The organism is Vibrio sp. 14G-20 (genome assembly GCF_026241515.1).
Lineage (GTDB): Bacteria > Pseudomonadota > Gammaproteobacteria > Enterobacterales > Vibrionaceae > Vibrio.
Genome location: NZ_JAPHPW010000031.1, coordinates 1 through 45,392, shown reverse-complemented (window position 1 = coordinate 45,392; position 45,392 = coordinate 1). Strand labels below are relative to the sequence as shown.

General features: G+C 44.8%; 29 protein-coding genes. 11 read left to right on the top strand and 18 right to left on the bottom strand.

What is annotated here, in order from left to right:
• Nucleotides 1-8,304, top strand: an 8,304-nt coding sequence (locus OQJ75_RS20260; RefSeq protein ID WP_416340684.1) for a VCBS domain-containing protein, incomplete at its 5' end; no start/stop codon positions are given.
• 95 nt (nucleotides 8,305-8,399) lie between these two features.
• Here the strand turns inward: OQJ75_RS20260 and OQJ75_RS20255 are convergent.
• The 6 genes from OQJ75_RS20255 to OQJ75_RS20230 form a co-directional block, all read right to left on the bottom strand.
• A complete protein-coding gene (locus OQJ75_RS20255) occupies nucleotides 8,400-9,713 on the bottom strand; it encodes an HlyD family type I secretion periplasmic adaptor subunit (RefSeq protein ID WP_265974676.1) in 1,314 nt (437 codons plus the stop codon).
• Nucleotides 9,706-11,886, bottom strand: a complete 2,181-nt coding sequence (locus OQJ75_RS20250; RefSeq protein ID WP_265974675.1) for an ABC transporter transmembrane domain-containing protein — start codon at nucleotides 11,884-11,886, stop codon at nucleotides 9,706-9,708. The genes OQJ75_RS20255 and OQJ75_RS20250 overlap by 8 nt, the downstream gene beginning before the upstream one ends.
• Entirely contained in the window at nucleotides 11,883-13,529 is a 1,647-nt protein-coding gene (locus OQJ75_RS20245) for an ABC transporter transmembrane domain-containing protein (protein ID WP_265974673.1), read from the bottom strand. Before OQJ75_RS20245 ends, OQJ75_RS20250 begins: the two co-directional genes overlap by 4 nt.
• Nucleotides 13,530-13,694: 165 nt before the next feature.
• Complete coding sequence (locus OQJ75_RS20240; protein WP_265974672.1) at nucleotides 13,695-14,330, bottom strand: CatB-related O-acetyltransferase; 636 nt, start codon at nucleotides 14,328-14,330, stop codon at nucleotides 13,695-13,697.
• 421 nt (nucleotides 14,331-14,751) lie between these two features.
• Complete coding sequence (locus OQJ75_RS20235; protein ID WP_265974670.1) at nucleotides 14,752-15,864, bottom strand: NADH:flavin oxidoreductase; 1,113 nt, start codon at nucleotides 15,862-15,864, stop codon at nucleotides 14,752-14,754.
• Nucleotides 15,865-16,119: 255 nt separating this feature from the next.
• On the bottom strand, nucleotides 16,120-16,755 hold the full coding sequence (locus tag OQJ75_RS20230; RefSeq protein WP_265974669.1) for an SDR family oxidoreductase: 636 nt from the start codon (nucleotides 16,753-16,755) through the stop codon (nucleotides 16,120-16,122).
• A gap of 231 nt (nucleotides 16,756-16,986) precedes the next feature.
• On the opposite strand from OQJ75_RS20230, the gene OQJ75_RS20225 reads away from it, so the two are divergent.
• Nucleotides 16,987-18,930, top strand: a complete 1,944-nt coding sequence (locus OQJ75_RS20225) for a winged helix-turn-helix domain-containing protein (RefSeq protein ID WP_265974668.1) — start codon at nucleotides 16,987-16,989, stop codon at nucleotides 18,928-18,930.
• A 133-nt stretch (nucleotides 18,931-19,063) separates the two neighbouring features.
• Here the strand turns inward: OQJ75_RS20225 and OQJ75_RS20220 are convergent, their stop codons facing one another.
• From OQJ75_RS20220 to OQJ75_RS20205, 4 genes are all read right to left on the bottom strand, one after another.
• Nucleotides 19,064-20,185 carry a phospholipase A gene (locus tag OQJ75_RS20220; RefSeq protein WP_265974667.1) on the bottom strand — a complete coding sequence of 374 codons (1,122 nt, stop codon included), beginning with the start codon at nucleotides 20,183-20,185 and terminating at the stop codon, nucleotides 19,064-19,066.
• Between the two features lie 4 nt (nucleotides 20,186-20,189).
• Nucleotides 20,190-20,870, bottom strand: coding sequence for a DUF3313 family protein (locus OQJ75_RS20215; RefSeq protein ID WP_265974666.1), 681 nt, complete (start codon nucleotides 20,868-20,870; stop codon nucleotides 20,190-20,192).
• Between the two features lie 126 nt (nucleotides 20,871-20,996).
• Nucleotides 20,997-24,044: an efflux RND transporter permease subunit gene (locus tag OQJ75_RS20210; protein ID WP_265974665.1), complete on the bottom strand. Its 3,048-nt coding sequence runs from the start codon at nucleotides 24,042-24,044 to the stop codon at nucleotides 20,997-20,999.
• 9 nt (nucleotides 24,045-24,053) lie between these two features.
• Nucleotides 24,054-25,205 (bottom strand): efflux RND transporter periplasmic adaptor subunit, encoded by a 1,152-nt coding sequence (locus OQJ75_RS20205; protein WP_265974664.1) that lies wholly within the window; start codon nucleotides 25,203-25,205, stop codon nucleotides 24,054-24,056.
• A 243-nt stretch (nucleotides 25,206-25,448) separates the two neighbouring features.
• Here OQJ75_RS20205 and OQJ75_RS20200 point away from each other — a divergent pair, with 243 nt between their 5' ends.
• The 3 genes from OQJ75_RS20200 to OQJ75_RS20190 all read left to right on the top strand — a co-directional run bounded on the left by OQJ75_RS20200 (nucleotide 25,449) and on the right by OQJ75_RS20190 (nucleotide 29,320).
• Nucleotides 25,449-25,709, top strand: a complete 261-nt coding sequence (locus OQJ75_RS20200; RefSeq protein ID WP_265974662.1) for a hypothetical protein — start codon at nucleotides 25,449-25,451, stop codon at nucleotides 25,707-25,709.
• A gap of 146 nt (nucleotides 25,710-25,855) precedes the next feature.
• Nucleotides 25,856-27,574, top strand: coding sequence for an aspartate-alanine antiporter (gene aspT / locus OQJ75_RS20195; protein ID WP_265974661.1), 1,719 nt, complete (start codon nucleotides 25,856-25,858; stop codon nucleotides 27,572-27,574).
• 147 nt (nucleotides 27,575-27,721) lie between these two features.
• The gene (locus OQJ75_RS20190) at nucleotides 27,722-29,320 is read left to right on the top strand and encodes a bifunctional aspartate transaminase/aspartate 4-decarboxylase (RefSeq protein ID WP_265974659.1); all 1,599 of its coding nucleotides are present in this window, start codon (nucleotides 27,722-27,724) and stop codon (nucleotides 29,318-29,320) included.
• Nucleotides 29,321-29,433: 113 nt separating this feature from the next.
• Here the strand turns inward: OQJ75_RS20190 and OQJ75_RS20185 are convergent, their stop codons facing one another.
• From OQJ75_RS20185 to OQJ75_RS20155, 7 genes are all read right to left on the bottom strand, one after another.
• The gene (locus tag OQJ75_RS20185; RefSeq protein ID WP_265974658.1) at nucleotides 29,434-30,123 is read right to left on the bottom strand and encodes a hypothetical protein; all 690 of its coding nucleotides are present in this window, start codon (nucleotides 30,121-30,123) and stop codon (nucleotides 29,434-29,436) included.
• Nucleotides 30,123-31,298 carry an OmpP1/FadL family transporter gene (locus OQJ75_RS20180; RefSeq protein ID WP_265974657.1) on the bottom strand — a complete coding sequence of 392 codons (1,176 nt, stop codon included), beginning with the start codon at nucleotides 31,296-31,298 and terminating at the stop codon, nucleotides 30,123-30,125. Before OQJ75_RS20180 ends, OQJ75_RS20185 begins: the two co-directional genes overlap by 1 nt.
• 93 nt (nucleotides 31,299-31,391) lie before the next feature.
• Nucleotides 31,392-32,204, bottom strand: a complete 813-nt coding sequence (locus OQJ75_RS20175) for a crotonase/enoyl-CoA hydratase family protein (RefSeq protein ID WP_265974656.1) — start codon at nucleotides 32,202-32,204, stop codon at nucleotides 31,392-31,394.
• Nucleotides 32,205-32,441: 237 nt separating this feature from the next.
• A complete protein-coding gene (gene fhuB, locus OQJ75_RS20170) occupies nucleotides 32,442-34,436 on the bottom strand; it encodes a Fe(3+)-hydroxamate ABC transporter permease FhuB (protein ID WP_265974654.1) in 1,995 nt (664 codons plus the stop codon).
• Complete coding sequence (locus OQJ75_RS20165; RefSeq protein ID WP_265974653.1) at nucleotides 34,436-35,389, bottom strand: iron-siderophore ABC transporter substrate-binding protein; 954 nt, start codon at nucleotides 35,387-35,389, stop codon at nucleotides 34,436-34,438. The genes fhuB and OQJ75_RS20165 overlap by 1 nt, the downstream gene beginning before the upstream one ends.
• 91 nt (nucleotides 35,390-35,480) lie before the next feature.
• The gene (locus OQJ75_RS20160; RefSeq protein WP_265974652.1) at nucleotides 35,481-37,604 is read right to left on the bottom strand and encodes a TonB-dependent siderophore receptor; all 2,124 of its coding nucleotides are present in this window, start codon (nucleotides 37,602-37,604) and stop codon (nucleotides 35,481-35,483) included.
• A 163-nt stretch (nucleotides 37,605-37,767) separates the two neighbouring features.
• Nucleotides 37,768-38,718 (bottom strand): AraC family transcriptional regulator, encoded by a 951-nt coding sequence (locus OQJ75_RS20155; RefSeq protein ID WP_265974651.1) that lies wholly within the window; start codon nucleotides 38,716-38,718, stop codon nucleotides 37,768-37,770.
• Between the two features lie 218 nt (nucleotides 38,719-38,936).
• On the opposite strand from OQJ75_RS20155, the gene OQJ75_RS20150 reads away from it, so the two are divergent.
• Nucleotides 38,937-39,698, top strand: coding sequence for a siderophore ferric iron reductase (locus OQJ75_RS20150; RefSeq protein WP_248376740.1), 762 nt, complete (start codon nucleotides 38,937-38,939; stop codon nucleotides 39,696-39,698).
• Between the two features lie 77 nt (nucleotides 39,699-39,775).
• Nucleotides 39,776-40,561 (top strand): ABC transporter ATP-binding protein, encoded by a 786-nt coding sequence (locus tag OQJ75_RS20145; protein WP_265974650.1) that lies wholly within the window; start codon nucleotides 39,776-39,778, stop codon nucleotides 40,559-40,561.
• A 106-nt stretch (nucleotides 40,562-40,667) separates the two neighbouring features.
• On the opposite strand, the gene OQJ75_RS20140 is transcribed toward OQJ75_RS20145, so the two are convergent.
• Nucleotides 40,668-41,861 carry a multidrug effflux MFS transporter gene (locus OQJ75_RS20140; protein ID WP_260811837.1) on the bottom strand — a complete coding sequence of 398 codons (1,194 nt, stop codon included), beginning with the start codon at nucleotides 41,859-41,861 and terminating at the stop codon, nucleotides 40,668-40,670.
• A gap of 270 nt (nucleotides 41,862-42,131) precedes the next feature.
• Between OQJ75_RS20140 and OQJ75_RS20135 the strand changes: the two genes are divergently transcribed.
• The 4 genes from OQJ75_RS20135 to OQJ75_RS20120 all read left to right on the top strand — a co-directional run bounded on the left by OQJ75_RS20135 (nucleotide 42,132) and on the right by OQJ75_RS20120 (nucleotide 45,124).
• Entirely contained in the window at nucleotides 42,132-43,217 is a 1,086-nt protein-coding gene (locus tag OQJ75_RS20135) for a PQQ-dependent sugar dehydrogenase (protein ID WP_265974649.1), read from the top strand.
• Nucleotides 43,218-43,665: 448 nt separating this feature from the next.
• Complete coding sequence (locus OQJ75_RS20130) at nucleotides 43,666-43,875, top strand: cold-shock protein (protein WP_010430417.1); 210 nt, start codon at nucleotides 43,666-43,668, stop codon at nucleotides 43,873-43,875.
• A gap of 117 nt (nucleotides 43,876-43,992) precedes the next feature.
• Entirely contained in the window at nucleotides 43,993-44,532 is a 540-nt protein-coding gene (locus tag OQJ75_RS20125) for a YaeQ family protein (RefSeq protein ID WP_019822856.1), read from the top strand.
• Nucleotides 44,525-45,124 carry a hypothetical protein gene (locus OQJ75_RS20120; protein WP_265974648.1) on the top strand — a complete coding sequence of 200 codons (600 nt, stop codon included), beginning with the start codon at nucleotides 44,525-44,527 and terminating at the stop codon, nucleotides 45,122-45,124. Before OQJ75_RS20125 ends, OQJ75_RS20120 begins: the two co-directional genes overlap by 8 nt.
• The last annotated feature ends 268 nt before the right edge of the window (nucleotides 45,125-45,392 follow it).

Genomic DNA, 45,392 nt, shown 5'->3' with positions numbered 1-45,392 from the left:
CAAATGACGATTACAGTAAACGGCACTAACGACAAAGCAGTGATTGGTGGTACAAACGCCGGTGCAGTAACGGAAGAAACTCAACTGCAAACATCCGGCACATTGACGATTACTGATATCGATACGGGGGAAGCACACTTCTCGAATACCGATATTGCAGGTGCTTTAGGCACGCTCCACCTCAAAGATAATGGAGCGTGGACTTACGGCCTCGATAACACCAATCCAACCGTGCAAGCCTTGGGCAAAGGCGCTACTGCCACCGACACGATTACCGTTCATTCGGCAGACGGCACACCACATCAAATCACAGTCACGGTTAACGGCACCAATGACCGCCCCACTATCTCAGGAACCTCAAGTGGTGCAGTTATCGAACAGGGTTTAAATACGGCAGGAACCCCTGATGCGACAGGGAGTTTAACCGCGACTGATTTAGATAAATCTGACACCATTAAATGGGCAATCAATCAACCACAAGGCCAATGGGGAACGCTATCGATTGACCAGAATGGTCATTGGCACTATCAGCTAGACAATTCAACCGGTAGTGCCGCAGATAAGCTAGCGACTGGTGAACATCAGTCTGAATCATTCTGGATTACCGCAACCGATTCAGCCGGAGCGACAGTCCTTCATAAAATTGTTATCGATGTGCAAGGTAGCAACGACAAACCAATAGTCAGTGCGTGGACTCAGCTTCCTGCGGGAAAAGAGGATCAACCCGTAACCATCAAGGTTTCTGATTTACTAACACATGCCAGCGACGTTGATACTAGCGATATATTGCTTGTGACGAATTTACACGCCACACATGGAAGCGTGACCGATAACAAAGACGGCACCTATACTTTTGCTCCAGACAAAGACTACAACGGCGAGGTTCGTCTGACCTACCGAGTTGAAGATACACATGGTGGTATCGTTAATACACAAGCTAAATTCGACCTTACCGCCGCTCCAGACAACGCGATTATTACCGACGCACAAGCCAATGCAGACTTACGGGGAGTGACCGAAGATCGTGGCTACATAGATACCCATTATCAACTGCATTATGACGGCCAGCTAAATATTCAAGACCCCGATGCGGGTGAAGCTCAGTTTGACCCAAATATTGGTCCACAAACCTATCAAGGTATTGGCTATGACACCAAATTAGGTGGGCACGTATTGCTTATGCGAGATGGCCATTACACCTACACACTAGACAATCGTAATATCCAAAACCTTGCTGAGGGCGAAGTAAAACAAGACTCAGTTGTCATTCGTTCTGTTGATGGCACCACTCACACTATTGAGTTAACAGTACACGGTACCAACGATGCCCCAGTCATCAATGCACAATCTCACTCCGTAACTGAAGGTGGAAGCGTTCTAAAAGGACAAATGGTTGGTCACGATATAGATACAGGCGCGACATTGACTTACAGCGCACCGCAGATTGATGGTTTGGTGGTTAATCCGGACGGCAGTTATAGCTTCAACCCTGCTCACTCGACCTATCAATCATTAGCATCTGGTGTCACGAAAACGTTGACTGTTCCCGTTACAGTCACAGACGAACATAATGCAAGCAGCACTCAAAATCTCTCTATTACGATTACAGGGGTTAACAACTCCGCAGTTATTGGTGGTGTCGACACTGGTGATGTAATCGAAGGCACTGCAGGTCAAAATATGTCTCCGGATTATGCCCAACCTCTGATGAGTACCCTTGGTCGAACTCCGCTATATGCAAGTGGAGCGCTAACGATTACTGATGCAGATAGTGGTGAAACAACGTTTGATTCACGAGGCCTTGGATTTAACTATGCGGGAAGATTTGGCGACTTAATGCTGCGAGAAGATGGAACATGGTCTTATTATGCTGATGCCGGAAATATACGTATAAAAGGCGGTATAACCACAAACAGAGGTAGCGCTATTGATCAGTTAGGTGAAGGAGAAGTACTTACTGACACTATCACGATATACTCGAAAGATGGCACCTCTCATGACGTTGTTATCACTATTCATGGCAGCAACGACCGACCTTACTGCGCCTCTGAAGTGCAGCTCAATTCAGGTAAAGAAGACTCCGCACAAACCATCACAGCAATCGAGTTATTGGCAAACACTGTTGACGTTGACGCTAACGATGCCGGCAAGCTCACTATCGCTAATTTGCATGCTGATCATGGTTCTATTCTCGACAACCAAGATGGCACCTATACTTTCACACCCGATAAAGACTACAACGGGCAAGTGCACTTCACCTACGATGTAAAAGATGCACACTCCGGCGTAACACATACGGGAGCAACCATGAACTTGGCCCCAGTAGGAGACACAGCAACAATTACCGGAGTCGATACGGGGTCGATTATCGAAGATCGGCACGTTTTCCCCGATTCGATGCATCATATTCAAGTGACCGGAAGCCTTTCTGTATCCGATCCAGATGCTGGAGAAGATCACTTCAGGGCGACGGGTGTATTTGGACATGAAAAAGCCATCAATGACCCCTTTCAGGGAGAAATGCACATCGACCGCTATGGAAATTGGGATTACGTTTTGGCAAATGGTAACCCTGCAGTACAAGCCCTAAAGCAAGGTGAAACTAAAGATGTCATCTATGAGGTTCAGTCTGCGGATGGCACGCCTCACCGTATTACTATTACCGTTACGGGTACCAACGACGCACCGACAGTCACCAAAGTGGTTCTCAACAACGGCACAGAAGATACACACTATCAAATGCAGGCCAGTCAGTTCGGGTTCACCGACGTCGATACAGGCGATACGCTCCACTCAATCGCGATCACTGACCTGCCACCAGCGGCTCAAGGTAAGTTTGTGCTCGATGGGCACGATGTTACAACGGGAAAACAGATCCCTGCAGCTAACATCAGTAGACTTCAGTTCGTTCCTGCGCAAGATTTTAATGGCGATGTTCAGTTTAAATATACTGTTAATGATGGGCATACCGACTCTGCAGAGGCTACCAACACACTTCATATTGATGCGGTTGGAGATAAAGCCGTTATAGCAGGTGTTGATACTGGCGATGTTTATGAAAACAGAAACCCTGATATGTCACCAGACTTTGCCCAGCCAGGTATAGCGCATTTAACTAATAGTATGATTCATGTTGAGGGACAACTAACAATCATCGATCCAGATACCGGCGAGAATAGTTTTGATTCTAAAGGTATTGGTTATACCTATCATGGAAAATATGGCCATTTGATTCTTAATACAGATGGTAAATGGTTTTATGGTGTTGCGACCGGCACTGCTGATGTAAATGGTGGATTAACAACAAAAGTAGGATCGACGATTGATCAACTTGGTGCAAATGAGACTCTCACTGATACAATAACGATACAAAGTAAAGACGGTACTACTCATGATATTGTTATCACGATACATGGTGACAACGATAGGCCTTATTGCAATAGTGAAGTTCAACTTAATAGTGGTAAAGAAGACACGCAAGTAACGTTGACTGCTCAAGAGCTTCTTGCCAATACTGTCGACGTAGATGTGAATGACGTAGGTAAACTTTCCATTGCGAATCTATTAGTCGATCATGGTTCTGTTATCGATAACAAAGACGGAACATATACTTTTACTCCAACCAAAGACTATAACGGCCAAGTTCACTTCACTTATGACGTGACAGATGCTCATGGAGGTACCACCCACACTGGTGCAAATACCACTCTCGTAGCGACCCCAGACAAGGCCATTATCTCTGAAGTGACCACCGGAAGTGTTATTGAGGATGGACCACATGCAACGCACAACAACGGCACCACGACTGAATTAGCTAACGGCCAACTTCAAGTCATTGACCCCGACAGCGGTGAAAATAAATTCCAATACAGTCAGTTTGGCGAAACCTCTATTCATGATCCATTTGGTGGCATGCTTCGAATTGATAGCGCGGGTAATTGGGGTTATAGCGTCGACAACGCGGCGCTTCAACACCTAGCTCAAGGGCAAGTTGAAACGGTTACCTATCGAGTACACAGCTTCGATGGTACTGCCTACGACTTAAATATTGATGTCGTCGGCTCCAATGACACACCAACAGTCACCAAGGTAGTTCTAAGCAACGGCACGGAAGATATAAACTATCAAATGCAGGCGAGTCAATTCGGATTCACCGACGTCGATACAGGCGATACGCTTCACTCTATCGCGATCACTGACCTGCCACCAGCGGCTCAAGGTAAATTTGTACTCGATGGACACGATATCACTGCTGGTCAAAGTATCGCGACTACCGATATCGCTAAACTTCAGTTTGTCCCAGCCACCGACTTTAACGGTGATGTTCAGTTTAAATTTACCGTTAATGACGGACATGTCGATTCACAAGAAGCAACCAACACTCTGCATATTGACGCGGTTAGCGATGCTGCACAGTTCACTGGCCGCGATACGGGAGATGTTCATGAAGGACATACCTATACAGCGCCAGATGGTTCAATGTCTGGCGGCTACGTCGATGATCGTTCACCAGATCACATGCATGGAAACATCGGTAAAATATGGAACGATGAAATACACACTGATGGCCACTTGAACATCGTTGATCCAGACTCAGGTGAAAGCCACGCCCAAACAGGCACTTACCAAGGTACACACGGACATGTGATACTTCAGAGTAACGGAGATTGGAGCTACTACGCTTCCATAGGCCAAGACGCAACAGGTAGAAAAATTGATCATCTCGGTCAAGGTGAATCAATAACGGATACTGTCACCGTCAAAGCGGCTGATGGCACTACTCACGATATTCATATCACCATTCATGGCGACAATGACCGCCCGTACTGCTCGTCAGAAGTTCAGCTCAACAGCGGAAAAGAAGATCTCACACAAACCATCACAACAACCGAGTTACTTGCAAATACGGTTGATGTTGATACTAACGATGCCGGGAAACTCTCTATCGCCAATCTGCATGCGGATCACGGCACTCTCGTCGACAACAAAGATGGTACATTTACCTTCACTCCAGACCATAACTTCAACGGTAAAGTGCATTTCACTTATGACGTCAAAGATGCTCACGGTGGCGTTACTCATACTGGCGCTTCTGCCACGCTGTTGCCGAGCAATGACTCTGCCACATTACAATCGACACTCGCCTCCAACTTTGTCACTGAAGATCATCTTAAATCGGGGACAAGCACCAATGAGTTATGGTCAGGTTGGAAAAACCTCGATATTCAAGATGTAGACTCACCATCAGAGGCAAAAGTTACTCAAATAGAAGTCAACGGTGTTAAGCACACGGTACCAGCAAATTTCGCGATGAACCTTGCTGGCGCACACGGTACCTTCAACTTCACTCATTCAACCGATGGCCACGATAAATGGAGCTACAGTGCGGATAATAGTCACACTGAAGTTCAATCACTGAGTCATGGCGATTCTCTGACTGATACGATCACTCTGCTCACCGCAGATGGAACACGAATCCCGCTGACAGCCAAAATCTTAGGCACCGATGACCATGTGATGATTGATACGCCTGACGCATTAACGGCCGCATTGGGAACGGCTGTTGAGGACAAGGTTACCTCTATTTTCGGCACCCTCCTCGCGCACGATTCCGACAGTAAAGATTCCGTCATCTTTACTGCAGGTAACTCTGTTGGCTCTTACGGCACCCTTCATGTGGATAGCAATGGGCAATGGCATTATGACCTAGACCATTCAAAGGCCAATGTTCTACAACAAGGAGAGACCAAGGCAGAAGGTTTTGATATCACTGCGATATCTACTGACGGCTCAACCGCAACCAAACATATTGAAGTGCTAGTTCAAGGGAGTAATGACAAGGCAACGATATCCGTCACCTCAAATCCCGATGTGTATGAAGATCGCTCTTCAACGCCTGTCGAGATCATATCAGGTAAACTGAGTGCCCTAGATCCTGACCACGACCAATCATCATTCTCAACGGATGTGGGCAAACGCCATGATCCATTTAACAGTGGCGTTCACGGTGGTCTTCATATTTCCAAAGATGGCTCTTGGACTTATACCGTTAACAACAGCCAAATTCAGCAATTAGCTGTAGGGCAAGAGGAACATGTCCAATACAACGTACATACTGTTGGTGGTGATTCGCATGTTATTGATATTAAGATCGTAGGCACCAACGATGACCCAGTTTTATCGGTAACTCAGACAACCCCAACAACAGGCACGCTTACCGAGACCGATGTTGACGTGAAAGACACTCATACCTTCTCTGTCGTCAATTCAACAGGTCAATTCGGTTCACTCTCGGTCGACCCAGATTCGGGCGCGTATGTATATACAGCCAATGGTTCGGTTGCTGGAATGAGTTATAACGCGACGACACACACATACCACGGCACCGACATGTTTGAAGTCAAAGTGGCGGACAATCACGGTGGTGAGTCGTCAAAGTTCATCACTTTTGATGCCAACGGTCATGTTTCAGTTGTACCAGGGCAATCACCGACGATTTCAACTTCTGTACCTTCAAATCCACTGGTAACGACCACACAACCAAGTTTACCAACCGGGACAAACACTCCGCCAAATAATGCAATCACCGTCGACTTAGCAGCATCTAGTGATACTGGTTTATCAGATACCGATAACGTCACCAAAGAAACCACACCAACCATCACGGGACACACTGATATTCCATACTCACAAGTCACTATCTATGATGGCTCCACACCTATTGGTCATGCAGTCTCTGATGGCTCGGGGCAATATAGTGTGGCGGTGAGCAGCTTATCGGAGGGCGATCATAATCTATCCGCCAAAGCATTGGCTCCTTCGTCAGTGCTACCGGCTACCTCTTCGCTTCTTTCCGTCCATATAGATACACAAGTGCACGTCGGTATTCAAACAAACCCGATTACCGCCGACAATGTGATTAATGCTCAAGAATCCAACAACTCCATTGACATCACCGGATCCGTTTCTGGCGATTATAATGCAGGCGACATTGTGACTTTAGATGTAAATGGGACACAGCATACTGGCGTGGTCGATGCAAAAGGACACTATTCAATTGCCGTACCTGGCAGTGAACTCCTTGCCGATGCTGACCAAAAAATAGAGGCATCAGTAGCGGTAACAGATACCGCAGGTAATAGCGCTCATGCCACTGCAGATGTTACTTACCAAGTCGATACACAGGTTAGCGTTCCTACGATTACCTTTGAAAACGCAGGGGCAGACAACTTATACAGCAAAGCTGAAATCGCCCGAGGACTGGCAAACACGATTACAGCAACCGTTACGCCTCCTGGTGATGCCAAAATAGGTGAGCATCTTGTTGTTAACGGACAGGACCATGTACTAGATGCTCACAGTCTTCAACATGGAATACAAATTGAAGTTCATCCCGGTTCTAATGTGCAAGCAACAATGACTGACGAACACGGTAATACCGCAGGTAGCCAAGGTTTCGCTACAAGTGCTATACCTGAACCGATCGTTGTCAGACCACCATCAGGAAGTCACCAAGTGTCTGGTACGCTTGGGGTACCACCACTGTTACCATCTTTAACTCCAGTACCAACAGCACAAAGTGGTTGGCGAATCCATTTACCTAATGGACAGTATGTGACCAGTCATCATGGGCAATATGGAACATTGACCATTGACCCTCAAACTGGTCACTTACATTACCAAGAGCAAGCCCAAGTTCACACGGGCCCTCATGGTAGCGCTTCGGGTATCGGTCAACATGAAGACAAATTTGAGGTCGCACTACAAGGAACAAATCAAGATGAAGTGGTCGCCCATGTAAACATCCAAATACTCAGTCATGGACCAGGACATAGTGGTAAGCTGACAGTTGGAACTGAAGTGGTTGATATGACAATCACTCCTGTCGTCCATACATCACACCCTGCTCCACCACCACCGCCTCCTGTTCAACATGACGAGCCAGACATGGCTTCGCAAGCCGACTTTACGGTCACACTAAGCGATGATAGTAATCTAGATTTAACCCAGCAGACCCATCAAGAACCCGATCAGAAAACCAGCCACCATGGTGCAGCAGCTTATCTGGATGCATTGGGCATTAAACCCGATGCGACATCGACAACGGTTCACGATCAACCTGCGGATATGGACATCGTACTAGCACAAGTCGACCAACAAGATGCAGTAACACATGACCAAACGCACTTGGATATGTCGGATGCGCTTGAACACCATGATGCGAACGTCAACCACAACCAAGATGATGAGCATCACCATCACAACGACGTAGACGGGCTGCCGGACATTGATCCTAATAGTTAACCGATAACGAGACCAAACAGAAGGGAGCACATGATGTGCTCCCTTTTTATTATTTGCTGTTGTTATTCGTTTACTCTCAACACTCTATATAACGATTACCTTTCACCAAATGCGACACTGACATTGGTGTAGATCGGTTTCCATAAATACTGGAAAACGGACTTCTCACCGGTTGTAATATCTACCTCGCCCGTCATACCTGGCAAGATAGAAAAGCTCTCCGGATTATCACGGAAATAGGGAACATCCACCGAGACGACGACTTCATAATAGATTTCACCGCGTTCACTTTGACTTGTGGTCGGTGAAATACTCTCAACCGCCCCTTTTAGCGCCCCAAAGCGGCTGTAATCAAACGCATCAATCTTGATTCGAGTCGGCTGCCCAACATTCACAAAACCAATATCTCTTGGCGACAAACGAGCTTTAAAGTCAGCTTTCCCACCAACAGGAACGATTTCAACCACAGTGCCACCCGGCTGAATAACACCACCGTTTTGCGTACTTGGCAGGCTTTGCACCAAGCCTTGTAGCGGTGACACCAACATTGTGTTCGTCAATTTAGCTTGGCTTGAACGAACTCTGGCATTCAGTGCTGATAAGTCAGATACGGCTTTAGAGCGATCGTCGCTCACTTTCGCCTTCGCCTCTGCCAAAAGCTGTTCAATTTTTTGTTCAGTGCTGTCTGCTTGCTTGATTAACACAGCTTTCTTACCACGAGCTTCTTCGATTTTTTGTTCGATACTGGCCAGTTTTTGTTGCATTTCAAGCACACGTAAACGTGAAATATTGCCCGCTTTATAACCCTTCTCCAGTATGTTCAACTCTTGCTTGGTCGCATTCAGCTCTTTCTCGTAGCTAGGTAGTGATTTTTCTACACTACGAAGCTGCTCTGCAATTTGTTCACTCTCTTTCTCAAGTACCACACGCTTTTGAAAATAGAGGGTTTTTTGTGCATTCAACTGCGCTTTTTGTTGACTAACGATCTCTGGATAATCGACCTCAAACTCAGCAAGATTTGGCTCACGCTGTTCAAGCAAAGCATTCATACGTTCCACACTGGCTAGAAGCGTCACTTGTTGAGATTTCAATTCTTCAAGAGCGGTACGTTGGAAGGTGGCATCAAACTCAACAAGAGGCTGACCTTTCTCAACCAACTGGCCTTCTTTAACGAGAATTTGCTTTAACTTACCGCCAATTGCACTTTGTAATACTTGCTTCTCGCCTTCTGGAATCACAGCGCCTTTGGCTTTGGCAATTTCATCAACTTGAGTGACGACAGACCAAGTGGCAAAAGCGATAACACACAAGGCAACTGACCACGTCGCCAATGCCAATGTACGAGCCGTATTTTGTGATTCAACAAGTTCACCGTAGCGCTTGCCCTTCTCGATAGGTTGTTTAGCCATTAGCGACTCCTTGCTTAGACTCTGATTGTTCTTGTGGGGCTGCATCTTGTTGAACAGACGGCTCTTGAGAGAGCGATTGTTCTTGAGACGTTTGAGGCTCTGAAGGTTGCTCAGCCTCTAATGGGCCTGCATAAACCACAGCACCTTCATTTAACACCACGACTTTATCGGCAAGCTTGATTAGATCCGGATCGTGAGAAGTGTAGATCACCGTTGCTTTTCCTTTTTTCGACTGCACAAACTCACCAAATATGCGCTTAGCATTTGGGTGAGCATCAGGCACAGGGTTGTCCATTAAGAACATGGGGTAGTCATAAACCAGCGCTTTTGCATCAATGAGTATCTGCGCAACACTGCCAGACAACATGTCAAAAAGGCTATCCGGTTGAATACTGCTGATGGACGTATCTAGCCCACCAGACAATGTCTCGAACCAACGCTTTCCGCCGACCATTTCAATCGCAGAGATCATTTTCTGGTCTTCGACTTTATGGCCGTCGTTTAGCCACTCTCGAATACTCAGTGTGAGCAAATCAGGATAAGCGGCTCGAATGAAGCACCAGTGACGATAGAGCTGCGGGTCGTATTGAACGAGGTTAACGCCTTCAAGCTCTACCATGCCATTTTGGATAGGCTGTAAGCCAGACAGTACTTCGATCAATGTTGATTTACCGCTCCCAGAAGGGCCAGTAATCGCGACAATTTCGCCGGCTTCAATATCAAAACTCACGCCGTTCAATGCTGGGCGACTCTGCTTAGGATAACGCAGTGTCACTTGGTCTAATTTCAAGTTAGGCGCTACCACAGGCAACGGGTGATGCTGGTAACTGAATTCACGCTCAGACGGCTGAGACAAGATACGGTTCACTTGCAGCTTGGATTGATTAAAGCTATTAAAACGCATCGCGCTGTTTGCCAACACCTGAGCAGGCCCCGTCACCTTGGATATCAACATCATTGAAGCAATCAAGCCACCGGGGGTCATCACTTGTTCAAAAATGAGCCCTATTCCTAGCCCCATCACAGCTAATGTCGAACCCACTCCAATGAAATAGTAAATCGAGGTGTACCGACTCTGGAGAACCGATTGATTAAAGGTCACTGTAGAAGCAAGAATATTGGCCTTTTTGAAGCGTTGAATCCAGTGCCCCGAGAATCCAGCACTGCGAATGAAGGCGAGTTTGGATGAAAGCTCATTAGTCATGTTTTGACGATTCGTACCTGCTACCGTCGATTGCATTGAGCGCTTGCTGCTAGAGCGTATCGAACGTTTTGCTAGCAAGTAATAAATAACCAAAGAGACTAGAGGAACCAGCACCAACCATCCGCCTAATACACCAATCGCGAGTACAAAAATTAGAACGAATGGCAGATCAAACAGCGCATTTCCTAATGGCCCCGATAACACACCTGAAATACGCTCCGACAGCATCACTTGGTTTTGCTGACTAGAAGAGGCTGTTTGCTGATTTTGAGCATAGCTATTTCGAAGCAGCCGCTGCACTAGGGATTGAGATATCTCACGACTCACTCGGTTTGAAACTGAAGAAAACACTCGGCTGCGCAATGTTCTTAACCAACCCATCATGACAAACAACAAGGCCGCGCCAATGGCGATACCTTGCAGCTCATGCCCTGCATCACCACCAATCACATGGTCATAAATCGACATCGTGATAAAGGGGACGGCAAGTGCAAACAAGTTGGTGATAAAACTGACCAACAACAATTTAGGAATGATGGGACGAAACGCATGTAGCCGTTCGCCAACCCAATCAGGAGAAGCTTTCTCTAGTGGTGGACCTTCGATAACAATGCAAAACTGTGGTATCTCGGCAATGTCTTCATTGGCATCAAAAGCGATAAACTGTTTCGACTCTAAATGACCAGAGACCAGCTCATTTTCACCAAGTACCAGTAAGACCAATTTATGTTCGCCAACTTCATCTAGGTTGGCAACCAAGCGATAGGGCAATGCAAGCCTATCGAACAGGGCAAACATATCGTCGATTGATTCAATCCCATTTTCATCGACCCATTGATGTGCGAACAACTGGATATTCGCATTCACTTCCAACTGTTTAAGGACAGAAAGGCTTTCATTTTCTAAATGGTTCATCACCTCCTGTCGACCATTCGTACCTGCACGGTTGCTCGCATCTAAACGATTCATACGATAGCCTCCTGGTTATTCTCACTGTCGACCGCAATAGCTCGACGTTCCACTGTAATGATTCGATTAGCTAATTCGCGAAGTTTAGAATGGTAGCTCACCATCAGTACCGTCCGTCCTGCCGTCACTTCTTCTTCCAACACTTTAGCTAGATTTCCAAGGGCATCTAAATCAAGCGAGGAGTCTGGCCTTTCTAACATGATAATGGGTTTATCACTTGCCAGTTGAGTCGCGATATTGAGCATTTTCACGTTGCCCATACTCAGCAGAGACGCACTTGTATGGCCAATTTGTGTCTCTAGCCCATCCGGTAATCGAGTAATTTCCTTGGTTAAACCCAAACGCTTAGCATAGTCACTGGCGCTATGTGTTCTCTCAGGATCAAACCCGCACAAGTTGTCGAGAATAGTGCCTGACACCAATTGCCCTTTAACACCACAGTAGGCCGCAATATTGGTTACGGATGCGATTGAAACGGCAGCTCCATTAATGAAGCACTCACCCGACTTTAGATCATCAATACCTGCAATCGACGACAATAAATGACTGTTGGTATGGCGATCCTCACTCTCTAACAATACCAACTCACCTTTATTTAGTGTGACATCTGCATGAGCGAGTTCACCGTATCTTTCAACGGTCGCTTGCTTGATTTCCAAGGTCTCAAAGTCAGATACGTGGCTCTCAGCTTGCTCAGAATCTGAAGACTCCGATAGTGATAAGTCGCTCAATTTTTCTATTGCCTGATTGGCACTGTGTATTGAATTAAGCTTGATTCGAACGCCAACCAGAGCGCTTAACGGTGCAACCGCTCTGCCTGATAAGATAGAACATGCTGCCAACCCACCTGTGGTCAATTGACCATCCAATACCCACAAGCTGCCAGTAATCACGAGTAAAACTGACGTCGCTAAGGCTGCAAGCTGAATAGACTCTTGGGCGAAGGCGTTCTGTTCCTCTTCTTTGGCTTTGGATTGAGAGCGGACATTATTAAGCGATTTAAACTGATTGAAGATTCGAGACTCAACGGCCTGCCGTTTAATTCCCTGAATGGTTTGACTAAGAAGAATCAAGAAGGCTTTTCTCTCCTGCTCATCTTGGGAAGCTTCTTCACTTAAGCTTTTCACGCGAATAGAAGATAGCCAAACAATTCCGAGAGTAATCAGCCAAACTGCCAAAGGTATCGCCACTAGCTCACCACCGATGTAAGCCACCAAGCCCAAGAAGATCAATGCAAAAGGTAAATCAATAAAACCTGCAATCACCCCACCGGAATACCAATCTTTAACTTTGGATACAGAGCCGAGCCCTTCCTCTACGCCACCAACACCTAAATGACGAAGATGAGCGGATGACGCGTTAGTCACCCTTTCAACCAAAGTTTGATAAGTCGCTTTCTCGGTGTTACTGGCCGCGGCAGACAAAAGCCAAGTTCGCACAAACCGGATGAGCGCTTCCATAGCGACAGCCAACGTCGCACCCGCTAATAACAGAGTGGCAGTCCCATAACTCTGGTTAGGTAAGATACGATCGTAAATTTGTAAAACCGTTAACGGTACGGCGAGAGAGAGAAGATTTATGAGCAAAGAAGGCAGTAGGACTTTCCCCACCACCCCTTTGTTTTTCATTGAACTTGCGGGCATACACAATCCTTATCCATGCTTATGAAATAAGATTGGTACACCATGTTGAGTATTGCAAGGTAACGGACTGATTTAACGTGTTTTTCAATATAAATATGACACAGATCTTTCTACACAAATCTGTGGCTATACCCGTACCTTACAAACACTCCTTACAAACACTCCTTACAAACAATTGTCGTAATCCGTTATCGCCTGCTTTAACTTTGAAAAGTCTGAGTTACATAAATACGGTCTCAACGCTTCAAACTTCTCTTCTGGCCACTCGTATATTTTGAATGAAATGAGCTCATCAATAACGGACTCATCAAAGCGGTATTTGACGACTTTAGCTGGAGAGCCACCAACAATGCTGTAGGGAGCGACGTCTTTAGTCACCACACTATTCGCTGCAACTACAGCGCCTTCGCCAATCGTCACACCGGGCATCACCATCGCTCGCATGCCTAACCACACCCCATCTTCAATGTGAGTATCGCCTTTGCCAATGTAGGCATCGTCGATAACATCCATAAATGGATACGGTGAAAACCAATCGACTCTGTGCGTATGGTTGCCGCCCATTAAAATCACAACCTCTGCGCCAATACAGACATAATCACCAATATAGAGTTCGTCGATTTCCCATCGCTGCTCCCACTGGCGGCTAACTTCATCGCCATGTAAATAGCGCACTACCGATTGTTCAAAGCCATTATCCCAGCAATCGCTGTAATAACTGTGTTGACCTTTTACGTGAATATTGGGGTTGGTTACGACTTCATGCAGTAACTCGAATTTGGACCAATGCTTCTTTTGCATTTTTACCTCTGAATGATCTATTTAGTTTTATTCGTTTCAATATCAAAGTGTTCGACGATGCAAATTCAAGGTGCACGAACTAATGCCCTATAAACACACGGTTCACTGGGATGAATAATAAGTATCACGCTTAAATCATAGCAAAGTCGCTAAAACTAAAGAGGCGTCAGTGGATTCGAGGTTGCTTAAGAAGAGGAAGTAATTTCAAAGTTTGCTCAGTTTGTTATCGATAACTTGGTTAGATAATTTACAGGCGTAGTGTATCTGTTTAATCGCGCCAATTTAACAGGAAGATGTGATTAATTAGGTTTCAAATTTCGTTTCGTGGAATACGGAATAAACAAGCGCCTGCGCGATTACACAGGCTCAAACTTAGAGTCAGCTATAAACTTCGGCTCTCGCTTGGAGCTGGATTCAGCGACTACATGCGAGCAAGCTGTACTTTTCTGTCTTTATTCACCACGCAGAAGTTGCCGCGCTTAGTGCGACACTTAGAGCATCGTTCGCATTCAACAGGGTTTCTATCCCCTTCCTTCCAACGCTTCACTAAATGCGGTTCAGAAAGCAGCGGTCTTGAAAGCGCGAAGTATTCAATGCCTGTGTTGTTTGCAATCGCTTCGATAGCATCCAAATCCGTTAGGCCGCCAACCGTGATAACCGGGATATTAACGTCTTGGCTGATCGCGTGACCATATTCGTGGAAGTAGCCTTCAGCTTGAATGGTAAAACCATCGTGCGACTCGCCAATCATAGTGTCGGCTTTACCATGAATATTACCTGACACGACAATGCCATCAACGCCCACTTGTTCAAGCTTTTTACAAACTAAGCGCGTTTCGTCGAAGGTCACGCCACCTTCAAAAAACTCCGAAGCTGTAAGCTTAACCAAGATAGGGAAATCATCACCCACCAGCTTGCGCGTTGCGGTATAGATCTCTAACAAGAATCTCATGCGGTTTTCTAAACTACCGCCGTATTCATCTTCACGTTGGTTGTAGTAAGGGCTTAAGAACTGGTTAATTAGGTAAGTGTGAGCGGCATGAATCTCAACGCCATCAAAGCCTGATTTTTGTGCTCTCAAAGACGCTTGAGCAAATGCATCAACAATGTAGTCTATCTCATCTTTGGTCATCGCTTTGCCTAGTGTTTGAGTTCCTTTTTCCGGAACCTCACTTGGTGCGTAGATCACTCGTTCGCCAAGATCATGCGTGGTTTTGGTGCCACCATAAGCCAATTGCATCACGATTTTAGAGTCGTTGTCGTGCACCAGTTGAGTCAGTTTCTGATACTCTGCAATGAATGAGTCGTTATACATCCCCATCATGCCCGCATTAGGCTTTTCTTCTTCAACGATGTTCGCGTAACCCGTCACGATCAGGCCGACTTCACCTTGAGCCAACTCTTCGTAGATAGCGTACAGTTTATCTGTCATATGCCCATCTTCGGTGGCCATATTTTCCCACGTTGCACTTCTCATGAAGCGGTTCTTTAGTGTCATCTTGCCAATGTGGGTTTCTGTAAACAAAGTGCTCAAGTGTCTTCCTCTCAAAATCGTATTACGCGAGTTACCCATCAAGCATGGGCACTGATTCAGGCGGATACTACAGAGAATATGACAAGCAAAACTTAATCTAGATTAAGAGAGCGGCACTCTCACATAAGAAACAGGCACATTTGCTTCGAATAGAAGGACGTTGAGGACAGAAAACAAAAAGCCGTTCAGTCAGGCTAAACGGCTTTAGAAGTTTATGACAAGGTAGATATACCTCTGACTAACGCTTTAAAAGAGTTAGCCGTATTTAACCGTAGGGTCGATACATTGGTACACTTGGCCGATACTCGCTTCGTTCGCCAATAGAGTTTCGATGAGGCGCGCCACTTCTTGTCTGTAAATCACACCATGAACTTCGACCTGTTGGGAAAGCTCGCCATTACCAGTTTCCTCACCGTCTAACAAGCCACCCGGGCGTAAGATGGTGTAATCCAAAGAGCTCGAGGTTAACCAAGTTTCAGCCAACGACTTTTCACGAACCGCTGCGCCAAACCCTTTTCTAGATCGCTCCGACAAATACTGCCAAGAGTCACCACAACCCAACGACGTTACCAGTACAAATCGAGCGATACCATTGGCTTCAAGCGCGTCTGTTAGATGTCGGTGTCCAATGTAATCAACAGGAATGTCAGCTCTGAAGCTGCCCATACTAGAAACGATAAGTGCAGATTTAGGTAACTGAGCAACCACAGATTCAACTTGCTCTTTATCAGTAGCATCACAGCGAAGTGTGGTGACACCAAGTTCAGCTAAACGCGTGTTCTTCTCCGGGCTTCTCGCAACGGCTATCACTTGATAATCTTGCTTGTGAAAGTGCTCAACAATTGCAGCACCTAGCCCACTTCCTGCTCCCCATACAACGACCGTACTCATAAAAAACCTCATAATATTCATGTTGTAGTGATACTAACCAGACAATTTAAACCGTTCCTTTATCGAGATCAATAAATGAGAATAAGTCTCAATATTATTTTTGAGTTTTTGCTGGTTCTCACTAATCTACTCAAAAGCACGACCACGTATCATATTTAAACATTGGTTAATTGAATTGCCCCAACATGTCTACTAAAGTAATTTTAATACAATGACTTAGTCTCGGTGGTTATGAAAAAAGAACGCATTCAATATTCTTTCGACGTGTGGTTATTTATTCCTGATGAAGACAAACTCATCATGAACGAAGAAGACGTGATTATCGACAATCGCTTGTCTAAGCTACTCAACTTTTTCTGCCAGAATCCTAAGATCGTATTCTCACGAGATGAACTGATTAATGAAGTCTGGAATGGCTCAATCTTAACGGATCAGGTGATCACGCAAGCCATTTTTGAACTGCGCAAAATACTCAAAGCGGCTGAACGACACTCTATGGGACATATCATCACCGTGCCCAAACGTGGTTATAAGCTGGATGTTGATGTCCACAAAACCATCTTGGTGCCTGCAAGTGTCACCACAAATACCGTGTCAGTTGCAGATATAGAGCATGCATCTAACAGCTTTGATACCTCTCATTCAATTCAGACAAACGCACCAGATACATCGCCAGTTTTGGATGAGGATAAAAAACAACAAGTCGAACCAAAAGCAGAATCGGTTACTGGTGAGAACCTAATAAGCAATCAAGGCTCAGAGGCCAAAACCGTACTCGAAGAATCTGAAGAGAGTTCAATCGATGCAACCTCAGAAAAACCTGCTTCACAAGAGCCTATTCAGCCTGTTGATCCGCAACCTAGCGCTTCGAAACCTAGCGATCCGCAACCTAGCGCTTCCAGCTATGTCGATCCAAGCCATACCAATTCGAGTACAGCACAGTCCGTTCAACAACCACTTGTAAATAAGACGGCTAACGACAAACAAGCGCCTATCGCAGAAAATAAACCTCAGAAAAGAACGTCTCGTGCTGTAATGTTTGGGGGCGCTATAGTTATTGCGCTTGGACTTATTTGGTGGATGTTAAAACCGACCAGCCCTACATCGGACGCCTTCGATTTGAGCAGTTTAAATACCGCCGCTAATGAATCAAACCAACCACTCGCTGACTCAAATCAATCAACGGAACAAAATCGTCTTAATCAAACAGCAGACAGCCAAAACCTAGAAGTCCACAAAGCACACGAATCTGTGCATTACTTGTCTTTAGAACCTAGATACATCTACGTAAGTATCGATGACAACTTGAAGACGGATGCCTTTAAGCGTGGGATCATCCATAAATTAATGAGCTACTTGACCACCTATCGCGATTTCCGTGTCGTAGTCGATGAAACCTTGGTGCCGAATTCAGCCAACGTGATCAGTTTCAAGAGTGAAATTGACGGCGACAGAGAATACCTTGATATCACCTACTTCAACCGAATTTCTAATTTCAGACACCTAGGTCGAGATTACCTGATTGACCCGGCTTCACTCCACACGACCATGCGTTCAATGCTCGATGATCTATTGGATTCATTTAATTTGGATATTCAAAAATCGATATTGAAGCAGCAAATCTCTGAGTTACCCAAACAAGAAGAAGCCTTAAAGCTCACCCTTGAAGCGCTCGGGCTCACCTTCATGACGTTAGACAGAACCGACACCTTGTCTAAGATCGCCCAAGCCAATGAGCTAGAACCCGACAACCACTTCGTTATGTCGAACCGTTACATGTATGAGCTTGCCGACATTTTTATATTGAGATCGAAACATAAGAATAAGCAGGTTGAAGCGCTCAATAAGAAATTTAAAAAACAGTTATTAAATGCTCAGAACAACGCCAACTCCTACCGAGTCTATGACGCGTTAGCTGCCTACTTTCTCACTGAAGATGATCCAGACCAAGCCGATTACTATCTGAGCTTGATACCGAGAAATGAATACAGTGTGATGTCCATGATTATCTTGGCAAAAATTGAAGAGTCTCAAGGCAACCCTGCGATGGCTGAGGAGTATTACTATGAAGCGATATTGGAATCTGGTCACTCTGTGGTTTTGAAAGTCGCCCAAACCATGTTTTTCAAAAGCAACGTCACCGAGATTGAATCCAAATTGGATATCAACCAATGATGAACAACTCTGAGTTCTTAACTATTAGCCGTTAGCTATTAAGACTGCAAACACACCGCTTACTCAGGCGGTGTGTTTTTCTGTTCTCCCTAAAATCGTTAATCGCTAAATCCTTAATAAAAAGCGATAACCGCTATAACGCATTGGTTAGTAGAATACCGACACCAATCCTTTCACTGTTGTAGTCATAATCAATCAAGCTTTCTCCATAGCCTTTGTAGCACTGGACATACCCTTGAAGCCGGCCATACAGAGGAAAGCTTAGTGATGTCTGTATTCCGCCATACCCGGTTTGAAAGTTATAACGACCCAATGCTGAAACCTCGAAACCATCCCATTTGTAGGCGCCAGACAATTCGTAGTGACCGAGATAATCTTGAATATCAGGGTTGTCATCGCTACTGCTCGATTCTGGGATTCGGTACCAAGGCTGGAAGTAAATCGCAAAATCATCTTCGGTATACCCTAGCCCAACATAAGCGCGGTTCCAGCTGCGACTAAGCTCTGCCGTTCGTCCGTTAGATTCATGCTCCAAACCCAAACGCGAGAACCAAACACCATCAGCCGACTCGATATTCAAAGGTGTTTCATAGAAGATCTCTGGGCGATAGTTGGTCTCTCTAAATGGTGCCGAAATATCGGATGAATACGCCTGCCAAAATGACTTCAAGGTAAAACCAAAATAGATTTTGTCTGCTTGATTAAACACACCACCATCGACCACCGGAATTTTTAAACTTAATTGCAGTTTGATCTCTTCATCGCTGAGGTCATCCGCTTTACCTCCGAATCGCTCATCCCCATATGGCTGTGTATTCACGTTGGTCATGTGAGTCACTGGCAAAATGTAGTTCAAGCGATAAGGCGTTATTACAAACGGGTTATCTTCGGTTGTGTACTCCATCTTTAATCGTGGGACTTTAGACTCAAGTGCACTTTCGCTGATTGAGTCTAAACCGCCTTCGCTGGTTTCACCCGACAACTTATTCTCGGGTGTCTTGCTTGATGCAACGCCTTCTTGCGATGAACATTGCTGCTTTAACCACTCGATACTTTGTTGATTGGTCGCTTTGGCCAATGAAGCCAAAATACATTGCTCATAGCTTGCTCGTTCATCAGCACCGCTAGTATTGGCATACGCTGAAGCATTCACAGCGAGACCTATAGCCAGCAGAGCAAGCGTGTTTTTGTGTCTAGCTAGACTTTCACCAATCCCGATGCGTTTACTAGCGCTGTTCTGTTTACGAGCTTGCATCACACTACCCTTGCTTTTTATCTAGATAAGTCACCTCAAAAGCAAAGTCGACCGCTTGTTGGGTGATTTGCTCGAGGTTTTTATCGAGCATATCTATGGTGATTTCTGATTTTTCATTCTCAAGTACGCCATTATCGTTCACAACGAAAATACGGCGACCAATGAGCTGAAATGAATCATGATCTTTCAAATCCACACTCGCCAATATCCGAATCGAACGGTCACGAGTACCTGCCGCATATTTAATGGCGCCGATAACAGAGCCAACAGGGATAAACTCAGTCACACGCATGTCTTCTGGAATATCATTGATGTCATAGAGCATCACGCTAATATCGAGTTCCTTGTTCTCCAACACTACGTTCTTGTAGCCCTGTAATTTAGCCGCCAGCTTCTCCTCCATTTTCTTATGGAGCTGTGTTTTGAATTGAGACTGAACCTGCTTTGATACTCGTTGGTCAATCCCCGAACTTTTTATGCCAACGGTGGTAAATTCAAACTCATTGAAGTGAAGTGAACGGCTGTCTTTGGCTATCCATGACACCCCTTTCATGTCGTCATCAAACTGGCTATCAATGAAGTAGTGGTTTGAGTCGACGCTCTGGATTTCTTGTTTATTTGGCATGTTGCTTGAACAGCCAGCAGTGAATAAAACGATCAATGGGAATAGGTAATGTAGTTTCATGTGAACCTCTAATTTTCAAAATTTTGAGTGCACGAATCCCTAAGCGATAAGGCTCATAAATTGGGATTCGTGTTGATTAAGCTTCTATGTGTATTAGCCGACTAAAGTAACCAGCCAGATAACGGACTAAACTTCTTGCTCTTGCCCGCGGTGATCTGCCGCCAAGTAGGTGTATATCGTTGGTACAACGAACAGAGTAAATAATGTACCCACCGACATACCCACCGTGATGACCAAACCAATCGAGAAACGGCTTTGAGCACCGGCTCCGCTTGCAATCAGGAGTGGTACAACACCGACAACCATGGCTGCGGTTGTCATCAATACTGGTCTCATTCGAACGGTAGCCGAACGAATGGCCGCTTCACGTCGGCTGCATTTCAATTCTTGTTGCATTTGGTTAGCAAACTCAACGATTAAAATACCGTGCTTACTGATCAAGCCTATCAAGGTCACCAGCCCCACTTCGGTGTATATGTTGAGCGTATCAATACCCAAATACAGCGGCATCAGAGCACCAAAGATAGACAGTGGCACACTGGTTAATACCACTAAGGGATCTCGCAAGCTTTCAAACTGAGCCGCCAGAACCAAGTAGATAATCACAAGCGCGAGGAAGAACGTCGTAACCAGTGACGAGCCTTCTTGTAGGAACTGTCTCAACTGACCCGAAGTATCCGTCGTATAAGACTTAGGCAATATCTTCGCCGCCCCTTCTTCCATCACTTTATAAGCCTCACCGATACTGATTCCCGGCATCATTTTCGCTTCAATCATGGCGCTATTAAGCTGTTGAAACTGATCCACTTTCGATGGCTGCACTGATTGGCTAATTTCAATCAATGACGCCAGCGGTACCATCTCATTGGTGTTGGAGCGTACGTGGTAGTTCTTCAAATCATCCCAAGAGTTACGGTTCTCGTTAGGTACCTGAGTGATAACTTGGTAACTGCGCTGATCCATCGAGAAGTAATTCACGAAGCCTTCACTGATAAAGCGAGACAACACGGTACCAATGTCTTGAGCGTTCACGTTCATCTGAGCGGCTTTATCGCGGTCGATGCGAATCTCTACCTGTGGTTTATTAAAATTCAGGTCGTTTTGTACATAGATGAATTTGCCACTCTTCTGCGCGTACTCTTTCAGTTTTTCAGCGTACTGATAGAGATCCTGATAAGAACCCGTTGGCGTTTTCAGAACCATCTGGAATGGCAAGCCTTGCGGTGTGCCTGGCAAATCAGGTGGAGAGAAGGTATACACCTGCAAACCCGGCAATACAGAGCTCTCTTTTTCGAAACGTTGCATTACCTCTTTAGCCGTTGCTTCGCGCGAATCCCAATCTTTCAAAACACCCAAACCAAAGAACGCATTGTTGTTCATGTAACCGTTATCTAGCATGGTCATTTCGACTTCATCGTTCTTGCTGATAAAGTCAATCAGAGCCGGAGTAAAGTGGCGAATGTAATCGGTATTCGCTTGAGCGGGACCTTGCCCCATCACAATCATCACGCCTTGATCTTCTTCAGGTGCCAGTTCCGATGAAGTATTCATGAACATGAACACCAAACTGATCAGCAACGTTCCTACCACAGGCCAAATATAAACACGGTTGTTCAACACATGTTCGAGCACTTTTCGGTAGCGCTCTGTTACGCCTTCAATCACTGCATCGATCTTCTTAACCAGTTTTCCGTCGAGAACCGATTTATTAAGCAGTTTTGAACACATCATCGGCGTTAGTGTTAAGGCGATGAAACCCGAAATGAGTACTGAACCCGCCAAAGTGAATGCGAACTCAGTAAACAGCTTGCCGGTGAGTCCTCCCATGAAACCAATCGGCGCATACACTGCGGCTAATGTAATGGTCATCGCAATAACCGAGCCTGCAATTTCACGAGCACTGTCTATTGCAGCCTTAATTGGGCTGGTGCCATCTTCTAAGTGGCGAAAGGTGTTTTCTACAACAACGATGGCATCATCAACCACCAGTGATATTGCTAATACCATGGCAAGCAGCGTCAACAGGTTAATACTGAAGCCCATGCTCAACATGAAGAACATAGAGCCAATCAATGACAAAGGAATCGTTACAAGTGGTATCAACATCGCTCGCATTGAGCCCAAAAAGGCGAAGATAACGATGACAACGATCAGTGCGGCTTCGATTAAGGTTTTTGCTACTTCATCAATTGAGGTTTCGATAAACTTAGTCGAGTCATAGATTACATCCGCTTTAATACCATCAGGTAAGCCTGCTTGGATCTGCGGAAGCAATTCGTAAATACCTTCAACAACCGTTAGCGGGTTCGACGTTGCCGTATTGCTGATCGCCGTTGATACGGTAGTCACACCATTGAACTCAACGTCTGAGTCATAGTTTGCTGCGCCTAGTTCAACCGTCGCCACATCTTTTAAGTGCACAAGTTGCCCGTCATGCGCTTTCAAAGCCATGTTCTTGAAATCGTCTACCGAACTTGAATCGGTATGAGCGTTAATATCAACTTCGATATAAGGGTTTTGCAACTTGCCCGCCGCACTCACAATGTTATTTGCACGAAGCGCGTTTTGAACATCTTCAGCCGTCAGACCATATGAAGCCAGTCGTTGAGGGTTCAGCCAGATTCGCATTGCAAAATCTTCTTGCCCCAATATGTCGACCTTTGACACCCCCTCAACAGTAGAGAAAGTCGGCTTAACTACGCGGCTCACATAGTCCGAGACTTGCTCCGTCTTCAATGTGTCACTCGAAAATGAAACATATAAGATCGGAGATTGAGACGTCGATTTAAGAATACTCGGGTCCAATACACCCGACGGCAGCTTATATTTCACTTGCTGCACGAGAGACAAAATTTCGGTCAAAGCACTATCCGGCGGATACCCTAGCTTCAAATAAACCGTGATAACCGACTTACCCAGAGCACTATCCGATGTCATGTAATCAATGCCCGCTGTTTGAGCAATTTCTGCCTGCAGTGGCTGCGTCACATACCCTTGAACGCTGGATGCACTGGCACCTGGATAACTCGTTGTAATGGTAATAACGCCCGTTTCAATTTCTGGATATTGGCGCACTTGCAGTGAGGTAAAGGCTTTAAGACCTAACACCAACAGTACAAGGCTTAATACCGTAGCTAAAACTGGACGTTTGATAAATACATCAGTAAATGTCATGGGAGTTTCCTAGTTACTTTGCTTAGTACTTTTGTCAGTAATCAGCGGATGTTGGTTATTAACCAGAACCCATCCACTATTCTTGAGTTGGTGTTGGTTTGAAGTCACAACCACATCCCCCTCTTTCAAGCCCGAAACCACGCCAACATAGCCACCTTGTTTAGGGCCGACTTCAACAGTGCGCTGCACAACCTTGTACTCGTAAAATGGTGATGCATCGTTGCTCGAATGTTCGCTGGCCTTTTTAGTCGACGTATCCAACACAAACACGGTGTTCCCATATAAGGTGTAACTGATCGCAACAGAAGGTACCGCCACGATAGTGTCCGATTCTGATGTGATTAACGTAGCGTCGACATACATACCCGCCTCTAACGGCACAGCTTGGTTAGCCATGGCTCTCAATTCGATATTGTGCGTGTTGCTGTCTGAGCTCGGTTCAATGGCAGAAATCGTGCCGTGAAAGACTTCATCGTTCGTTGCTTCTGAATAAAACTGTAAATCTTGCCCTACCTTCACATCGTGTAAATAAAGCTCTGGAATAGAGAAATCGACATATTGCTTTGATTTGTCTTCCAGCTCGACAATCGCTGTGCTTGAATTAATAAAGTCACCCACATCGATATTACGAATCCCAACGCTGCCAGAAAATGGCGCTTTCACTTTCATGTAGTCAATTTGCGTAGCAATATATTCCAGCTTTGCACCTTCAGCATTAAATTGAGCTTGTAGCTTATCAACCGAGTTTTTTGAAACACTGTTATTTCTAAGGAGCAATTTGTTTCTCATCAATTCAACTCTTACCAATTCAACTTTGGATATCTGGCTCTTATAGTTGGATTTCAATAACGCATCATCCAATTTAACAAGAACATCACCTTTATTTACTTGCTGACCTGAAGTAAAGAGAATCTCTTTTACTTGGCCTGACATTTGACTCGTCACATCAATAGATTGATTAGAATGAATGTTACCAATGACTTTTAAACTTTTATCCCAAGTATCTTGATTTACTTTTTCCGTTGTTACAGATATAGCTGGCAATTTGAAATTAGCGACCTTCTCTTTGATCATTTCACCTTTTACATAGTGAAAGCCAAATACAAAAGACAGTAATATAAAAAGAGCTGACCCGACAATAACGCCTTTATACTTACTCATGTGTTCACCTTTTTTTTAAGTCTGGTCATTCTATCTATCGACACTGCCAATAAATCAAACTCATATAACATCCACCGAATGTTATATAAAATAAAAATCAAACTTTAAAAATCAAACACTTATGATAAAAACATCAATCGATACTCAATTTTTGTTTTATTGCTATTTTATTTGAACATGATTTATCTATTTTCTCGATCGATATAATTCTCATCGTTCCTTAAACAAATAAACGAGTTAACTATGTCGAATCAAATTAATCACACTAAAGTCGCTATTAAAGAAAAGATGAAACGTATATATGGAGAAGATGTTACCCATAAACATAATAAAGACCATTTAGAATATAGAGAGCATCAACCCTCTCATTCTGGTCAACATGGTGGCGACCCAGAAGGTCATAAGCATTTAGTCAATCACCATTCTGATGGTCATCATGATAAACATCACAAAAATAAAATGCATGACCATAAAAAATCATCGCGACTGCATCATAAAAAGTAGAAGACTGGATGAAGCCCAGATTATTAAAAATAAAGCATTAGATCAGTTCATCAACCAAATGTTGATTAATGCTTAATCAAACGTTAAACCAAATTAAAAAATGAAATAGCGAGTCAATGATGATGCTATTTCATTCAAGGATTACTATGTCATATATTATTGAACAACTTAGAGACTATCCGTTTATAGCGCTCTTTTTATCACTCGGTCTCGGTTACTTAATCGGTAAAATTAAAATCGGTAAGTTTGAATTAGGTGGAATCGCAGGTTCACTGCTTGTTGCTGTAGCACTTGGTCAGATCGGCGGTATCGCGATTTCTAACGAAGTAAAAAGCATCTTCTTTGCTTTATTTATTTTTATGGTGGGTTACAACGGCGGACCACAATTCTTCTCGTCATTCCGCCTCTCTTCACTCACACGCTTATTTGCTTCGTTCGTGATGACCTTTGTCGGGCTGATTACTGTCGTTTTACTCGCTAAGTGGGCAGGTTTAGACAAAGGATTAGCAGCGGGCCTTGCGGCTGGTGGCTTAACACAATCGGCAATCATAGGTACTGCAGGTAATGCTATTGATCAGCTGAACCTAGCACCAGATGTCACCTCAACACTTAAAACAAACGTGGCTGTGGGTTACTCGATCACCTACATCTTCGGCTCTCTTGGTCCGATTCTAATGATGTCACTCATTCCGATGGTGATGGGTTGGAACATCACTAAAGAAGCGAAAAAGCTCGCTGAACAAATGGGTTCTGGCAGCAAACAGTTAAATGAAGGGGAATTCTCAGCACTAAGCCGAGTGTCATCACGTGCCTATCAAGTAGGTAGCAATTCAATATTTGTTGGCAAAAGCGTGCTTGAGCTTGAAGAAGCGTTCAATGCAGACCTAACGATTGAAGCGATTCACCGAGGAAATGAAGACAAAGACACAAGCTTAGATCTGACCAAAAACCCAATCCTAGCTGCCAACGACAAAGTCTACCTTACAGGCTTAACTCAAGCATTCCCTAAAGTGACCTCACTGGGTGTTGAGCTAGGTGAATTTAGTGAAGAAAACAATGTGGTTCACACACGACAAAAAATCGTACTGACCAACAAAAAACTCGCTGGCGTTACTCTGCGTAAACTGCGTGATGAAACCAATGCGAACGTACGTCGAGGCGTATACGTGACACAGGTTTCTCGTATGGGGCACGACATCTCAACGCTACCAGAAACCGAACTTCACCTTGGTGATGAAGTCACTCTTGTCGGCCAAAAAGAAGACCTAGCAAAAGTAGCCAAAAAAGTCGGCTACAACAGCCCGCTTCCAAGCGTAACTGACTTCGTGACAATGTCTTTCGGCATGGTGCTTGGCTATCTGATTGGCGAGATTGGTTTCACCATCGGCGGTTCTCATATCGCTCTAGGTTCAGGTTTAGGCTGTTTGGTCTCTGGACTATTGGTTGGCTACTTAAGAATGCGCACACCACGTCTGGGCAGCATTAACCACGGTGCCGCTAACTTCATGCAAACCTTTGGCCTTGCTGTGTTCGTTGCCGTTGTGGGCATCAATGCAGGTGCTCCAGCACTGACGGCTATCAAACAAAATGGCGTAACCCTGCTGCTGCTTGGTGTATTGGTCACTCTTATCCCTCAAATACTGACGTTCCTATTCAACTACTACGTGTTGAAAATCAAGAACCCGGTAGAAGCCTTAGCCGTTGTCGCAGGTAGCCGCAGCGCTAACCCAGCTTTCGCATCGCTGCTAGAAAAAACACAAAACAGCACACCGGTACCGAGTTTCACGATGACTTATGCGGTTGCCAATATCTTCCTCACCTTATGGGGTCCGATCATCATCAACCTAATTACCAAAATCTCGTAATCAGCACCGAATCAACCAATTGATGATTCAACTTATTAATTAACGACTTAACACAGCAGCTAGCCAAGCAGACTAGCTGCTCAAAGAAATGACTCACTTATCTATCCAACAAACTTGGATCTTAAACAAATTAAAAGAGAAACGACTATGAAACGTACAGATGAAAAACGCCTAGAAACACTAAGCCCATTCGAAGTAAAAAACACACTGATCGACCTTGCCCAGCATTCACATGAAAAAACCATGATCAACGCTGGTCGTGGTAACCCAAACTGGGTCGCGACCGCGCCTCGTGAAGCCTTTTTCCAACTCGGTATGTTTGCGCTTGAAGAGTCAAAAGCAACCTTCTCTGGTTACCAAGGCTTTGGCGGCATGGGAGAAAAGGAAGACATTAGCCTGCGTTTCCTCCAATTCTGTGAGAAACACGAAGAACAAGAAGGCGTACAGTTTTTGATTGAAGCTTTTCAGTTCATCACAGATCAATATCACGTAGACGGTGATGCCCTTATTTATGAATGGGTTGCAGGCATTTTAGGCAATAACTACCCTGTCCCGGATCGCATGCTTAAGTACTCAGAGCTGATCGCACGTAAATACATAGAAAAAGAGATGGCAGGATCACAACCACTGCCTGCTGGGAAGTTTGACTTGTTTGCTGTTGAGGGTGGCACAGCGGCCATGGTTTACATCTTTAACACGCTAAAGAGCAACCGACTATTAAACCCTGGCGACACCATCGCGATTGGTGCGCCGATTTTCACTCCGTATATCGAAATGCCAGAGCTAGAAGATTACGCGCTCAACAAAGTTGAAATCATGGCGGATGAAGCGTCTGCGTGGCAAATTCCAGACTCTGAATTAGAAAAACTGAACGATCCAAGTGTTAAAGCTTTCTTCCTGGTTAACCCAAGCAACCCTGCTTCGGTTCGATTAAGCGATGAGACACTCTATAAGATTGCAGAGGTTGCTAACCGTCGCCCTGACCTCATCCTTCTTACTGATGATGTTTATGGCACTTTCGCTGATAACTTCACATCATTAGCAATGCTGGCTCCGAAGAACACGATTCTAGTGTATTCGTACTCTAAGTACTTTGGTGCAACAGGCTGGCGTTTAGGCGTGATTGGCGTGCACGAAGACAATAATTTCGACCGCATGATTCGTGATCTTCCAGAAGACACTCGAAGCACGTTATCTCAGCGATACCAAGGCATTGCACTTGAACCAAGTAAGATTAAGTTCATTGACCGTTTGGTGGCAGACAGCCGTGCAGTGGCATTGAACCATACCGCAGGTCTTTCAACACCTCAGCAGATCCAAATGACAATGTTCTCGCTACTGTCTTTGATGAAGGATGGCGAAGAGTACAAACGACTCGCAAAACAAATTGTGCGTCGTCGCTACCACACTCTAATGCAGAAGAACTTAGCCGCGCCAATCGTTGCCGAAGGCGATCAAACCGGTGCGTTCTATTACGTGGAGATTGATCTAAAAGAGATTGCTCAAACGATTCACAGCAACGACTTCTTCGCATGGTTAGAAGAAACGTATGAGCCGTTGGATTTCTTGGTTCGCCTTGCAGAAGAACATGGCGTGATTGTGATGCCGGGGGCAGGTTTTGATGCGCCAACGTGGTCTCTGCGAGTGTCTCTCGCTAACCTAGAGGAAGCTCAATACGCCAATATCACGAAAGCGATGAACGCGGTAATGCAGAGCTATGTTGAACGTTACGAAGCGGCTTGCTAACACGACCTCAGCCCTAGAAATCTCATAGAAAAGCGATAAATTCTGAGTGTAGATTCACTAAATTAGTGAGCCTACACTCAGTTCTTTTTATCTAAGACGATATATGAGAATAACTATTTGAACTCATAGGTGTAAGACGCACCAACACTGTTATTTTCACCAAAGTCATCCTCAGCAAAAATAGTGAAGAAGTTGAATGATTGAGCATCACTCAACTTGTAGCTAGCACCGACGCCTGCCCAATACCCTGAATAATCATCAGACCCCATTGAACCGCCACCGAAGCCCATGATAGACCATTCATCAGTAATCGTTTTTAAACCAAACGCACCAATGTAGCCACCGTGTGTTGAGCTCGGCATCAATACATAGTCAGAACCAACGTTATCGTCATCGAAAACCGCTACTTCGCCGTCATTATAGCTGTAACCAGCCATGGGGAAAATTTGCCAACCGAACGGCTCAATATCGAAATAGCTCAGTGGTATAAATGTGCCAATACTGTAGTTATTCTTATAAGCATCGTTGTCATATTCAGAACGGCTAAAGTTGAAGTTCACAATACCCATCGGCAACAGCCATGAACCGCCTAATCGCCACTCTTCGCCGTCCGCGTTGACACGAGCATTGATCATTCGCGCTTCATCTAAACCAATAGAGCCTGAGAACTGCAAATCTTCGTTATAAGCAACGCCCGCTTTGGTCACGATTTTAGTCGGGTCGTCAGGGTGCTTCTCTTCAGCAAAAGCACCCATCGATCCGAGCGTTGCCGTAGCAACAAGTAATAGATTACGTAATGTCATCAGAAGGTCGCACTAACGCCAACAAAGTGGATACGGCCATCGAATGATCCATTAATTAATGTAGCTGATGTATCGGCTAAGTTACGATTCATATCAACTGATCCTAAATCAGCGTATTCGTAGAACACGTCGATCAAGATATCATCCCAATACGTTGAAGCACCTACCGAGTATCGGTACTGCTCACCTACAGGTAGATCAACCCATTGCATTGACGGGTCATCTTGTGGAGACGTTTCGTAAGAGAAGCCTGCTTTTAAACGCCAGTCAGAATTAAGTTGGTAGTCAGCACCGACAGCAAACTTCCAAACGTCATCCCAGTCACGATCGAGCTGGAGCCCCCCAATTGGGGTTCCAAAATCTAAAACAGTAGTGTCCCATTCACTCCAACGGTGTAACTGAACACTTGCTAATAAATCTAACTGAGAGTTCAATGCATAGCTTGCACTTAAGTCGATAATCTCAGGCAAGATAATATCCGTTGATAACGAATTAAGCAGCAAGCTTCCATTTATTTCATTGTTAAATTCATGCTCTAGCTTCGAGCGGTAGCTCGCACCCAGCTTAAATTTATCATTTGGTGTAAACATTACACCAAGGTTGTAACCGTAAGCCCAATCAGTGTCTTGTTTTGCAGTAAATGCCGATGTCGTTTGTTGGAATGCACCCCAGCTAAATTGCACACCCGCGCCTACCGACCACTGGTCATTCAGCTTATAACTCAGTGATGGGTTCACTTGCATTGCAGTTAGAGTAATATCTTCTAGAAGCGCAGCACCCGCCCAATCACTGCCGTAATCTAGGCTCGAACCACCAACAGCACCGAGCGCAATACCAAGGTGCAATTTGTCTGTAACTTGATGCGCGTGGAAGGCACCAAATGAAGGAAGAACTGAATGCCCTTTCCCATCGCCGCTAGAATTTTGGTTATCTTTATATTTCATCTCAAGATCAAACGCCATGGTGTTGATGGTCGTTTTGCTTTCGCCCATATGAGACATAGTGGCAGGGTTCGTCCACATCGCAGCAGCAGATCGAGTGTAAACACCATCACCTGCGCCAGCAGTACCCGCGTTGGCAACAACGGCCTCTTGTAAAAACAGGCCGCTTGCGAAAGCGTTTAAACTTGTAAATATTGCGGTGGCAGCTAGAGAGTAGGTAAAAGTTTTGTTCATCAGGGTGCTCATTCAGCCTTAGACATTAAATTACTCTAAGGCTACCGCAAAGCCCTATAAAAAAAGGGAATATCGATTATTCCTGTACAAACGTTATTTAAACTTTCTCGCGACGTAAGGGCGTGGTTTGTCGCGGTTGATTTCACGTTGAGCAGCGATTGCTCTATTCTTGCCTAACCCTACCTTTATCTGATACCAGGTCTCGTAAAACACGGCCATGCCAGGGTTTGACCACCAAGTCTTGTTGTAGAGTTTCTTATTAGCAGCGACAACATCTGGCGACCGATTCGCACACTCAAGTGCTAACGCATAAGCTTCAGCGTAAGGGTCTTCGGCAATCTTGGTTACCAGCCCATAATCTTTTGCTGTTTCACTGTCGATCACCTTGGCCGTCATCGCCATTTCTAACGTATGATCCTTGCGCATCAACTCACGAAATGCGATGGCACCTCCCATATCTGGAATCAAACCCCATTTGGCTTCCAATATCGAGAAAGTCGCGTCTGGACTGGCCATCCTAAAATCACCACCACTGGCTAATTGAAGGCCGCCTCCCCAACAACGACCATGAATCGCAAAAATGACAGGACATGGGATCTCTCGCCAACCAAGCGAAAAGTGCTGCGCAGCATTAGGTAATGTCGGTAACCATTTGAACAAAAGCTTCATCGCCCCAACTTTACTGTTCAATAACGATTTAACATCTAAGCCAGAACAAAAATCGGAACCACTGCCCTTAACAATAACAGCTCGAATATCTCTGTTCTTCTTGAGCTCACTTATCATGTCATTAACGGCTTCAAACATCGCCATATCAATAGCATTGAGCTTATCGGGTCGATTCAACACAACCGTCGCAATTTGGTTTTCATCGATAGAACAAGTAATACGATCGAGGTTTGGCATGGTGGCTACCTTATAAGTGGTCAGACCTTTAGATTATACATTTTATTAACATATGCCAAACTTGCACATTAAGAAGCGAGACCTGTGTTGCTTAACACCGCCCCCTTACACAAACGACATCAATAAAAAAGCAGTGATGGATCGCTCCATTCACTGCTTTTCATTCGTAGCTTTTTCGCCAATAGCTTTGATTAGCAATAGGTTTTATTACCAATGGCTTTAGGTCATTGGCAGAACCTATGTTCTTCGAGACTTCAATAACAAGAAGATGAAGTAGCTACCACCAATAATGGAAACTAGCGTCCCTGCGGCGAGTTGAGCTGGGAATACCACGACTTGACCTAACCAGTCTGCAAATAGCATGAGAGCAGCACCAATTAAAAACGACAAGATGATCTGCTCTCGAACCAAACGAGCCCCCACCATTGCAGCGATATGCGGAGCTAACAAGCCGACAAACGCGACAGGCCCCATGGTGGTTGTCACGACCGAACATAAGATCGCAACAATGCACAACAATGCCACGTAGGCGATGTTGATGTTTAGCCCTCTCGCACTCGCGAACTGTCGGCCAGTAGCAATTAACGTTACCCAATGACTCAGCAGCAAAGCAACACCAATACAAACGGTGACCACGATAGCCATGATCGTTGCCGCATCAGGTTCAACGCGATACGTAGAGCCTGCCAACCAAGCCAATAAGGTGTATTTCCCCTCACCAACTCGTGTTAAGGAAAATTGCACTAAAGCCTCTAACACCGCGGTCAGCGAGATACCGGTCAGAATTAAGATAGACGGAGCAAACTGATGCTTCTTGCCAAGGAACAACAATAAACAGAGTGCAATCGCGCTGCCCAAAAACGCTACCCACGGGCTTAGCGAGTGAATCGAATACCCCATAAACAGGCTACTGAAAATCAAAGCTAGCACCGCGCCCGCCGACACACCAAGAATATCTGGGCTTGCGAGCGGGTTGTAGACCAATCTTTGTAAAATCACACCCGCCACCGCTAAGCCGCCACCAGCGAATATGGCAGTTAACATTCTCGGCCAGCGAATCGACCACTCAAATGCGTCTGGGATAACAAAATAGCCGATATCGGAAGAAGGCAGTGAGAGCGAGCTTAACGCCAACAAACCGAAGATCATCGTGCCCAACAAGAAATAAGCCAAAGGCGAAATGAACTTTGGTCCTTTCGGCATCGAGAAAAACAGCTGATCTTGAGCAGATAACTGCTTTCTCGCAATAATGATCAATGCAGGAGCACCAATCACAGCAGTTGCAGTTCCTGTTGGAATCATGTCCAAAGACCATTGTGCCAAGAAGATCGCCAAACTGTCAGTGATACAAAGTAATAACGCACCTAATACACAACTCGCGATGAGTTCAGATTTGGCCTTTAGAAAACCTAGATGCCTAGCAATGTTCGGAGCAATCAAGCCAATAAAACTGATCACGCCCACCGAGGTAATCGACACTGAAACTAACCAAACTCCAATAGCCATTAGCACAAAGAATGTCGTTCCGATGTTAAGGCCACGCGCTGCTGCCCCTTCTGTACCAATTGAAAGCAGAGTCAAAACTCTTGGAGCCAACAGGAAAATAGCAAAGATTGGCAGTAACTTAGGCATCAGCCAAAGTACTTGTTCCCAACCGTTCTGTCCTAGATCGCCCGCTCCCCATACAAACAGGTTCTGTGCGTACTGGTCGTTAAGCAGAATAATCGCAGTTGCGAATGCGCCCAGCAGTAAGTTAACTGCCATGCCCGCCAAAACAATCGGTAAACCGCTCATGTTTTTGATGCCAACAATGGAGACAATCAACCCCATTGCAAGCAGCGCACCAATTAGCGCAAACCAAACTGAATACTGAGCGACCAACATCGGCGCAACCACATTCAGAATAACCAGACCAAGCCATGCACCTGACGATGTACCTAAGGTTAGCGGCGACATCATGCGATTTTGTGTCAATTGTTGAAACAAGCTGCCGATGGTGCCAAGTGTTCCGCCAACCAAGATTGCCATCACCAAGCGAGGTAAATTGACATAGGCTAACGCCATCAACTCAAATGAATCATCAACCATTGAGTTGAATGTCGCGATGTCACTGATCTGTGAGACTTGCTGAAGCAACTCTCCAATAGGGCCAAATTCCGACTGCCCTAACCATAAATGAACAAGGGCAGCACAAAGCAGCGCAGCCCCCATCATAAAACCACTGGATTTCATTATTGCTCCGATAGCGTCAACAACGATTGCGCCATAGCTTCCGCGTTATACAAAATCGACATGGCACCACCGTAGCTCCAACTTGCTGCCACTGGGCTAGATTGACCATTACGAACAAAGGGCATGCTCTTCCAGACCGGAGAGCGGTCTAGTTTGTCTTGATATGGGAAAGGTTCAAAGTAAAGCGCAATACCGTTCTTCACGTTCTTAAGCTCGGTCATGCGTTTTTGACTGATGCCCCACTGACTTGCAGGAAGATCCATCGCATTTTCAAAACCTAGCTGCTCAAGTGCATATTGTGGAATAGAGTTATCGCCGTAAATGAACACCGAAGTGGTGCTCGCAAAACGAAAAGAGGTCACTTTCGGCTTGTCGCCCGGATACGCTTTATCCAGTTCAGCCTTAAGGACAGCGATACGCTCATCCATTACGGCCAGCTTTTGGTTCGCTTGCTCTTCTTTACCAAGCAACTGTCCGATCTTCTTGAAGTTCTCGATAGCAGCCGCTGCATTGCTGTGCTGGTCACTGTATGTTTGGTAGTAAAGCACGGGCGCGATTTCAGAAAGTCGTTCCTGAAGATCTTTCTGAGGCGAAGCGATAAGAATCACATCAGGGTTTAACTTCTTCAAAGCAGAAAAATTAGGCTCAGTTCGAGTGCCAATATCCGTCACGCCTTCAGGAATCGCAGGTTGAACAACCCAATCGCTATACCCAGCAATATCCGGCACCGCGACTGGAGTAACACCAAGTTCGATCACTTGCTCTGCAATGTCCCAGTTCAACGCAGCCACTCTAACAGGCTGACCTTCAAGGGTTTTAACGCCCTCGCTGTCTTCAACTTGATAATCCGCCATCGCATTAAACGATAAAGCGCTCGCTAATACGGTTACTACCAGGTTTGTATTCAAGCTCTTTGCTTTAGAAAAATGGGAAGCTATTCGTTGTAAATTCATACTGTTGCCTACTCAATCTAAATTCTATATTTCTTCAAACGACAAAAGCAGCCCAGTGAAGGCTGCTTTAAAATTGATCACTCTAACCTAGTTAGAATTCATAGTTCACGCTTAGCTCTACAGACTGCTCAGCACCGAACCAGCAGTTCGATTGGTCGTAACAGGCGTAATATTCTTCATTGAAAATATTGTTCACCGCTAGGTTCGCTGTTGCGCCAGATAGCGTATCGCTTGCTGCACCCAAATCATAACCCACCGACAAGTCAACAACCGTGTAAGACGGAACTTTACCTTGAGTATTGCTTGCGTCCATTTGCATTTCGCCAACGTAACGAGCACCTGCACTGAATCGAGAACCCGCTAGCATGCCGTTAAATACATTGTAGTTAGCCCACATGTTAGCTGTGTGTTCAGGTACATAGATTGGCGTCGTACCTTCTAAACCGTTGCTAGAGTCTTCGGTAATTTCCATATCAACATATGTGTATGAAGCCGCAATATCGAAGTTTTCTGTTGCGAACCAACGTCCAGATAGTTCTGCACCTTGCGATACCACTTCACCGACTTGGATCCTTGGACCATAAACATTTGTCGGGTCTGTCATCAACATGTCTTGCTTAACAATATGGAATAGAGAAACTGTTGCTTCCTTCGACATATCGTCAGACAGGTATTTCACACCGATCTCTGCTTGTTGTGCGTTCTCTGGGTCGAATTCGTTACCTGCTTTATCGACACCCGGAGCTGGTTCAAAGCTAGTCGCATAGCTTGCAAACGGTGCTAAACCATTATCAAACTGGTACAAGCCACCTAAACGGTAAGTGAACTGCTTGTGATCAGATTCATGAGCGTAGTAATCACTCTCAGATTTGTAGTGATCAAATCGCGCACCCGCAATCAGTACTAATGCGTCCAGACGAACTTGGTCTTGAACGTAGAAACCCAGCTGACTTGACGTCGTGTCATCTAAGTATTCGTTTTCTTTTGTAACGTCACTACGGTCAAGCAGATCGTTGTTAGGGTTTAATGGATCAAAGCTATTAAAGCCACTGCCATTCGCACTGTAAGCTGAGTAGTTAACATTGCCATCCATGTCTTGGTAATCTAAACCAAGCAATAAGTTGTGTTCTACTGAACCAACATTAACGATACCGCTCAACTGGTTATCAATAACAAAACCTTTGAAGCTTTCATCTGTTGAATAGAGCGCTCGAGTCAACTGGTTTGGTGTGCTTGGATCGTAACTAAGGTGATATGTGTTCTCTTGATATAGAGATGCATCGGTATAGCGAGCATTCTGTAGGAATGTCCAGCTGTCATTAAAGTCATGGTTAATTTTGTAACCCACCATAAGAACTTCACGCTCAAACTTACTCCAGTTCTTATCACCCATAGAAACCGAAGGGTCACTCGCTTTCAATACATCCAAAGGCGTTGCTGAGTTAATGCCCATAGAAGGGTCGTTTTGGTAGTAAAGGTTAAAGTTGATTAACGTTTGTTCGCTTACTTGCCAATCGACAGAAGGAGCAATCAAATAACGCTCTTCTTCAGCGTTATCAACTTGGCTATCTTGTTTACGCGCAAGAGCGATCAAACGGTATGAAAAGTCGCTATCACCAAACTGTCCTGTCGTATCAATCGAAGCTTCTTGTAGGTTTCTCGAACCTGTGGCAACACCCACCTTCGTTGATTGTTCAGTTTGAGGAGCCTTAGCGATCATGTTCACCATACCACCCGGTGGCATTGCACCGTAAAGCACTGATGTTGGACCTTTAAAAATCTCAACTTGTTGCATTGCGATAGGATCAATCTGCGGCTGTAAGTTCCAGCCATTCAAGGACTGTAGAGAAAGACCATCGTAGTAGTTTACATTGTTGGTGTTGAATCCTCGGATAGAGTAAGAGTCGAACATGGTTACAGAACCACCACGGTTTTCAGTTACAACACCCGGTGCATAACGAAGGGCTTGATTCAAAGATTGAACACCTCGTTGCTCTAACTGTTCTTCATCAATAACGGTAATACCTTGAGGCGTTTCTTCTGGCTCAAGTGCCGACTTAGTCGCGGTATTACGATAGGCTTTACCCATAATCGTAACAGTTTCTACATTCGAATCTGCTACTGTAGCTGTCTCTTCCGCCAAGGCTTGCGCTGAAAATGCAGTGAGCAACGCTACTGCAAGTGATGAATACTTAAAACGAGTGTGAGTGGTCATGATTCCCTCGGTACCAATGCTTAATATAAATAATAATAAATCTCATTTGCATTGTATGTATCTATGAATGGGATAATTAACAATTTGGTGCAAGTTCAAAAAGAACTTGGCCTATTTTAATGAAATATAGGTCAATTGATGATTAAAAATACAATTGACCCTATCAACATGAAGGCTTTGCTAGGAAGGAAATGCGAGGATATGACTGCGATTTAATAATAGGGATCCAGTACTCCATTTCTGCATTAGTAGCATGGGCTTGATAGCCAAATGGGTACACTTCAAGCTCATAACCATCAAGGCCACGATAACCAGAACTCGGCATCCAATTCAGCACAAACCAACTCAAGGTATGTCGCAGATTCTCTATAGGCCCGCAGTGCTTAACCACGGCATAGGTTTGCTTGGGGATGGTCAGCACTTCTAACTTGTCAGAAATGAGACTTGGTAGTTGTGGAATTGAAACTCCATCATGAAGCTCGACCCCTGCCCAATAATGAATGTTAGTCCCGTCAAAGCATGACTGAGTGAGATCGACAACACCAATAAACTGTAATGCGTTGTCATCGGGCAAACTCACTTCGCCTTCTAAGCGCGACCACAATTGAGGGACTTTTTGTGCAAAATCTTGGGTCAGTGAAAACAAGCCGCTTATTTCTGAGGTAATACCTTTAACAAGGAAAGACTCTCTTTCATCAATGCGTACCTCAACAAAACTCAGAGCGCCTTTCTCTTCTGCACTCACGGTTTCAGAAACTTGTATCGGCTTTCTTAGTCCAACTCTTTTGCCCGCTTTTCTATATTGGCTTGGGCTTGCCCCAAACATCTGCTTAAAGGAACGACTAAAACTGATTTCTGAGTTGAACCCAAGCCCAAGTGCAACATCAATGACACGCTCTCTTCCATCAAGTAGCTCTTCGGCAGCCTGGCTCAGCTTTAGCTCTCTCACGTAGTTAGCCACAGTAAGCCCTGTTTCGGCTTGAAACACTCTTTGCAGTTGCCAGCGAGACCAACAGCTTTGCTTTGCAATATCTTCTAGAGATAACGCAGAACTAAGATTCGCATGGATATAAGCCAAGACGCGGCTGATACGGTCAAATGCAGGTGTGTTCATATTCAAGCTTTCAAACTCTCGGTAGTGGTAACAACATATTAGATTCAGAAATACTTTTTATCATTTAAAGCGACTTTTATCACTTAAAATGACCAAGGCATGCTCAATTTATAAATATCTTATATAACGAGTTCTCCGCGGGTATGCTCCATTTTGTATGGTTATCCTCGAGAAGGTTCGCTATGATAACGAAACTGATTCTCATTTAATGGTTTATGATGCTTTCCCAGCTGCACAACATCATCACTCGTCGGAGAGCGCCTTCTCTACACCAAAAAATCTTCGCTTACTCTAAACAAGTCACGCCTTATTTAAGCGGCAGCTATGGATCTCTGAGCAGCAGAAGCATCGCAATGACGAATGAGAAGAGCCATATCGAGATCAAACGTGTTTACGATGGCTTAGCGGAAAATCACACAGAAGCAGGTAAAGCTTATTGGTTGACCCGGACTTGGGATCTCGTCTGCTGGCAGCCCATCTATGTGACCTTCGTTTCTATCTACGGCCTTCACTCCCTGCCTGATATCAAGAATATCGGTCAGTTTAGGTACAAAGAGTTCGTCACAGGATATCGCTTCTTTAATGGTGATCATCAACACGGCTCACCTGAGGAATTGATACCTAAAGCTGGCGAAGCCATACTTGCACTCACTGAGTTTTATCGCAGCCAAATAAGTGAATGGACACGTATTCGTCCGGGGTTTACCAATCATTTATTGGCTGACCTACTGTTAGGCAGTTTGATAAAACTTCAGCAACACGAACCAAGCCTAACCAACGACTATATCACTGAACAAGCTAAGCTTTGGTTAGCAGCATGCCAATTGTCAGAAAGTCATTTGGACAGCCTGAAGGTTGATACTAATTCGGGCATGCTAAAGCTAATCAGAGTCAGCTGCTGCTTAGTTTACAAATGCGAATCAGGAAAGTATTGCGACGATTGTCCAAGACATCCCGACAACAAAAAAGCAGCTCAATAACACCCTCTATTTTTAAAGGCCAATAAAGCTCGTTTGATTTCATTGAGTCGCTTTATTGGTCTAGGCACAGGACTGACATGTTTCAGCTTTCAAACATCAAAATTGTTCGTGATGAACGAACCATTCTATCAATCGAAAACCTTACGATTCCGACCAATGAACTCACTGTCGTTCTTGGCCATAATGGTTCAGGTAAATCTACACTCGTTAATTTGCTATCAGGGCAGATGTTACCGGATCATGGCAGCGTTGAATTAGACGGCACTTCTCTTTCTTCATTAAAAAGCAAAGACTTAGCTAAGAAGATTGCGTATTTACCGCAAAAACTCCCAGCTTCTGCTGGCTTAACCGTCGAAGAACTGGTTCGTTTAGGCCGCTTTCCATGGCGAGGGGCATTAGGCCGTTGGAATTCAGAAGATAAATCGATCATCCAACAAGCAATGGAAAGAACTGGGGTTACTGAATTCTCACAAGCATTAGCGGATGATTTGTCTGGTGGTGAACGTCAACGTGCATGGGTTTCTATGCTACTGGCTCAACAGTCGCCGGTATTGATCCTTGATGAACCGACCTCTGCATTGGATGTTCATCATCAATTTCAACTGATGGGCTTACTGTCGGAACTCAACAAAAAAGAAAATGTTGGGGTGATCGTTATTTTACACGACTTGAATCTTGCGCTGCGCTACGCGACACACATCGTTGCTTTAAAGAAAGGTCAGATCGCATTTGAAGGCAGTGCCGATAAGTTACTCGATGAACAGGCATTATCGGCACTGTATGAGTCCCCTATCCGACTGATCGACCACCCAGTTCCAGCCAAAACAGCCGCAAGCGAGAAAGTCGCCGTGGTCTGCGAATAACTTATATTCTGACAGTTAAACCCAAACGCTGAACATTATAAAGGCCATTGAAATTCATCACTTCAATGGCCTTTTCTGTTTAAATTCGCTAACTAATTCTAACTCACTAGCTAAGCTGAGAATCTCTGGCTTCTTGGCTACTAAAGCCACGCAAAATGTTAAACAGGGTAATCAATGTGAACAGCATGATGACGAGCGATAAATGCCACGCTTCTCCCAGCCCTAATTGAACTAACCCCATACTCACCATGGAAGACACCACCATCTGCCCGCCGCCAGACATCGCAGCCGCCGCGCCTGCATTCTTCTTATAAGGCAACATCACTAATGCCTGAGCACAAGGCAGCGCAATACCATTACCAAGGATCATCAAGAACTGACCAAGCATGAGATATAAAGGATCGAGTGGACAGAAGAACAGCCACAACGCCGCAGCAACGTGCAGTACAGGCGTACATAACAGAGTTTTCTTGTTACCAAGCATAGGGCGAATACGGTTACATAAGCTTGTTCCACCTAGCATGCCTAATGCAGGAATCACCGCCCACATCGCGTATTCATCTGACGTCATGCCGATCTGGTTCTGCATGATAAACGGCATCACCGACACAGTGGTGATCATCAAGCTAAAGTTAAGCCAACCGATACTCGCGAAGCTCATAAAATAACGAGAAGTGAGTAGCTCTTTATATTGAGAAACCATTTTCTTCGGTGAAGGGATAGCCGAGACCTGAGTAACAGTTTCTTTAAACTTGAACGCCAATACCACCCAAGCCAATGAGACATAGCCAAGTAGTGAGATAAACACCATACTCCAGCCAAAATGGAAGTTGATAAAGCCGCCGATAACGGGCGCAATCAAAGGTGTAATAGACGCAACCATTGCAATGTAAGACATCGCGAGCGGTAAATCTGCCCCACTGAATCGGTCTCGCGTGGAAGCACGAGCAAGTACCGCGCAACAACCAGTACCTAAGCCTTGCAGGAATCGCCCCATCACCATACTGGTAAACGAGTGGCTGAAGAAGATGATCATCAATAGTCCCAGCATGGCGATCAACAGGCCACTCAACAGTACCTTCTTACGTCCCAAAGCATCGGAAATGGGGCCATAAATAAACTGGGAAGGACCGAAGCCTAATAAATACACACTCACCAGAAGTTGAGCTTGCTCTAGCGAGACATCAAAATCCTTGGCGATCCAAGGTAAAGAAGGGAACACCAAGCCCATACTGAGCTGGCCAATACTGATGACCAAACACGCAAGTAAGATCGATTTAAAATCAAATCTACGACTCATCGTTTAATTCGTCCATTCGAGGAAAAATCGTGCGTATCTAACTCACAACATAAAAACTGAGAAAATAGCAAAAATGCTGCTGGCGAGTTGTTCATAATGCTCCGACGGGATCAAATAGAGAAAGGCACAGTAAACATACGTGAGCTTGTATAATCATACAATAGGCGTTCAGCTAAATATGTGAATAGTCACTTTTCAGCAACCTCGGCTTTCCGCCTACCGGTCATAGGCGCTAGACTAACACTAGATGCTCATAATCAAGGGACTTCAATGAACACTCATCACCGTATTTTTTCATGTGCTTTGGCGCTGCTTGCCTCTGGTCCTATAACGTCAGCATTTGCGTGGCAAGCAGAAAAGATCACTGACGGACTCGTGATCCCTTGGGGTTTAGCTTATGTGAACGATAAGTCCATGCTAGTCACCGAAAAATCAGGCGTCATTAAACATGTCGATTTAAAAACAGGCGATCAAAGCACACTGTTCAGGCTGCCCAATGTTTGGGCTAAAGGCCAAGGTGGATTATTGGATATCGCACTCTCTCCTTTTGAAAACGGTAAGTTCTACGTCACTTACAGTAAGGACGTCGATGGTGAAGGCGTAACCACACTCGCTTCTGCTACATACAAAGATGATGAAGTATCCAATTGGCAAGATATGTTTGTTTCCAAGTCGAGAACTGACACCGGACGTCACTTTGGTAGCCGTATCACCTTTGATGATAGCCACCTGTATTTTTCGATCGGTGACCGTGGTGATCGAGACAACGGCCAAAACACCTTAACCCATGCTGGCTCGATATTGCGGTTAAATGCTGACGGGAGCATACCAAGCGACAACCCTTTCACAGATAACGACAAGGTTCTCGATGAGATTTGGAGTTTCGGTCACCGCAACCCACAAGGGCTTTTCTATGATTTCCCAAGTCAAAAACTTTGGTCGATTGAACACGGTCCACGTGGCGGTGATGAAATCAACCTAATAAAAGCAGGTGCTAACTATGGGTGGCCAGTGACATCGCACGGCAAAGAGTATTGGGGCCCTATCAGCGTTGGTGATTCGGAAACCAAAGAAGGCATCGAAGCACCTAAAAAGATATACATTCCCTCAATCGCACCGGGAAGTTTGATCGTCTACCAAGGCGAGAAATACCCAGAACTGCAAGGTAAACTGTTGGCAGGGGCACTCAAACTTACCCACATCAATATCGTCACAGTCAACGAGAAAGGTAAGGCAATAAAAGAAGAGCGCATTTTAGAGGACTTAGGGGAAAGAATTAGAGACATCGAAACCTCACCAAACGGTGACATCTATTTTAGTACTGATAACGGCAACCTTTACCGACTGAAAAAATAGCCTGACCCTCTTTAAAATAGAGACACGATACTGACAACGAAATTTATAAATACAAGCCGTTAAAACTGGGCTCAAAGTCCAAATAGCGGCTTACTCACTACAAAATAAAATGTACCAAAACAGTGCAACAACTCTAATTTCGTCATCAAACATACCTATGTTTTTCACAAAAACGACAAGAAATCACCATACAACTGTAACTCCATGATATTTAAGGAATGCAAAGTTTGACTACCCCCAAGTTTCTGCAACCTTTCCCTATGTATTCGATTGACTATCCCCTGATTTGATTTAGACTCGTTTCCGGCTAGAAAGAAAGTTCTTTGTATATAAACATTTCGTTGGATTACTAGTAACCCCGTTGTGTTGTACGCAATAGCAATAAACTTTTCCGCGCTATCAGTGCCACAATTGGCTCAAAATAAAAATTTAATTTTAGGATATCATCATGTCTAACACAGTTACTGGTACAGTAAAGTGGTTCAACGAAACTAAAGGCTTCGGCTTCATTCAACAAGAAAACGGCCCAGACGTATTCGCACACTTCTCTGCTATCACAGGCGACGGTTTCAAAACTCTTGCTGAAGGCCAAAAAGTTGAGTTCGTAGTATCTCAAGGTCAAAAAGGCCCACAAGCTGACAGCATCAAAGTACTTTAATTTAGTATTTTAAAGCTTTCTAAAAATAGCCAGCCTCTGCTGGCTATTTTTTTACCCGCTATTCAGAGATTTAAGGTAATATTCCCCTTCACTATTTCTACCTAAGACACCCCCTCAATGGCTCTTAAACCGACAATCTACAAGTTTCGTATCTCTCTAACCGATATGAATCGCGACTATTACGATTCTTTTAATCTAACGGTTGCACAACACCCTTCAGAAACAGAACAGCGAATGATGGCTCGTATCATGGCTTTCTGTATCAATGCGTCTCCTGAACTTGAGTTCACTAAAGGGTTGTCTAGCATTGAAGAACCCGATTTATGGCAGAAATCGTTAGATGATCAAATTCTAGAATGGGTTGATGTGGGCGAACCGGATCCAGAACGTGTTAAGAAGGCAACTCGCCTATCTAAATCAGTGCGTGTATTCAGCTTTAACACGAAATCAAACGTTTGGTGGGAGCAGAACAAAGGTAAGTTCGGTTACCTAAAAGCTCAGATCGTTCGTCTAGACAACGATGGTATTGAGCAATTAGCTGCAATGACGCAACGCACAATGGATCTTTCAGTAATGCTGTCAGGTAACTCTGCTTTCGTAAATAGCGACACGCAATCAGCTGAAGTAACGTGGGAAGAGCTACAGAGTAATGACTGAGCTACCAACTAACAGTCAGCAGAAACTTGAAGCAAACCAGCAAGCCAAAACTAAACTCTACGTTTGTTTGAAAGAGTCTGGTTTAGACTCAGTAACTGCGATTGCGACAGGTTTTGAAAAAGAGCTAGCGTCTTTTATCGACGCAAATCATGCCCTGTTTAAACACGCTTGTGAGAATAAGCCTGATAACTCGTCGCGTCAGACACTGCTTGGCTTGTTGACCAAAGAGCATATCGACGCAAGCTATCGTTTTGAGAGTAATAAAGACGCTAACGAAGCGATGCAAAGTGTCTTCGATAATACAGTAGGCAGTGAGCACGGCGACAAGTTTCAAAACTCTAACGCTCAGCAGTTAAAATTAGTGACGCATTTATGGTTGTTCATTCAAGGACGACTAGGAATGGATTACAGCCTAGCCAATGATCATGCTGCTATAGCCGCGACGCTACTGTCTCGCATTTCGAGAAGCAGTGATGATGAGATTCGCGTAGAGTTCATGGCGAGTTTTTATGATGGCTTGAACATCTATCAAGCCGAGAACAAACCATCAGGTATTGTTCATCACTTAAAGCGTTTGTTTAATCTTTCTTAAGTATTCCACCAGCTGCTGTACCCCAATTTGCGCTTTATAGATTCTGTAGAGCGCATCTAATTTCCGTCCTAATCAAACAACTCTCCTCGAAAAAGCAGATTCCCTATTACGCTCGTTCCTTACTTTAGGGAATGATAAAAGTTAAGGAGTCGCTCATTCTTCAGTCTAGGGAGTGATGACATTCGTAGTTATTGTAGTTAACTTCATTGCAAGTACAAAAATGTATGGTCCGCCCCGTTATTGCAACTACAATTAAGTAATAACGGAG

Excerpts from the sequence above, each read along its gene's own strand:
- OQJ75_RS20155 (WP_265974651.1), bottom strand. The coding sequence starts at position 38,718 with ATGAACACACCTGCATTTGACCGTATCAGCCGCGTCTTGGCTTATATC.
- OQJ75_RS20125 (WP_019822856.1), top strand. The coding sequence starts at position 43,993 with ATGGCTCTTAAACCGACAATCTACAAGTTTCGTATCTCTCTAACCGAT.
- OQJ75_RS20245 (WP_265974673.1), bottom strand. The coding sequence starts at position 13,529 with ATGCCCGCAAGTTCAATGAAAAACAAAGGGGTGGTGGGGAAAGTCCTA.
- OQJ75_RS20220 (WP_265974667.1), bottom strand. The coding sequence starts at position 20,185 with ATGCAAGCTCGTAAACAGAACAGCGCTAGTAAACGCATCGGGATTGGT.
- fhuB (WP_265974654.1), bottom strand. The coding sequence starts at position 34,436 with ATGAAATCCAGTGGTTTTATGATGGGGGCTGCGCTGCTTTGTGCTGCC.
- OQJ75_RS20140 (WP_260811837.1), bottom strand. The coding sequence starts at position 41,861 with ATGAGTCGTAGATTTGATTTTAAATCGATCTTACTTGCGTGTTTGGTC.
- OQJ75_RS20255 (WP_265974676.1), bottom strand. The coding sequence starts at position 9,713 with ATGGCTAAACAACCTATCGAGAAGGGCAAGCGCTACGGTGAACTTGTT.
- OQJ75_RS20230 (WP_265974669.1), bottom strand. The coding sequence starts at position 16,755 with ATGAGTACGGTCGTTGTATGGGGAGCAGGAAGTGGGCTAGGTGCTGCA.
- OQJ75_RS20215 (WP_265974666.1), bottom strand. The coding sequence starts at position 20,870 with ATGAAACTACATTACCTATTCCCATTGATCGTTTTATTCACTGCTGGC.
- OQJ75_RS20185 (WP_265974658.1), bottom strand. The coding sequence starts at position 30,123 with ATGACATTACGTAATCTATTACTTGTTGCTACGGCAACGCTCGGATCG.
- OQJ75_RS20200 (WP_265974662.1), top strand. The coding sequence starts at position 25,449 with ATGTCGAATCAAATTAATCACACTAAAGTCGCTATTAAAGAAAAGATG.
- OQJ75_RS20225 (WP_265974668.1), top strand. The coding sequence starts at position 16,987 with ATGAAAAAAGAACGCATTCAATATTCTTTCGACGTGTGGTTATTTATT.
- OQJ75_RS20180 (WP_265974657.1), bottom strand. The coding sequence starts at position 31,298 with ATGAACAAAACTTTTACCTACTCTCTAGCTGCCACCGCAATATTTACA.
- OQJ75_RS20205 (WP_265974664.1), bottom strand. The coding sequence starts at position 25,205 with ATGAGTAAGTATAAAGGCGTTATTGTCGGGTCAGCTCTTTTTATATTA.
- OQJ75_RS20130 (WP_010430417.1), top strand. The coding sequence starts at position 43,666 with ATGTCTAACACAGTTACTGGTACAGTAAAGTGGTTCAACGAAACTAAA.
- OQJ75_RS20120 (WP_265974648.1), top strand. The coding sequence starts at position 44,525 with ATGACTGAGCTACCAACTAACAGTCAGCAGAAACTTGAAGCAAACCAG.
- aspT (WP_265974661.1), top strand. The coding sequence starts at position 25,856 with ATGTCATATATTATTGAACAACTTAGAGACTATCCGTTTATAGCGCTC.
- OQJ75_RS20210 (WP_265974665.1), bottom strand. The coding sequence starts at position 24,044 with ATGACATTTACTGATGTATTTATCAAACGTCCAGTTTTAGCTACGGTA.
- OQJ75_RS20165 (WP_265974653.1), bottom strand. The coding sequence starts at position 35,389 with ATGAATTTACAACGAATAGCTTCCCATTTTTCTAAAGCAAAGAGCTTG.
- OQJ75_RS20240 (WP_265974672.1), bottom strand. The coding sequence starts at position 14,330 with ATGCAAAAGAAGCATTGGTCCAAATTCGAGTTACTGCATGAAGTCGTA.
- OQJ75_RS20160 (WP_265974652.1), bottom strand. The coding sequence starts at position 37,604 with ATGACCACTCACACTCGTTTTAAGTATTCATCACTTGCAGTAGCGTTG.
- OQJ75_RS20250 (WP_265974675.1), bottom strand. The coding sequence starts at position 11,886 with ATGAATCGTTTAGATGCGAGCAACCGTGCAGGTACGAATGGTCGACAG.
- OQJ75_RS20150 (WP_248376740.1), top strand. The coding sequence starts at position 38,937 with ATGCTTTCCCAGCTGCACAACATCATCACTCGTCGGAGAGCGCCTTCT.
- OQJ75_RS20135 (WP_265974649.1), top strand. The coding sequence starts at position 42,132 with ATGAACACTCATCACCGTATTTTTTCATGTGCTTTGGCGCTGCTTGCC.
- OQJ75_RS20145 (WP_265974650.1), top strand. The coding sequence starts at position 39,776 with ATGTTTCAGCTTTCAAACATCAAAATTGTTCGTGATGAACGAACCATT.
- OQJ75_RS20190 (WP_265974659.1), top strand. The coding sequence starts at position 27,722 with ATGAAACGTACAGATGAAAAACGCCTAGAAACACTAAGCCCATTCGAA.
- OQJ75_RS20175 (WP_265974656.1), bottom strand. The coding sequence starts at position 32,204 with ATGCCAAACCTCGATCGTATTACTTGTTCTATCGATGAAAACCAAATT.